We start from the raw sequence: 54,500 nt of genomic DNA, 5'->3' as shown, positions 1-54,500 counted from the left end.
GACGACAGAATCCGGGCACGAGACTCCATCAATGGGGCGGAAAACCAACCAGGAGGAAGACATGATGAAACGCCTGATCCTTGCCGCGGTCGCTGCCGCGGCGCTCACCGCCCCGGCCATGGCGCAGCAGACCTACAAGTTCGCCATCGTTCCGAAGGCGATGAACAATCCCTATTTCGACCTCTCCCGCGACGGATGCATGAAGCGTGCGAAGGAACTCGGGAATGTCGAATGCATCTACAAAGGCCCGGTGGAGCATGAACCGGCGAGCCAGGCCCAGATCATCCAGGATCTGATCAGCCAGAAGGTCGACGGCATCGCCATCTCGGTCTCCGACGCGGCAGCGGCCGTGCGCGTGATCAAGTCCGCACGCGACGCAGGCATCCCGGTGATCACGTTCGATGCCGACGCACCGAACTCCGCGCGCCAGGCGCATGTGGGCACGGATAACCGTGCCATGGGCCGGGCCCTCGGCGAGGAACTCCTGAAGCTGCGTCCGGAGGGCGGCAAGTACGCCATGGTGTCCGGCGGTCCGGCCGCCGCCAACCTGAAGGAGCGCGTCGAAGGTGTGCGCGATGCACTGAAGGGCTCCAAGTGGACGGAAGTCTCCGGCTCGCCCACCTATTGCAACGACGACCTCGCGCTCGCCGTGCAGCAGATGCAGGACCTCAAGACGGCCAACCCGGATCTCGCCGCCATCGTGCCCGTCGGTGGCTGGCCGATGTTCGTCCCTGAGGCCTACAAGAGCTTCGTGAACAAGAACAAGGAAGCCATGGACCAGGGCAAGTTCAGCCTTGTCGTGGCGGACACCTTGAAGGTGCAGCTCGAATTGCTGCGCGACGGCTATGCCAATGCCCTCGTCGGCCAGCGGCCTTACGAAATGGGCGAGAAGGCCATGGACATCCTTCTGCAGCTCAAGAAGGGCGAGAAGGTCCAGGACATCATCTATGCGGGCATCGACCGCGTGACGAAGGACAACGTCGCGTCCATGCTCAAATGAGCTGACACTTCAATTACTGGCGGACCCGCGCCCTGGAGAGAGGCCTCTCCAGGGCGTTTGTTGTGAATGGGTAGCCTCTCAGCGGGCTGCTTCATCGGCCTCCGCGGGCTTGGCAGCCGGAGACGAGGATCTCAGGGCGCTGGCGGTGTAGATGCCGAGGGCGATCCAGATCAGGCTGAACGCCATGCCGTCGATCCAGCCGAAGGCCTCTTCGTAAACGAGGACGCCGAGCGCAAGCTGGCCCGACGGCGCCAGGTATTGCAGCAGGCCGATGGTAGAGAGTTTCAGCCTCTGAGCGGCGGCCGCGAACCAGATGAGAGGTAACGCGGTGCTGAGCCCGGTCAGGACGAGAAGCGCATCCAGGCGCAGATCGCCCCGGAAAGCTACGGACTGGCCCTGCGCGGCGACATAGGTGAGATAGCCTAAGGCCAAGGGAGTGAGCAGAAGCGACTCGACGCAGAAGCCGATGAGCGGGGCGACCGGCACGATCTTCCGGACGAGGCCGTAGAAGCCGAAGCTGGAGGCCAGCGCGAGCGCGACCCAGGGCATCTCTCCCGACGAGACGGCGAGCACCAGCACGCCCAGCGCGGCGATCACGCAGGCGGCGACCTGCGCCGGGTTCAGACGCTCCCGAAGGAAGAGAACGCCGAGCACGACGTTCAGGAGCGGGTTGATGAAATAGCCGAGGCTCGTCTGAACGAGGTGCCCTGAATTGACGGCCCAGATATAGATGAGCCAGTTGATGGCGATGAGGCCAGCGGAAAGGCACAGCAGCAGCAAGCGCCGACCGGACGTGAGCGCCTCGATGAGCTTGCGCCATTGCCGGCTCGCGAGGATCAGACCGAGGGCGAACACGCTTGCCCAGACGATCCGGTGCGCCAAGATCTGAAGGGCCGGCACTGCTGCAATGAGCTTGAAGTGCAGCGGGACGGCCAAACCCCACATGAAGAATGCCGCCAGGGCGTAGAAAACCCCGGCACGTGTCCGCTGTGCCTCGGAAGGCGCTGATCCTGTTACCATCTTAGCCTCTAGGCTCACCCGATTCATGGAGGGCAGGCCTTGCGAGGTCTCCCGCTCGTCATGCTCCTAGGTCAATTCGCGTGAAGGGGATAGCCCCAACTTCGGTGAGGCGATGGCCTGCCGTCACGGACGCGACGGGGCGATCCGCAAGGACGTAAAATCGGTCATCTTAGAAAACGGCCTGATCGCCGCGTGGACCGTCACGTTTGCCTTTGAAACCGACCAGGGAAAATATCCGGCAAGCAGGCCTTCGAACCTGCGAAGGCTAAGTGCTTGATTTAAGTGGTACAGCCGCCCCGGCTCGAACGGGGGACCCCCAGATCCACAATCTGGTGCTCTAACCAACTGAGCTACGGCTGCACGTGAGGCAGGGTGTAATCGCCCGGGCGGGCAATTTCAAGCCCTGTTCGAAATCTCAAGGCACCGAAATGGAAAACGGCGGGATCTGGATCCCGCCGCCTCGAATGCTCACGCTTCGAAAAGCTTACTCGGCCGTGGCGCCAGCGGCCTTGAGGACCGGGGTCCAGCGGGCAACCTCGCTCTCGACGAGCTTCTGCAGGCCCTCGGGGGTCCGCTCCGCAGCGGTCGGCAGCACGCCGCCGAGATCGAGAAGACGCTTCTTGGTGTTCTCGTCGTCCAGGGACTTCACGAGCGCATCGTTGAGCTTCTTGACCACGTCGGGCGGGGTGCCCTTGGGGGCGAAGACCGCGTTCCAGGCGCTGACCTCGTAGCCCTCGAGGCCGGCCTCCTTGGTGGTCGGCACGTTCGGCAGCACCGGCGAACGCTCGGGCGTTGCAATGGCAAAGGCCTTGATGTTGTTGCCCTGGATCTGCGGGGCGACATTGACGATCTGGTCGGTCATGAAGTCGACCGTGTTGGCCATCAGGTCGTTCAGGGCCGGGCCCGTACCGCGATAGGCGACCATGGTCGGCTTCACCTTGACCACCGAGTTGAAGAAGATGCCCGTGGAGTGGGACACCGAGCCCACGCCCGCATGAGCCATGTTCACCTTGTCGGCATTGGTCTTCAGGTAGTCGAGGAAACCCTTCAGGTCGTTGGCCGGGAAGTCCTTCTTGGCCACGATCACGATCGGCGTGCCGGCGGCAACGCCGATAGGGGCGAAGTCCTTGGTCGGATCGTATTTCAGGTTCGGGTACAGGGCGGGTGCGGCGCCGTGGGTGCCCATGTGGCCCATCATGATGGTGTAGCCGTCTGCTTGAGACTGGGCCGCCCGGGTGATGCCCGTGGTGCCGCCGGCGCCTGCCACGTTCTCGATCACGATCTGCTGGCCGAGAGTGCGGCTCATGTGGTCGCCGACGATGCGGGCGATCACGTCCGTCGGGCCGCCGGCCGCGAAAGGCACGATCATGGTGATCGGTCGCGTGGGATACCCTTGGGCCTGGGCGCCGGTTGCGGCCAGGCCGGCGACAGTGGCGAGGGCCAGTGCGATTGTCTTCATCAGTTTCCTCCCTGGTATTGGTTATGGCCTTACATGGACAAGGCTGGGTTGAAGGCAAGCTACTCCGTGAACACCTCGTCGCGTCCTTTCCGAATGGAAGGCAGAAGAGCGATCACAAGAAGGATAGCGGCGACGGCGAGCAGGCCGGCGCTGATCGGATGATTAATGAAGGTCTCCAGCGATCCGCGCGAGATGATGAGGGCGCGCCGCAGGTTTTCCTCCATCAGCTTGCCGAGCACGAAGCCGAGCAGCATCGGGGCCGGCTCGAACCCGAACTTGATCAGCGCATAGCCTACGAACCCGAACAGACCGATGAACATCACGTCGGTCGGCAGCGAGTTGATCGAGTAGATGCCGATAGCGCAGAACATCAGGATCGCCGGGAACATCAGCCGGTACGGCACCTTCAGGAGCCGCACCCACATGCCGACCATCGGCAGGTTGATGACGAGCAGCATCAGGTTGCCCACCCACATCGAGGCGATCATGCCCCAGAACAGGGTCGGGTTCTTGGTCATCACCTGCGGGCCCGGAATGATGCCGTGAATCGTCATCGCGCCGACCATCAGGGCCATCACGGCATTCGGCGGAATGCCGAGCGTCAAGAGCGGAATGAACGACGTCTGCGCGCCGGCGTTGTTGGCGCTCTCAGGCCCCGCCACGCCCTCGATGGCGCCGCGGCCGAAGCGGCGCGGATCCTTGGCGAGCTTCTTCTCCAGCGTATAGGACGCGAACGGCCCGAGCACCGCGCCATTGCCGGGCAGGATGCCCAGGATCGCACCCAGAATGGTGCCCCGCACCACCGGCTTGTAGGATTGCCGGAAGTCGTCCCTGTTGGGCAGGAGCCGGCCGATGGCCTGGCGCACCACATCGCGGTGTTCCGTGTGATCGAGATTGCGCATGATTTCGGCGATGCCGAAGATGCCCATGGCGAGCACCGCGAAGTCGATGCCGTCGGACAGGAACGGCAGGCCGAAGGTCATGCGCTCCTCGCCGGTCTCCAGGTCGGTGCCGACCGTGGACAGCAGCACGCCGACCAGGATCATGGCGATGGCCTTCAGGATCGAGCCCCGCGCCAGCACGACGGCGAAGACGAGACCCATGACCATGAGCGAGAAGTACTCGGTCGGGCCGAACACCAGGGCGAGACCCGTGAGCGGCGCGCCCAGCGCCGCGATGACGAGCGTCGCCACCGTGCCGGCGAAGAACGACCCGATGGCCGCGATGCCGAGCGCCACGCCGGCACGCCCCTGCTTGGCCATCTCGTGGCCGTCGAGGGCGGTTACCACGGAGGTGGCCTCGCCGGGGATGTTGACCAGGATCGCCGTGGTCGAGCCGCCGTACTGGGCGCCGTAATAGATGCCGGCCAACATGATGAGCGCGCCGGTGGGATCGAGCCCGAAGGTGATCGGCAGTAGCATGGCGATGGTGGCGATGGGGCCGACGCCCGGCAGCACGCCGATCAGGGTGCCGACAAGGCAGCCGAGGAAGGCGAGGCCCAAGTTCTGGAGGCTGAGCGCGACGCCGAAGCCGAGGCTCAGGTTCGAAAAGAAATCACCCATCAGATTCTCCCGCTGTGGTCGGCCACGTCCACGGGGCCTGGGCGTTGGTTGCGCGTGGCGAAGTACGCTACGATGGCGCCGGCCGTCATGGCGGCCGCGCAGGCACGCAGCACCGCCTTCTGCGACCAGTCGGCGGGGAAGAGGCTCGCCAACGCCTGCGGAAAGACCGGGATCGGCAGGTTGAGCAGGTCGCCGAACAGCACCATGCAGAACGGGGTGAGGCTCAAGGCCAGGATGACGAGTTCGCGCAGGCGTGCCTCCGAGGTGGCGAACCCGCCGAGGATGATGGCGAGCGGGCCGGCGACCAGCAGGCCGAGGCCCGGAATGGCAAAGGCTCCGAAGGAATAGCCGCGAATGGTCAGGGCGAAGGCCACGATGGCGCCGATGACGAAGACCGGCCCGCGCAAGCTCCAGCGCTCCAGGAGATCGCCGTCCTTGAGGAAGGCTGCGGCCAGCAGGGCCAGACCCGAGAGCCCGACGCCGATGGCGAGCCAGCGCGGCAGCATGGCCGGGCCCATGGCGTTGAGCGTGCCCTGGTCCAGATCCCGAGTCAGGAACAGCGCAAGAGCCGCAAGGGCGACCAGGAGAACCCCACCCGCAAGGCTTTGCGGGGCGCGCACCGGCCCGCGATGGCGCGTAGGCTCGGTGCCTTCGTGAAGAACAGACATGGACGACCTCCCGGCAGGCGCACTCGCGCCCAAGGTTATTGCGACCGATATGGCCCGAGGCCGCAGTCTGGATCAAGCTTCTGTTGTCCCGCCGAGAATGCTTCTCAACAAGACCTGCTTGAATGACCAATCCTTAGGGAAAACGTCTATTAAACTATAGGACAGGGACCTGAACCCTGCGGGAGGTGACTTGATCCCTGGCCTCGTCTTGTCTAGATGGAACCTTGTAGCCAGGCCGGGCCCCTCTGGTCGCTCCTTAGAACAGGAGCGACGATGTCGGACTGGATGAAAACCAGGGCGGCCTGGGTTCGTTCAAAAAGACGGTTTTGCCTGCATTTCGGCTCCCGGCCCGAGGAATTCTGGACCGAGCCGGCGACAGATGCGTCTTTTTGAGCGTCTCGCATGTGCTGTCCCTCAACCGACATATGAGGCACTGCATGTTTGATCTCTCGCAGCTTTTCGGACCCGAGGTCGTCGCCTTCCTGATGGTGATCGGCATCGACCTGGCGCTCGCCGGCGACAATGCCATCGTCATCGGCATGGCCGCGGCCGGCCTTCCCAAGGAACAGCGCAACAAGGCGATCCTCCTCGGCGTCCTTGCCGCCACCGTCCTGCGCATCGCATTCGCGCTGGTCACGACCCAGCTTCTCCAGATCGTGGGTCTGCTTCTCGCCGGCGGCATCCTGCTGCTCTGGGTCTGCTGGAAGATGTGGCGCGAGCTGCGCACGACCCACGAGGAAGAAGAGGCCGCCGAGGAAGCCCTGGAAGGCGCGGACCTCGACAAGGACGGCACCATCGCCGGCAAGGCACCCCGCAAGACCTTCGCGCAGGCGGCCTGGCAGATCGTCATCGCCGACGTGTCGATGTCCCTCGACAACGTCCTGGCCGTGGCCGGCGCGGCGCGCGAGCACCCCTACATCCTCGCCTTCGGCCTGCTTCTTTCGATCGCCCTCATGGGCATTGCGGCCTCGTATATTGCCCGCCTGCTCCAGCGCTTCCGCTGGATTGCCTATGTGGGCCTGGCGATCATCCTCTACGTATCGCTCAAGATGATCTACGAGGGCTTCCTCGAGGTCTATCCGCTGGTGAACGGCACCGTCGGCTAAATCCGACGAGCCTGAGCTCATTCGCAATCTTCAATTGACGGCGGGGATGCGGGAAGGCAGAGAGCGTGACGCTCATGTCTCCCGGTCCCCGCCCATATTTTTCCACTGCCGGATTGCGCTCCGGCGCCCGCGCGGCGATTCCCGCCTTTCCCGGCTTCATCATGTTCGCCGTAGCCTTCGGTACGGCGGCGGCCCAGAAGGGATTGTCGCTCGGCGAAACGCTGGGCCTTTCCGCCTTCGTCTATGCCGGAGCCTCCCAGATGGTCGGCCTCGAAATCTGGCAGCAGGCCTGGACGCCTTCGACGATCCTCACGATCATGACCGTCACGGCCGTCGTGAACGCGCGCATGATCCTCCTGGGCGCGACCCTTCAGCCGTGGCTCAAGGATGAGCCGCTCGCCCGCACGACCCTCAATCTGTTCCTCATCACCGAAGCGGGATGGCTCGTCGGAACCCGCTATCACAACGAGGGCGGCCGCGATGTCGGCGTGCTCTTAGGCTGCGGGATCATCCTTTGGCTGGTCTGGCTCCTTGCAACGCTCAGCGGCTTCTTCGCGGGTGCCCTCGTGCCGGAGCCGAGGCGCTTCGGCCTCGATCTCGTCATGCCGATCTTCTTCGGCGTCATGCTGGTGCCATTGTGGAAAGGTGCGAAACCCGCCCTGCCCTGGCTCGTGGCGGGTCTCGTCTCCCTCATTGTCCATGCCTTCGTGCCCGGATATGTCTTCATCATCGCCGGCGCTCTGGCCGGGGTCGCGGCCGGGATGCTGATCGAATGAACACGGCCGGAACGATCATCGCGAGCCCATGGGGCTCCATTCTCGCCATCAGTGCCATGGCCCTGGTGACGTTCCTGTGCCGCATCGCAGGCGTCGTCGTGATGAGCCGGGTGCGGCTTACGCGGCGCATCGAGAGAGGTCTTCGCGCTCTGCCCGGCTCCATCATCCTGGCGACGATCCTGCCGGTGGTGATCGACAATGGCCTGCCTGCGATCATCGCTCTGACGGCAGCCATCGTGGCGATGGCCCTGACGCGGATCGACATCGTCGGCCTTCTCGTGGGCCTAGGCACCCTCGCCGTCATCAGGGCTTTTGGTTGAACCCTGCTTGAGCCGCAGGCGGATGCGGTACATCAATCCATCGCGAATGTTGCGATAGGCGTCGAGCACCTGCTCGCGAGAACCCTGCGTGATGGTCGGATCGGGCGTCGGCCAGTATTCCACTTCCGCCGCGATGGTGCGCGTCAGTTCGAGCGCCGCGTGGTGCGCCTCCGGCGAGAGGGAGATGATGAGATCGAAATTCAGCCCCTCCCATTCCTCCAGTTCCTGAAGCGTGCGCGGCCTGTGCTTGGAGGCATCGATGCCGATCTCGGACAGGATCGATGCCGTGAAAGCGTCCGCGTCACTTTTGCGGACGCCGGCGGATTGCACATAGATCGATTGCCCGAAGTAGTGCCGCGCGATGGCTTCCGCCATGACGGAACGCACCGCATTCATGGCGCAGACGAACAGAACCGAATGGATCCGTTTCGAGCGGGGCTCGTCCAAGCGTCAGCCCTTCCAGTGAAGCGCGAAGATCAACGTGAAGATGCGGCGCGCCGTATCGAAATCGAGGACCAGCTTGCCGTCCAAGCGCTTCATCAGGATTTCGGCCGCCTCGTTGTGCAGTCCGCGCCGCCCCATGTCGATGGCTTCGATCTGCGCCGGCGAGGCGGAGCGGATGGCCTGATAGTAGCTGTCGCAGATCAGCTCGTAGTCGCGGATCGCCTTGCGGAACGGCGTCAGCGAGAGGTGATGCGAGACGAGATGCGCGCCGTCCTGTGCGGTGACCTCGAAGCAGAGCTTCTTCTCGACCAATGAGATTCGCAGGCCATAAGGACCGCCGTCGTAGTTCGGCAAGGCGAAGTGGTTTGCCTCGAGAATGTCGTAGATGGCGATGGCTCGCTCATGCTCCTGATCGGGATTGCCCCGGCCGATGGAGGCCTCGTCGAGGGTGACGGCCACAAGCCGGCTCCGCTCCTTCGCTTCGCTCGCCATCCGCCCTTCCCTATCGTTAAAGGTTCAGGCGGATCGCGACCGACCGCGCATGCCCCTCCAGTCCTTCCGAGCGCCCGAGCGTGATCGCCGCGGGGCCGAGCGCACGCAGCGCGTCCGCATCGCATTTCAGGATCGAGGTTCGCTTCATGAAGTCAAGGACGCCGAGGCCCGAGGAGAAGCGGGCGGAACGAGCAGTGGGCAGCACGTGGTTCGGGCCGCCGACATAATCGCCGATGGCTTCCGGCGTGTGACTGCCGAGGAAGATCGAGCCGGCATTGCGGACTTTGGCCGCAAGCTCCTCGGCGTTTTCCGTCTCGATTTCGAGATGCTCAGGGGCAAGCCGGTCCACGAGGGGAATTGCGTTCTCGAGGTGGTCGATCAGGATGACAGCACCGTAATCGCGCCAGCTCGCGCCGGCGATATCCGCCTTGGGCAGGGTCTTGAGCTGGCGTTCGACGGCCTTTTCCACCGCATCGGCGAGAGCGGGGGAATCCGTCACGAGGATCGACTGCGCCGCGGGATCGTGCTCGGCCTGGGCCAGGAGATCGGCCGCGATCCAATCGGGATTCCCGTGGGCATCCGCCAGAATCAGCACCTCGGAGGGACCGGCGATCATGTCGATGCCGACCTGGCCAAAGACACGGCGCTTGGCGGCCGCCACATAGGCATTGCCGGGACCGACGATCTTGGCGACCGGTCGCACCGATTCGGTCCCGTAGGCGAGCGCCGCCACCGCCTGCGCGCCGCCGATGCGGAAGACCTCGTCGACACCGGCAAGGCGCGCGGCCGCCAGGACGAGCGGGTTCGTCTCGCCCTTCGGGGTCGGTACCACCATGGCGATGCGCGGCACGCCCGCGACCTTCGCCGGCACCGCGTTCATGAGAACGGAGGACGGATAACTGGCCCGTCCGCCGGGTACGTAGAGGCCGACGGATTCGAGCGCCGTCCAGCGCCAGCCCAGCGTCACGCCGAGCGCGTCCGTGGACATGGAATCCTGAGGGCGCTGGGCCCGGTGATAGGTCTCGATGCGCTCCTTGGCCAGAGCCAGGGCTTCCAGCGCCTCCTGCGGGCACTGGGCCTCGGCCGCGTCGATCTCGGCATCCGAAATGCGCAGGGTCTCGGGCTGGAGCGCCAGCCCGTCGAAGCGGTAGGTGAAGTCGATCAGGGCTTCGTCGCCCCGCGCGACCACATCCTCGATGATGGCGCGCACAGCCTGATCGACATCCTCCGACACCTCCCGCTTGGCTGAGAGGAGAGCGGCGAAAGCCAGCGGGAAGGACGGCTCCCGCGCATCGAGCCTCTGCGCCATTACAGGCGCCCCGCCGGTTGAAGCTGTTCCTCGTGCGAGGGGCGGCTTTCGGCGGCCCAGACCGGGCCGGTATCTTTCATCTGCATTTCGATGCACTCCAGGTCCACCTGGATGGCTCCACCTTCGGCAAAGATCAAGGTGGCAGTGCCCGATGGGGCATTGGTCTCCTCGAAGGCAATGGCGAGAAGGTTAAGAACCGCATCCTTGTTGGTCTGGTCGATGCCGCGGACGCGCACGCCGGTGACGTTCTCGAAATGCATGCAGGTCAGCCGGCGCTGGGGCTTATCCGCTTCCCAGTCATAGCGGCGGGTCTGAATGGCGAAACGCCGTTCCTTCGGCAGATAGGCGATATCGCCCACCCGCAGCAGGGAATCCTGCAGATGAGCGGAGATGACGGCAAGATCTTCCGGATCGAAAGCGACAAGTCTCAGGAGGTCCATGAGCCACCAACCTATTGTTGAACTTTAAGGTTTAGGTAGAGAGCCCCCTGCCCCGGCGCAACCTGTCCCAGGGGCTTCTTCTTCATGGCGCGGAAAAGAAAAGGGCCGGCATCGATGCCGGCCCGCTTGTTTTAGCCTCTCAGGCGCTCGATCTGAGCGCCGCAGCGGGCGAGCTTGGCCTCCAGGGCCTCGAAGCCGCGATCCAGATGATAGACCCGGTTGATGGTGGTCTCGCCTTCGGCCACGAGGCCCGCGATGACGAGCGACACGGAGGCGCGCAGATCAGTCGCCATGACCGGTGCTCCCTTGAGGCCGGCAACGCCGTCCACATAGGCGCTGTCCCCGTCGAGGCGGATCTGAGCACCGAGGCGAGCGAGTTCCTGCACGTGCATGAATCGGTTCTCGAAGATCGTCTCGCGGATGCGGGACGTGCCGTTCGCCCGGGTCATGAGAGCCATGAACTGGGCCTGCAGGTCGGTCGGAAAGCCCGGGAACGGATCGGTGGTCACATCGACCGGCTGAATGCCGTTGCCGTTGCGCCGGATGCGGATGCCGCCATGGGTCGGCGAGACCTCGGCTCCCGCCTGGCCCAGAACGTCGAGGGCGGCCTGGAGATAATCGGCCCGGGTATTGTCGAGGACGATGTCGCCCCCCGTCATGGCGACCGCCATGGCATAGGTGCCGGTCTCGATGCGGTCCGGCATGACATCATGGGAGGCACCGCCGAGGCTGGTCACGCCCTCGACCACGATCTCCGAGGTGCCGGCGCCTTTGATCTTGGCCCCCATCTTGATGAGGCATTCGGCCAGATCCACCACCTCGGGCTCGCGGGCGGCGTTGCGAATCACAGTGGTTCCCTGGGCAAGCGTCGCGGCCATCAGGGCCACGTGGGTGCCGCCCACGGTCACCTTCGGGAAGTCGATCTCGGCGCCGATCAGGCCCTTCGGGGCCGTCGCCACCACATAGCCGGCTTCGATCTCGATGGCCGCGCCGAGCTTGGCAAGCGCCATGATGAGCAGGTCGACCGGCCGGGTGCCGATGGCGCAGCCGCCGGGCATGGACACCTTGGCATGGCCGAACCGGGCCACCAGGGGAGCAATGACCCAGAAGCTCGCCCGCATGGTCGAGACCAGCTCGTACGGGGCCGTGGTGTCGATGATGTTCTTTCCCGTCAGGCGGATGGTCTGCCCCGTCTCCGACGACTGGCCGGGCCGGCGGCCGGCGATCGAGTGATCGACGCCGAAATTGCTCATGATCCGCAGCAGGGAGGAGATGTCCGCGAGGCGCGGCACATTGCCGAGCTCCAGGGTGTCCTCCGTCAGAAGGCTGGCGATCATGAGAGGCAGGGCCGCATTCTTGGCACCTGAAATCGGAATCAAGCCGTTGAGAGGCGCGCCGCCCCGGATGCGAATGCGATCCATCGAATTCCCCTTGCAAAACTTTTAGCGAACCATGCGCTATGCGCGTCTTAAGCTCTTCCGGCTAGTCGGACGGCTTGTCGCGCTCGTCCGTAACGCTCAAGCTCCCGGTTTCGGTTCCGGACACCTTCACGGCCTGCCGTCCCCGAGCTTGAGCCTTGCGACGCTTAAGATTCTCTTTCAAGGCCGCCTTCAGCCGGTCAGCTTTCTCTTGCGATTTCACGTCAGTCATGGTTCACGCGACCCATCGTCGCCTTTATCAAATAGAGGCTTCGCAAGCGGCTCTCAACCGCAATATCACGGTTCAGGACTTTGACCCGGATCAATGCGATCTGGCATAATGGGTCCAGGATCCCCGGGCATTGCGTTGCCCACCCGGTGAGATGATGGATTATCAAAACTTCTTCACGTCAGCCCTCGAGCGTCTCCAGGCCGAGCGGCGGTACCGCGTTTTTGCCGACATCGAACGGCTGGCCGGCCGTTATCCCCAGGCGATCTGGCACTCCCCGGAAGGCCCGCGCCCCATTACCGTCTGGTGTTCGAACGATTACCTCGGCATGGGCCAGAACCGGGACGTGACCCGCGCCATGGTCGAGGCCGCCTGGCGGCTCGGAACCGGCGCCGGCGGCACCCGCAACATCTCCGGCAACAGCAATCCCATCGTGGCCCTTGAGGCCGAACTCGCCGACCTGCACGGCAAGGAGGCGGCCCTCGTCTTCACCTCGGGCTACGTGTCGAACCAGACCGGCATCTCGACTCTGGCCAAGCTCATCCCGAACTGCCTGATCCTCTCGGATGCGCTCAACCACAACTCGATGATCGAGGGTGTGCGCCAGTCCGGCTGCGACAAGGCGATCTTCCGCCATAACGATCTCGGCCACCTGGAAGAGCTGCTCCGGGCGGCGGGCGACCGGCCCAAGCTGATCGTGTTCGAGAGCGTGTATTCCATGGATGGGGACATCTCCCCCATCCACGCCATCTGCGACCTCGCCGAACGCTATGGTGCCATGACCTACATCGACGAGGTCCATGCGGTCGGCATGTACGGCCCCCGCGGCGCCGGCATCGCCGAGCGCGAGGGCGCCATGCACCGGATCGACGTGATCGAAGGCACCTTAGGCAAGGCCTTCGGCGTCATGGGCGGATATCTCACGGGGACCAAGGCCGTGATGGACGCCATCCGCAGCTTCGCGCCGGGCTTCATCTTCACCACCGCACTCCCCCCGGCGGTCGCCGCGGCGGCCACGGCCTCGATACGGCACCTCAAGGCCTCGTCCGCCGAGCGCCAGCAGCAGCAGCGTCAGGTGGCTCGGACCAAGGCGGTTCTGAGCGGCGTCGGCCTGCCTGTCCTCGACACCGTCACGCATATCGTGCCGGTGATGGTGGGCAATGCGGAAGCCTGCAAGGCGGCGTCCGACCGGCTTCTGGACAAGCACGGCATCTATATCCAGCCGATCAACTACCCGACCGTGCCCCGTGGCACCGAGCGGCTGCGCATCACGCCCGGCCCCTTCCATTCGAACGCACACATCGACGCCCTGGCGGCCGCCCTGGTGGAAGTCTGGACGGCGCTCAGGCTTCCGCTCGAGCCAAAAATCCAGGCCGCTGAATAAAGATCATTTTCAAGCTTGCATGGAGGGCTGCCCTGTGGCAGTAAGCGGCCCTCCCCGTTGGCGCGCTGCCGTAGCTCAGTGGTAGAGCACTCCCTTGGTAAGGGAGAGGTCGAGAGTTCGATCCTCTCTGGCAGCACCAGCCAAGCCCTTGAAGGTTCTAAGCTTCTTGGGCTTTCTGCCCGACCAAGTTCGATACTTGCGTGTTGTGGGCAGCACCTGGGCGGCACGCAGAGAGTGCTTCATATATGGCACGCCGATTTCTGCTCGGTTCTCCCGCCTTATCCGACTGCCCGTAGTAACGGCTCAGCTTGATTCAGCCATTCTCGAAAACGTGGGTCTGTCCAAGGCTCTTCCTGTCCCTCTCGCGTCCGGGAGCATGGAACGAGCGAAAGCACCCGCGTCTATTACCGCATCCGCTTCCCGGCCAAGGCTGGGACCTATGGAGAGTTCGACAGCTCGAACAATAGGACGAGCGAATGGAGCGAGTTGTCCAAGGTCAAGAAGCTTAGGCATAGCGGCTTAGACAAACTTGGCCCCTCCTCCGTCTTTTCTTCGAGAGGAGGATAAAGAGCGCCCTCCATCGTCCTAAAGGACTCCTCGGAAAGTTTCGCTTGCTGCCAGAGCCTAGCCGCTATGGTGTGATGGGAGAGGGCTGGAGCACCGGTTTAGCGACGGTTGTAGTCAATCTCATATGATGAGGGGCGCTTTGGGCCCTCAAAAAAGCTTCTCGCTATGCCGACGACGACGATCAGACCGATAATCATAAGGAAGACCTTTAGAAGACCTCCAGCAGGCGGTTTCCCCGAGTACGCAGGTATCAGTAGCTCCTTGGGCGGATCCGCATTCGGTGGAGCTGGTGCACCGGCCTTCCTCTTTCCGGAGTTATGTCGTGCCCGTTGTTCCGCCATCTGCCTCGTAGCCCGAGCGTGCTCAGCGTCGTAGACGGCAAGCGAGACTTTTATCTGCCGCTTCAGGGCTTCGATTTCTTCATCGGTGGCTTTGGGACCTTTTGCGTTCACTTAAACCTCACAACGAGAGTCACGCATGGCGATTAGGCCGAAAGTCTCATAGATCGGACGCGAGTTCCATCGTGAATGGTGGCAGCTGCCTACTTTAGCCCCTTCCTCTTCTCTTCCAGAGGAGGATGAGATGCCCTCCGTCACGACTCTCGCCGTTCCTCGGGAAAGCATGTTTACGGACTTAACCTAGCCGCTATGGTGGGAGAGGAGGATGAGAACAGAGACAGTATGAGCGACTTTCAGGTTTTCGAATTCGGTGAGCTCCGCTTTACCAAGAAGGAACTCAGAACCTTAGATAGAAATATATTTTCGCTGGTTGTTGGATCATCAGTGGCGGCAAACGATGTTGCTGTACTTTCGCGCCTCGCGATCTTCCATGGCCACCGCAAGACGGACTCGGAAGTTGTCAAAACGTACATTGGAGTTAATTCACTCATTATTTTCCGCCTGCTGAGCGCCAAGGTTTACGAATACATCTACTTCATCGACGGATATGCTAAAAGATTACGACGCAGCAAGAGTCAAAATCTATCGCACTTTCTTGAGAAGGCTGAAGAATTTTTAGAACTAAAAAATGACCCAGAATACGCTACAGTCAAGGAGCTTCGTAACAATATAACTCACCATTTATCACGGTGCAACTGATATTAAAAATCTAAATACATTTGCCGACGATCACGTATTTTCTATGTTTTTACATCAAGCTACGGGGAACTCACTCTCACCACTGGGTGAGGACATAGGAACATTTGGCATACTGCGATCCAGGAACGACGGAATTGACGCTGACCGTTTTATCGAGTGGACCGCGGAGGCCTCTGCGAGTATTTCGACGTTCCAGCATCAATCCATGATACTGATCCTAGAAGAGTTCTTCCCTGAGAAAAGGCTGGTGAAGAGAATGGTCCCGGCCGACTCACTGCTGGTAGGCAACGAAGCTACGAGATCACCGTTGCTATTTAAGCGTAAGAACTAACCCCCTCTTCACCCCTTCCCTCTATACGCTCCCCATGACCTGCTCCCGCGACACCGTGATCAGTCCTCGAACGGCCCCTCGGACATGACCAGCGAGAGCGCAGCCCTCAACACGCTCTTCCCATCCTCGTCACGGACATTCACGACAAAGGTACGGTAATTGCCGTCCGGCAGGGCATCTTGGGCCATATGCGGAAGCGCCATTTGGGCCTCATGTCGAACTGCATCCATGCTTGGTAGATCTAGCCCGACATCGTCTTGAGAAGAGAACTCACCATCGAAGGTATCGAAGAAAAAGCGAGGCATCGGCGCTCCAGGCCCGTTGAACTGTGGGTAACAACCGGACTGCAGCATCCTTTGTTCATCGTCTCAGACTATTAGCTTGCTATGACCTATTCCCGCGACACCACAGCCATCTCCGAGCTCACCGGCGAGACCGTCAGCACCTGGTCTGAGGAATGGCGGATCGAGACCGAGGCGCGCACTGTCCTGAAAATTTCCAAGCAGGAACGGGATGTGTTCTTCAACGGACGCAAGGACGAGAACGGAAAGACCATTGATAGAGGCGTGGTCGGGATCCGAGGACCTCAGGCTGCTGAGGCGATCCTGGAGATGGCGCGCCGCCTCCAGGAAGTTCGTGATGCCAAGAAGTAGACGCTCGCGTACGGCTAGCAGCCGATCCGCTGCTTGATTGCGTCCACCTGGGACCTCGACCGGCAGACGTTCTCGCACGGAATGCCGTCACCATCAGCGTCGGCGCGACTGTAGCCACCGCACCACATCTCGACGGCCTCCTCGCAGGTGCTCGCCGCCTTGCAGCTCCTGCGCTGTGCCACGACGTACTCCTTTACCCGCTCGACGCCGGGCTTCACCGGCTGCTCAGAGACGCTCCCCGTCGCGGCCACAGGCGCAGCCGTCACCATTGCGGCCAAAGCCGCGATCACCCCCCACTTCATCATAGGCCCCCTAGCCCCTTGGCGCGCGCCACCCGGCCGCCCTTGCTTCATCCTCGGTGCAGAACCAGCGTTCGCCGCTGGCCTCGTTGATCACTGTCTTGTCGTATGCCCGGGTGCCCGGCAGGTGATAGATCTTGCCCGCACCCGAGATGTTGCCCTTGATGGCGCACTTCCGGTCGGCGCCCGTCGAAGCCTCCGATGAAAGCCGCTTTCCGCGACGCCACTCCCAAGGCTCCACGAACTTTCCGGCCCAAAGCCCCTGCTTTGCTTTCCGGGCCTCAGCTTCTGCGGCGGCATAACGGCCATCGGAATATTGCTTGTACTCAAGCGCCCAACCTTGGCGGACCAGCTCCGCGTTGATCTCCCGCCCATTCGCCTCGCAAACGGCGACGATTCGGCCATAGCGGTCGCGGTCCTGCTCTTGGCAGGTCACACGGCCATTCCGACCGATAAGAGCCGAAAGGGCTTCAGCCGCCAGGGAGCCGCAGAGGTACCGCTTGCCGGCAGCATCCTCACACGTCTGCTGGCCCTCGGGCGTATCGACGCCATAGAGGCGGATCCTCGAAGACTGCCCTCGAATTGACAGAGTGTCGCCGTCGACGACATCAGCCTGACCTGAGATGGCCGGGGCAGCAGCGGCGGGATGAAGGAAAAGGGGGAAAGCGAACGCGACGAGAGCAAGAGACTTCATAATCCGAGGAAGTTGCACGATGGTTAGTTGGTCTGCAAGCGGCCACCCTATCGAACACAGCCTGTTAGGCTCTGCCCTGAGGTGGCACCCCCTCTAGCCCTATTTCATCAAACGGCTCGAGCAAGGATCGGAGATACTCAATCTCGTCGGCGGCCTCAATGAAGAGTGCCTGCACCTCGTTGAGGGGAAGGGCTTCATCTTTCTCTGCAGCAGCCTTGAGCCTCTCAGCGATATCCATGCGTTTCTCCTTGTTCACTAAGAGCGCATGATAGGCTCTATCCACTGTTTCCACAGCCAGCCCCCGGCTTCTGGCCCTCAGGCTCGACACAGCAGCCCTTCAAGGATCATGTTCGCTATTCGTTCTCGCTGAGTCGAATACGGATGAGCAGATTCAAGAAGACATCCCGCAAGCTGACGGTCGAGCAGGTTCTCGATATCCGGCTGCGCTATGTCGTCGGCGACCGGGAGTGGGCCAAGATCGGCCGTCTCTATGGCGTGAAGGCAAACGCTGTGCGGGATAACGCTGTGCGGGATGCGGCTTTGGGCGTGTCCTATAAGGATCTGCCTATGCCTCCGAGGAGCCGCTGATGCCTCTCAAGTGGAGAACCTGCCAGTGGCGGGAGGGCATTGAAGGCGGCTTAGGCTCTCACGCCTTCTGTCTTGTGTACCAGCATAAGACGGGCGGCTTCGGTGACGGACAATGGGTCTGGGCCATAAATGGCATGCCGCATAACGCCAAGGTGCCGCTTCTGGGGTTCGCCGAGACGGCCGACGAAGCGCAAAGGTCTGCCGACGAGATCTTCGACATGTGGCTGGAGCGGTCGGGATTGAGAATTGCCCGCACCTGCCTGAGTGGCTTGACCCAGCTAAGCGATCAGCTAACTGATCACGCCTCAGCCTCATAGGCATTGGATGAGTTATGGATCAAACTGAACAGCAGCTGAACTTCGCCAGCATTACCGCAGATATCGTCTCTTCTTACGTGGCTAATACCTGCCGATAACGCGCCGGGCGGCTGTTGTTTGCCACGCGGGTCCTGGCTCTCCTCCCGCAACATGCAAAAAGGGCGGGGAGCAATAGCTACCCGCCCTCCATCTAATCCGAATGCGCTGAAGCCTAAACCCAGAGGTCAGTCCCAGCAGCGACAATCGTCCGGCCCTCGCGAACGCCATAAGTCAGGTAGTGCGTGAGTGGATCCACATGAGCTGTGGCCACATCCGGGTTGGCTGCCAGATAGGCACTCACGTCGAACCATGCGGACGGATCCCGTCCCTCCGACCAGCCAAAATGCTGATAGTGGTCGTACCCGCTCGCAAACCCTCCCGCCTGAACAGCCGCTGCCACATCGAGGTTGTGGGATAGATACCAAGCCTCATCGAACATCGCGTTCGGATCACGCCCCTCTCGGGCTCCCCAGGTGAAGTAATGATCCATTCCGCTCGACAGCCAGCCAGCCTGCACGGCAGCCGCCACATCGGGGTTCTGGGCTAGATAGAATGCCTCATCCACCCCCAGTGCCTGCGGGTCAGCCGCCCGACCTTCTGGACCACCATTTTGCAGGAAGTGCTCAAGACCTGAGGCCAGACCACCGGCTTTGACTGCTGCTGCAACATCGGGATTGTGCTGGAGATAGAAATCCTCATTCCAGCCCTCGCCATCTGCTGTAGCGGCTCGACCCTCCTGAGCGCCGAACTTTAGGAAATGCTCAAACCCCGACGCGAGAGCGCCCATCTTCACAGCCGCGGCTACATCCGGGTTATGAGCAAGATAAAACTGCTCGTCCCAGCCACTGCTGCCAGGCGCAGCAGCCCGGCCCTCCTGAGCACCAAACTTCAGGAAGTGCTCAAAGCCCCGGCTAAAGGTTCCAGCCTTGACCGCGGCTGCAACGTCCGGGTTCTGGCCCAGGTACCAGGCCTCGTTGAACAGGCCGGGCGTGTGGGCTGGCGGAGGGTTAGCGAGCACCACCTGATCGGCAAAGTGCAGCAGTTCAACGTTCTTGATAGTGTCAGTGCCAATTCTTGCGCCACTGATCGTCAGCGTGCCGTCAGCATTATAGGAGAGGCTCACGTCTGCGAGGGACACGTCATAGAAGATGGCATCCTTCCCGGCAGCGCCATCAAAAAGGTTGTCGCCGGCATTCCCCTGGAAGAAGTTCATCAAACCATTGCCGACCGCATTGGCATCACCAGCACCCGAGAGCCTGATGTTTTCTACCGTATTGGGCAGCGTTACCGTGCCTAAGCCGGCGTACAACACCGTGTCAGTCCCGCTTGTACCCAGGTCTGCCGTGAGCTGGCCTGGGTCCGTGATGGTGATCTCGCGCCCGCCATGCTCGTTGGGAGTGACTACCGGGCCGATGGGTGCAGCTGTGGTGAAGTTGAAGGTGGTGGTGTCAGCAAAACCCGCAAAGCTGTTCCCGGCCAAGTCCGTGAGAGCTCCCGCGGAGATGGTCAGATAATAGCCGGTTGCACTCGTAAGCGGGCTGGTCGGATCAACCGTGAGCACATTCCCAGCAATGCTGACACGGTTGCTTGTGGCTGCGTCGAAGCTCTCGATGACTGTGCCGTTGCTAGTATGCAGTTCAATCGTCCCGACACCTTTGTGAACTGCCTCTGAGAACGTCAGCGTCAGGTCGGCCGAGGTAGACACGTTCGTGGCATTGTCGATTGGATTGGTGAGAGCAAGCGTCGGAGCGGAGGAGTCCAGCGTGTAGGCTTGCACGCGGACCGGCCCTGAATTGTCAACTGCATTGAGCACTCGCACCCGGATGTCGTGGTCTCCGGCCGTGAGCGTCACCGGCAACGACCAAGCGTTGCTGCCCGCCGCGCTGGCGGCGTCGGTCCAGCCGTGGCCGCCGTCGAGCGAGACCTGCACGCGCTCGCCTGCCGCCAGTACACTGCTGAGTGTGCCGGAGAGGGTCTGCGCATTCGCGTTGGTGATGAAGTCGCCAACCACGCCGGAGTCGCTGGAGAGCACCAGGGTCTGGATCGTAGTGAGCGGTCCCGCGGTGAGGATCTGCACGGTCAGCGCCTGAGAAGCGTCGCTAACGTTGCCGGCCAAGTCGGTAGCCTTGGCCGTGATGGTGTGACTGCCTTCACTCAACGGCTGATCGGGGGTGATCTGCCAGGTGGTTCCGATAACCGTCGTATGGCCGATTTCGGTTGCGCCTTCGTAGATTCTGACGATTGAGCCAGTTTCGGCGGTGCCGCTGAAGGTCGGCTGCGTCACGCCAGTGATATCGTCGGTGTCGGAATTGCCGCTGTCGCTGCCGGTGTCAAGGTCAGGTCTGGACGGCGCGCCCGGGGCCACCGTGTCGAGCGCATAGGCGTGCGTATAGGTCGTCCCAGCATTGCCGGCCAAGTCGACCACCTGCACCTGCAGCACACCGCTGCCGCTGAGCATGGTCACAAGCTGCCATGTGTTGGTGCCTACACTGGAGATGACAGGATTCCAGGTGGCGCCGTTGTCGAGCGAGACCATAACCTGCTCACCCGCGGCCAGATTGGCACTCAGGGTGCCGGAGATCGTCTGCGGCGCGATCGAAGTGATCATGTCGCTAACCGACGCGCCGGTGTCGGCAGACAGCATGGCGCTAGCGATGGTGGTCGTGGGTGGCGTGCGGTCGACCGTGACTGCCAGGCCGCCAGACGCTGTGCTCGCGTTGCCGGCCGCATCGAAAGCCACCGCCGTTAGGGTGTGGTTGCCTTCTTCGAGGCCAGTCACTTGGATGGTGTAGGTGCCGCCGCTCGCCGTCACGGAGGCGATCTCCGCGGCGCCATCGTACAGCTTGACCGTGGCGCCGGCCTCGGCGGTGCCGCTGAAGGTCAGCGGATCCTTGTTAGTGACGTAGTCGCTGCTGGAGGCGCCGGAATCGTCGCTGACGGTCAGGGACGGGATGGACGGCGCGTTGGGGGCCTTGGTGTCGTAGCTGAGCGCCCGGTTGTTGCTGGCGGTGCCATCGTTTCCAGCAAGGTCCTGGTAGGTGCCGGCCAGCACGCGGATGCTGGCGCTGCCGGCGTCGGTATTCGCGTTCGGGGTGAAGGTGGCGGTGCGGGTGGTGCCGGTGCCGCTGATCGCGGACAGCGTGCCGCCGCTGACCGCGATGTCGCCGCTGGTGCCGTCCCAGCTGAAGCTCGAACCCGGGTCTTCGCTGAAGGTGAATGTGATAGTCGCCGTCTCGCCGACCTTCAGAGACGGCTTGCTGCTGGTAATCGTCACTGTCGGCGCGGTGGTGTCAACGGTCCAAGTATAGGTTGCTGGGGTTGGATCAACGTTTCCAGCAGCATCATGCGCCCGCACCATCACGGTATGAGCGCCATCGGCCAGCCCACTAAAGGTTTTTGGGCTGGTTGCTGCAGTAAAGGCGCCACCATCCAGCGACATAGAATAGGTAGAGCCGGGTTCATTCGAGGTGAATACGAAGGTCGCGCTTGAGCTATTCGTTAGAGAGGCAGGAGAGGCCGTGATCGTGGTATCGGGAGGTGCCGTGTCTATAGCAGCGTCAGCAATCTCAATGGTGTTGATAGTCGCCCATCCATGCGCGGACGAGAACATGATGCGGACCTCATCAACCGCGTCGAACTGTGAGTTGAGGTTAACGGTAATAACCGTTGGGGAATTATTTGAATTGAAGGTGGAGGAGGCAACCGGCTTACCATCACGATAGCCCGTAACATTGATAGGCTCACCCGTCGAGTCCTGCGCATAGCCCCAGTCCATCCACTGAAAGCCGTTGATCTGAAATTCGGACAAGTCGGCACTTTTGATGACAAAGCCAGCCCAGCCCACATCCACTTGTTCATCGTTGTATTGCGGTTCGTAGGTCGTCAGGCCGCTGAAATCCACACCGAAACCCGATACGGACTCGCTTTGCCATTCGATAGGGGTATTGAGGATGTTACCGTTGGTGTCTTTGAGTAGTCCAATCTGAATAACCTTGCCGGCTAAGTCGGTAGATCCTCCTTCGCCATCCTCGGCAACGCCATCGGCCCACGGGGAAACTTCATTGGACGTGAAACTAAGGATACCGCTTGCCATCGTTGCCCCTCTTCCTCTCTAGCTTGTTATGATCTTGTACTTGCGCCCGCCAAGGCGTTGCCGCCCGCGCGCGAAATCACGAGGCTATCATTGCGGCAGCAAACTTTGTTAACGGATTTTCCTAGTCTAGGAATGGCAGAGAATTTGGTTTGGATTATTGAGTATTTCTGCTGAACTCACCCATAACGGGCTAGATTAGCTTTTGATATCAATGACATAATCAACCGGCGCTTAATGAAGAGCCGACTTAACTTTGCAGGATGCCAGCTATTATGGGACAGAATGTCACTATTCTGCCACGTTGTGGAGCGCCAGCCTTCCTATTCGAGGATACGGGGCTGTTTGGCCGACGCGGAGGCAGTCACAGATTGGACTATGGATTTGTTAGAGAGCTGGGAAGTCACCTGTACCTCGCCAGATCCGGCCCTTGTCCAGCAGGTCGCGGTTTTGCTCCAAGCTTCCTTTAGACCTCGCCTCGTGGCGATGGCCTTGCGCTTTGCTAACCATTCTCCGTCATCGGGCTGGGTAGAGGACTTGCACCCCGAAGCCTGTCTGAGTGGCTTGACCATACAGTGTAATGAGCTAACTGATGTCGCTTCGGCCTCTAAGGCATTGGATGAGTTATGGATCAGCCTGAACAGCAACTAGACTTCGCGAGCATCACCGCAGATATTGTTTCCTCTTACGTCGCCAACAACTCGGTTCATCGAGGCAATCTGCCGAACGTGATTGCCTCCGTCCATGCGGCTCTCCAAGGGCTAACAACCCGGAAGCAGGCTGAGTCCGAGAAACCAGAACCGCGCGTTCCGATTAAAAAATCGATCACGCCTGACTTCCTGATCAGTCTTGAGGACGGCAAGAAGTACAAGACGCTCAAGCGGCACCTTGGGACGCTTGGGATGACGGCCGAGGAGTATCGCGCAAAGTGGGGGCTCCCAGGCGATTACCCGATGGTGGCGCCGAACTATGCTGCGAGGCGCTCCGAGCTCGCCAGGAGCAGCGGCCTCGGCCAAATTCGGAAGAAGAGTACCGCCAAAGCAGTTGCAGTGTCGGAGGAGATCGTCACGACGCCTACTGAGACCCCAAAGGCCAAGCGCGGTAGATCTTCCAAGAAGACGGCGAGCGAGCAAGCCCCAACGTAGTGGGGCGGCTTAGCGCAAGGCCGCCCCGCTGGCTCCGAATCCTGCGGGACTACCGACCGTTGATGCTTTCCAATACATTTGCCCACGCAGGGCCGGACTCCGCCTCGTGAGCTTCGTCGAGCAGGTTAATGACCTGTGTCGTCCAGACTCTGTACTTCTGCATGATCTGCCGGCGCTTGGCCGCATAGGTAGCGGGGTTGTAGTCCTCTAGCAGTTTGGCCGCGAGCTCGGGGTTCTGGATAATTTCCTCCTGCAGCTTGTCGATTGACCGAGCCTGGACTTGTGCCGAGCGCCGCCGGAGCCACGTAGCCGCAACGTCGACGAGCGCAAGCGCCGCTCAGCTCAGTAAGCTCGCGAAACAATCCGCGCGTGCCGCTTCAATCCTTAGCGGTGATTGTGACAGCCCCGGAGGACCCGGGGCAGGCAATCGTGAACTCGGAATGCAATCTGGTGATCTCGGTACCGCTTACAAGGGCGCAGCCTTTCATCGCTGGAGTCTTGGCAATATACTCCACCGCTGCCTCTTCGTGTCTCACACCAGTGACTGGCGAGACTGACGGCTCACCTCTCCAGGACTGACAGAACGATTGGCGCGCTTCAGAAACCGCGTAGGCTACAATGAGCAGCCTTCCGTTCACCGGCTGACGGTAGACTTGGTATCCGCCGCCACAGCTTGTCGCCACGTTGGTAACGCCGACTCCAACATAGTCGGACAATGAACCTCCCTTAGGGTTCGACGCGCAGGCTGAGAGTCCCGCGGCAAGTACTGTAATGGGCATGATCGACAAAGCGCGGCTGAGCATCTCTTCCTCGGGTCCGGTTCAATGCCGGGACCTAGCAGTAAATGCTTAGCTTGTCGTGAAGATCAGCATCACAAGTATGGGAGCGCCGAAGCGAAAATGGAAACTGCGCACCAGCTGCAGGAAGCTCGCGACGCGTTAGGTCAGCCTCTATCCACTGTTGCCACGGTCACCGATCGCCCGCCTGCCTCCAGGCTCGACTCTGTACCTGCCTACGGAACATGTCCCCTCTTCGTTCATGGAGTCGAGCATGCCGAGAGACTACGATCGAACCTTCCAGCTCAGACACTACCCGCTCCCGAAACTCGTGGCTTGGCGCGCAAGGTCGTCTCACCCCATGTTCTGCGCCATACCCTCGCCCTGGCGCTGCTGCAATCAGGTGTCGACCTGCTCACCATCCAGGCTTGGCTCGGTCATGCGCAGGTCGCGATGACGCATCACTATGCAGCCGCCGATGTCGAGATGATGTCCGCGGTCTCGACCACGCCGCTATCTCGGGCAAGGAGTCGGTTCGGTTCAAGGCAAAGGACGCGGTACTCCAACCGCTTGAGAGCCTCTGATTATGTGGCGGCGTAGAGCCGCAAAGTGCCGGAATACCGTCGCCGGTTCCTCCGCCGCCACATAATCTCCCACGACGCATAAATGCCGATTGGGCTGGAGCGTCTCCTGCACCAGCAGGGAGAGGCCACCGAAACCTTTGCGCATATCGGTGTGGCCGGTGGCGAGCCACACGCGCACGCCGGTCGGGACCGGGATCATGGCAGGCTCTCCATGACTTGCAGAACCCGCCGCAGCGCCTCGGCATCGACCTCGCGTTCCACGCGAATGCGGCGCCCGCGGCCCAGGACGATCTCGATCAGTCCGATGCGCTGCGCTGGTTATGCTATCGGCGTGGTCTGTCTTGGGACGGGCGTGATCTCGACCGGCATGAGGGCGGGACCGACGTCACCCAGTCGGCCTTCACGAACCAGACGGCGCCAGGTGAAAACCACGCTGGGCGCGAGACCATGGCGGCGGGCCACTTCGGTCACCGTCACGCCCGGATGCAGCGTCTCCTCTACGATCTGGAGTTTGTCCTGGAGTCTCCAGCGCCGCCGGCGCTCTGTGCCGAGAACTTCGATCTTCATCGACCTGCTGACCTTAAAGCGAGCCTTAAGGTCAGAACGTGACGCGCAAACAGTGCTCTCACAAGAGGGCGCACGCCGAGTGCATACGTACCTCTCGCATCGCCTGCTGGCCGACGAAGAGGCCGTCGTCGAAGCGTGTGGTAGCGCCTGGAACGCGCTCACGGCAGAGACCGGACGCGTCCAATCCTTGTGCACTTACCCCTACATCAAACAAATCGCTTCATAAGCGCACTGGTATTAAAGGCTGGTGAGCAATTTTATTGCTCGATCTAAGTGTTTCACCTAACAGAGGTTTGGAGCTGGCTGCTGCCGCGGATGTGGGCCGTTTAACGATCCAGGAGTCCTGCCATGGATGCCTGTTCCTACGCCACCGATCTCAACGATGCCGAGTGGGCACTGCTCGAGCCCCTTGTCCCCCGCAGCCATCCCGCGGGACGGCGGCAGACCTATCCCTTGCGGCGCATCGTCGATGCGGTCTTCTATCTGGTACGCACCGGAGCGCAGTGGCGGCTGCTGCCGCACGAGTATCCCCCGCGTGGTGCCGTCTTTTACCGCTATGCCCAGCGGCGTGACGATGGCACCTGGGAGCAGGTGACCCAGGTTCTGCGGGAGAGCTATCGGCGTACGCTCGGCCGTCATCGCCAGCCGACAGCAGCGATCATCGACAGCCAATCGGTCAAGACCACTGAGATGGGCGGACCGCGTGGCTATGATGGCGGCAAGAAGGTGAAGGGCCGCAAGCGCCATCTGCTCGTTGATCCGCAAGGCAATCTGCTGAAGAACAGCGTGCATCCCGCCGACCTTCACGATCGCGCCGGAGCCGAACTCTTGTTGGAGGGTCTGCAGCATCTCTTCCCCGCCATCGAGCGGATGTGGGCCGACACGGATTACCGCGGATTGAAGGATTGGCTCTGCAAAGCACTAGGTTGGAGATTAGCCATGCCGCAGCATTGGTGGAGCGGCGGCACCTGGATGCGGGCTGACGCAGAGCCGCCGATGCGGCCGAGCGGCTTTCAGGTCCTCGCGCGACGGTGGGTGGTGCTCCCCCGTACAATCTTGCCAGTCTCGGCTTCGAGTGGTCAGCCGTGGTCGCTCGCGAGTCTCTGCCCAGGCCCCTCCGAAACACCGGCTCCTTGGCCCAGTTGAGGCAGCATCCACCACCCGCTTCCAGGACCGGCACCGGCACCGGCGGAGATGCCCGTGGTCAAGTCGACGCAACAGCCAATCGTGGTGGCGCAGATCTCCTTCGAGAGCACGAGGCTCAGCCCGCGGTGCTTGGCCGAGACATACGCCCAGATCGTCCCCATCACCCGCAAGGTCATCAGGGCTGGCGCCAGAGCCGCGCCAGAGGCCATCCCGCGGCCGGCCGCAAAGAGGAGGGCTGAGCATGGCTGAATGTCGGGCTGCCTTCTACGCACGGGTTTCCAGCGAGGCTCAGGCCCGTGACAAGACCATTGCCAGCCCAGTCGCCGCCCTACGCGAGCGGATTGCGGCCGATGGCGTCACAATGCTCCCGGAGGCCGCCTCCATTGACGAGGGCCACAGCGGATCCTCTCTGGTGCGTCCGGCCTTGGAGCGTCTGCGCGATGCAGCGTTCGCCGGAGACATCGACCGTGTCTACGTCCTCGCACCCGACCGGCTCGCCAGGCGTCATGCGCACCAGGCCCTGCTGATGGAGGAGTTCCGGCGCGCCGGCGTTGAGGTCGTCTTCCTCAACCGGCCCATTGGCGCCAGTCCTGAGGACGACCTCCTGCTCCAGATCCAAGGCGTCATTGCCGAGTACGAGCGTGCCCAGATCCTGGAGCGGGGACGACGGGGACGGCGCCATGCCGCGCGGATGGGTTCAGTCAGCGCTCTCGCAGGCGCGCCTTACGGGTATCGCTACATCACCCGCGAGCGAGGAGGTGGGGTTGCTCGGCTCGAGATCGTGCCCGAGGAGGCGCGCCTTGTCCGCCTGATCTTTGCCTGGATTGGGCTCGACCGCCTCAGCCTGCGCGAGGTCTGTCGCAGACTCCAGCAGGCTGGATGCCGAACCCGTTCGGGCACGACACGGTGGTGGGCCTCCACCCTTCATGGCATGGTCGAGAATCCCGCCTACACCGGCACAGCCATGGATGGCCGCTTTCACGCGGTCGAGCCAAAGCCGCGGCTGCGTCCGATCCGCAATCACCCGCCTCATTCCTCACGCCCGACCACACGCGTGCCGGTCCCCAGCGAAGATTGGGTGGCGGTGCCGGTGCCAGCCCTTGTCGATCCCGCAGTCGCCGAGGCCGCCAGAGCTCAGCTTGAGGAGAACCGACGGCGCAAGCGGGAGCAGAGCCGAGGGCCCGGGTGGCTGCTCCAGGGGCTGGTTGTGTGTCGGCGTTGTGGCTATGCCTATTACGGCAAAGCCACACCTGGGCTTGCCGAGTGCCATCGCCCCGGCGCCTTCGGTTACGGCGCCTATCGCTGCATCGGCAGTGATGGACACCGGTTCGACGGACAGGCGGGGTGCACCAACCGCCCGGTGCGCAGTGATCGTCTTGAGCGCGTCGTGTGGGCCCAGATCGAGGCGGTTCTCAACGATCCGCAGCGGATCGCTCACGAGTACCAGCGCCGCCTCACGGACCTCGCCTCAGCGAGTCAGCCCGATGCCGACGTCGGGGAGGTTGAGCGCCGCATTGGCGCCCTGCGGCGCGGGGTCGGGCGGCTGATCGACGGGTATGCTGACGGCGTGATTGACCGTGTGGAGTTTGAGCCGCGGGTCGCCGACCTGAGGGCCTGCATCACCCAGTTGGAGGAGCATCGCAATGCCCTGGCGGCGGCCAGTGAGGCCAGACGCGACCTGACCCTGGTGATCGGTCGCTTAGAGGACTTCTCGATGACAGTCCGTGAGAACCTCGTCCTGCTCGAGTGGTCTGCCAGACGCGACATCATCCGGCTGATGGTCCGCCGCATCGAGATTGATGAAGGCCAGGTCGAGATTGTGTTCCGCATTCCGCCTCCGCCATCAGGAGACCCAGGCGGAGATCGAAAGCTCAAATCCAAGCACCATTGTACAGGGGAGCGTCGAGCGGACCATCGCCTGGTTGACCACCAATCGGCGGCTCGCCAAGGATTATGAGCGGCTCGTCGAGACTGGCGAGATGCTGCTCTATCTTGCCATGAGCCGCATCCTTCTGCGCCGCCTTACCCGAAAAGAAAGATAATTGCTCACCAGCCTCTTAATCGGTAGGTCCGCCAAGCCGACGCTGAAATACTGCAAGTTGTCCAAGCGGTGTACTGAATTCGGCCAGCGGCGCGTACCATTCGTCAAACTGCTGTTGCATTGGGTTGATCGGCTCAAAATACGCGTCCCGGTAAATCAATACGAGCTGGGGCCGGTTCTCGGGCCTCGTATAATAGTCGCCAGCGGCAGCGATTCCTCTCTGCGGAACATTTGGCGTCAACGGAAACGCAGTTGGCATGCTAAGGCGCAATGGGGTAGCAAGGGCTAGCCCTGGCAGGCGGCCAATAACCGCAATAGTTTGGCTGTGCCCCAGTAGTGGACCAACCCTACCGCGTACCACACGCAAGAGAGCGGCGTCATCTGGATGAGCTTCAATTCCAGCGAAAAAGCCTTCCTGCAGGCGCTCTCTTAGTTGTAGGGGCGGGGGCTGTAGTTCACCGTAGTAGACATAAAGCGAAGTTGATAAAACCGCGGCAATAGCGACAGGCGCTGGCAAAACCCCGACTAGGCTACAGGATTTCACTGACGGACGAGCAACAAGAGACAGCGCGGCCGCGGGGACTGCGCCGATGCAGAAATTGAAAATCGAGTTGAAGGCGGTCATGGAGGTCGCGAGCGCCGCTGCAATTGAAGTAGCATATACAAGTGCTACCACGCGCTCATTCCGACTTGCACCAGGCCACAAACCCGTAAGAAGCCCAATTCCGGTAAGCGCCGCTAGCGTGATTGCATCATGAGAGCGAACAAAAAGAGCAGGAGTAGTGAAGAACAAGCTCCCGATAATGGCGACCGACGCAATCTGCGCAAAGGCGCCTAGATGTCGCCTAAAGATACCAATTGTAACAGCGAAGAGACACAAAATTGCAAACGCCGCGTCGTTCCTGAGTATATCGAATGCAAGTGTCAGCTTCCGGCCCATACCTCCGACGTCGGCGACGGCTGAAAGATAAATTATGCTGTCATATAGGCGTGTAACGGACAGAGATGTTGCGACAATGCCCCATCCAATGCATACCGCCGCTGCGACCAACAACGCATAACGCCATGGCTGGGGGAAGATTCTATCACGATAGAGCAGCCCAAGGAGGCACAGGAAGCCCATTGGAGCAATCATGGTAGGGTAAGCCACGGTGGCGAGAGCCCATGCACAAGCGGAGGCAATAAGCCACTGCAGTTGTGCACGTGGCTGACCAGCCGCGAGAGCTGCGCATCCGAACGAAGCCATAGCAATTGTTAAAGCCTGTTGGCCTAGCGTATTGTACGACGGTGCCGGCAATCCAAATGGGATAAAAGCGAGTATTAGCAAGCCTCCAGCCCACGCGTAGAGGCGATGCCCGATGCGTCGCATGAAGACAATCCAAACTGCAGCTGATGCTACAGCGCCTATTAAAAAAAGAGCACGCAGAAAGAGCAACAGTCCGTCGCTTGATCCCTTAACGGCGACATATATCAGCGCTGCTGGGTAAACTATCAGCGCTGCTGTTTGATGTAGTGTCAAAAAGGCACTTGTTGCAATTCCACCTTTGAGCCAATCATCAAGGAAAATCGCATAATACGCTTCGTCCGTTAGATCGACTCCTTTTGTAAGTCTCGTGCCGATTAAGCCGATAAAGATTATGAGCACCGTAGTACCGAGCAGGTCCACACTACTGTTTCGGGCGTTCACGTTCATTCCTGTAGATGGGTGCTAGGTGCGTTGGGGGATATTCGTATAGCTTCTCATTTCACGAAAACCCATATGGCAATCCGGCTGAAGTGGCAACAAAGCCTTGTGGATCAGAGTTTTGAATTCGCCTCGCTGATCTCCACCCGAGGGGAGAACCGTCTTTAGGTAGACTGCGGGCGAGCGGGCACGCCAACCACGGTCACTCCAGCGGGAACATCCCGAACGACAACTGCGCCCATTCCGATGACAGCTCCCTTTCCGATGCGAAGCCGCCTCCCTGGCGCCCCATTTCTAATGATTGCACCTGATCCGACGAATACGTCGTCTTCAATATGAACCCAGCCGTTACAGGACACCCTAGGGGAAAACGTGACGCAATCTCCGATAATGCAGTCATGAGAGACCTGCGAGAATGTGTTTCCCTGAAAGTGACGGCCTATACGTGAGGAATTATTTACAACCGTGTAGTCACACAATACCGAGCCCTCGCCAATCTCCGCGGATGGTGAGATTATGGCAGTGTCCGAAACGATCGTCGCTAGAGGTTGATGCGAGAACCGATATGACAGCGTTCTCCGCGCGACAGAGCTACCTATCGCAAAACAGATCCTATCTGTTGCCCTCAGCGAGTCAGGCTGAATAACGGGAATACCGAGGACAGGACCTGATGGCTCGTCAGCCACAAACAAGACCTCAGCGGTCTTTGATATTGAGCTGCATCTTGCCCGAACTATGTCGGCGAGTTCACGGCCCATCCCGCCGCATCCAAAAATAGCTAGTCTCATTTTGCTGCGCTCGGGTAACGACCTGGGTCCGCCTAACCGAATACTAGTAGTTATTGCGAAGCCTAGACCTGATAGTATTCTTCATTTCTAGGGAAAAAACAACAAAAGTCGCTGCAGTCACCCGAGTGGTTGCCCAGCGACCAGGTTTGGGTTATTGGAGCAATAAGCATAATGAGGGCAGTATGTCGACATTTATCGGGGCGCTATCAAAGATAGAAGCTGTCGAGCACGGGGGTGTTGCGGAGGACAATGCTGCGTATTCCCCGCCGCCGATGCTCGTGCCTGTCCTACCATCCCTAGCAGTGATCAGTCCGTATTTGGAGCAGATCGACCACTGCAACATCTATTCCAACAATGGACCATTGAACCGCGCTTTCTGTAATGAGTTGGCGAAGTATATCGGGGGTCGCATTTCAGAGCCCGGATCGGTTGTGGCCACTACTGTCTCCAACGGAACGGCGGCAATTGAACTTGCATTACGCGCGAGAGCTCGCCAGAATTCCCAGTTCATAATGCTGCCCGCCTACACTTTTATTGCTACGGCCCATGCAGTCAGCAATGTAGGTTATAAACCTCTTTTCATAGATGTTGACCCAGAGTTGCTGACGGTAACACCCGATATCGCACGTGCTGCAATATCCGAGAAGGGCGAGCCAGCTGCTCTTGTCGTTGTAAGTCCTTTTGGCGGTCCAGTGGACATTCGTGCGTGGGAAATATTCGAGGCTGAAACAGGCATACCAATTATCTTTGACCTAGCTGCGGGGATAACTTCAATCCGCAGCGTCTCCAAACAGCCCATATGCATCAGCCTCCATGCTACAAAGACGATCGGGGTCGGCGAAGGCGGCGCAGTAATTTCCACCGATGCCGATTTGATTGCCAGGATTCAGCAGATCGCGTCATTTGGGTTCAAAGCCGATACCAGGGTCTCAGAGATTCGCGGTGGCAACTATCGATTGTCTGAATATGCAGCTGCAATCGGGTTAGCATCCCTGAAGACTGCCCCGCAGAAACTATCGACGCTTTTTGAGAAAGCACGCATTTATCGGCGCGAATTGCATAAAGTTGTGGGCTTTCAGCCTGGCTTTGGTGACGAATGGGTTGCAATGACAATGAACGTCATCCTACATCCTGATCGTGTTGAGCGCACTATCAGTGCCCTAGAGCAACATAGAATTCCTTGGCGGCGCTGGTGGTCTAGCGGCTGCCACACCCATCCTGCCTTCGCCCAGGCCGAGCGCGCAACCCTTACTGCAACCGACGTTGTTGCATACAGGACTATCGCGCTGCCTTTTCATGTTAAAATGTCGGATGAACAAATCGCACGCGTTAGCGAGATAGTTAGGGTTTCGCAGGAATACCCGTCATGACACCGCTCGTTAGTTTTATAGTTTTGTCGTACAACTATGCCCATTTTATCGGCAAGACTATTGAGAGTATTCTCTCTCAGACTATTGATAACTTCGAAGTTATCATCATAGACGACAATTCACGCGATAACTCTCTGGATATTATTAGGGCTTACCACGATAGGCGTATTAGATTAATCGTCAATGAGACTAATCTGGGTGGAGCGGGGTCTTTCAACAAAGCGCTTATGCATAGCCGTGGAGATTTCATTGCTAACGTTGATGCCGATGATTGGATCGAGCCCGCGAAAACTGAGAAGCAACTCGGTCTAGCTTACAATCGTTCAGCTGATATTGTTGGGACATGGGTCAACTGGGTTGACCCCTCTGGTCAGCCACATCCGAACCGTCTAGCATTAGAGGCGCTCTCAAATCGCGACGTTGATTATAATGTTCCTGAGACCTGGGTTGTACAAAACAGCCTTTGCCGATCCTCGACGCTGGTCAGGCGATCATTCCACGAGAGTCATGGACTCATGGATCCTGAACTTATCAGGGCGCCGGATTTTGAGCTCTGGTTACGGGCAGTAAGCGCCGGCCAGCGGATTGAAATCATCAAAGAAAAGCTGACGAATTATAGATTGCACTCGGGTGGGGTGACCTTCGCTGATCCCGTTGGAACCTACTTGGAAATTGCCTTTATCTTTAAGAGACATATGATTCCGCTTGTGGATAGCCTGTCGGATCAGAAATCCAAAGGCTCGATTTTTAACTGGTTTATGCTTGCCCCGCAGGCTCTAGAACTCACTCAGAGGCAACGTTACCGCGTGTTCGGCTATTTAGCTGGGTGCGTCGGGTTTGATTCCTATCGTGATTTTCGCGAATGGGTTCTACTGGAAGGTTCCGCTTCTGAGCACAGAGCAGCAGAAGAAGTTGGCAGGAATATTGTCTCTGTCCTGCGCTACGGACCTGCTCTTGGGAGCCTAAGTGAACTCAAAGACTACTTGCCCAAAGTTGTTGCAGCCCGCGAGTGGTGGCATCAAAACAGCGATAGATGGGAAGCGGCATTCCACGAAGTTCAACAAGAGCGGGATGCATTAGCGACCCAACTGCGTCACGCCCAGGCCAAGCTGCAGACGTCAATTATGTCGACTGATGGCGTGAACGACCGCGCATTGAAAACGCGTTTCCAAGCTCTCCTCCGCCGACTTCAGTAGTTTACGTGCCAATTGATGTTCAATTGCAGATACTAAGGGACTTCATTCGTGAAACACGTATTGGCACTTCTACCATTCCCAGTAAAAAGTTTTCTTCCTCTATCTGCACTCCGGTCGCTGAAAGAACGTGGATTTAAGGTGCATGTAGCTGTCCAGACGATGGACGCCCATCCTTATGTCAGCGATCTACTCGAGGATTTCATCCAAGCGAACTCTATTTTGGACCTGTCAGAGCAGAACTACTCCGAGTACAATGATGTTATCAGAGACTACATCGACAAGCATGGTATTCAAGTTATTGTCCAGATGGGCGCGGCACTGATCTACCCTATCCTGCCTGACCTGAAGATTAGGCGGCCGGGTCTCCGGGTTGTCGATATGTTGTTCAACCCATATGGGCACGTTTGGGATCATTTTTTATTTGAAAATTCGATTGATGCAGTTGTCGTAGAATCGAAATTTATGGCAGGGATAGTTCAGAAGTCGACGCTTATTCATGGCAGAGATATTCGAATTGTAAGGAGCGGAACTCGAATTGAGCCAATTCATACGGCACTAGCCAATCCGGAAACCCGCCCTCTTACCGTAGGCTATGCAGGTCGCCTCAGCGAGGAGAAGGCTCCTCTTGAGTTTGTCAGAATCGCTAAAGAGGCCTCCCGAAAGACTGCCGCGCACTTCAAGGTTTACGGTAGTGGACCTATGGAGTCGGAGGTTAGGACCGCTATTGAGCAAGCGAATCTAGGTGAAAGGCTCACCTTCGAAGGCTTTTTGCCGGCTGCGGAAGCATTGTCATTCATAGATATCCTTGTAGTACCTTCGAGGTTTGATGGCAGGCCGGCCGCAATTATGGAAGCAAATGCTCTTGGAGTACTTACAATCGCGGCGGGTGTGGGCGGGATCCCAGAAATGATCCACGAGGGGGTCAATGGATTTTGTATCCAGCCTTGGAGCGTGGCTTCAGCTGTCGATAAAATATGCTTTCTCGCAGAGAACATGAACATACTCACCGAAATGAAAGCTAAAGCGAAGACGTTTGCGCAGTCGGAGTTTAGCTACGAGCGGATGCTCACGGACTATACCGAGGCATTCAATGGAAGGTGAGGAAACCCAATTAGCTGTTTGATAGCGGAACGTTGTTTCCCGGACCGCCCTGGCCGTCCCAATCGACCCGCCTGCTCTCTTGAGACTACGGACGTATGGACTGAGCGCTTCGGGTTAGCCACCGAGACGATCCGCTAACGGCGCAAGCGCCGCTTGCCAGCCTAAAGGCAGCGAACGCGATTGAGACATAGCGTAACACTGGTACGCCCCATATAGGACTGCAATCCAAGCACAACTGCCACGCTTTCGCTAGAAATGTCGCGACTATGAGTCCCTATCTCTAGGAGAGGCAGCAACTCCTGGGCGAACATAGCCGGCCCTGAAGTTCAACGCCTTATGGGAGCCAGGTCGGCTCATTAACAAAAAGGACTTATTCCACTGGTTGAACCCAAAGTCCTACTTCATTCCTGATGGAAAGTAGCTAATCTGCATCTCCCTTAAAAGGGCTTCGGGGTAAAACATGAAGATTGCTGTCGGGGCAGCCTGGATCGCCGGGCTTGTCATCCCTCTTGGCGTGGCTTTTGGGCAGGCAGTTGCCCAAAGTCAATACCGAGTAAATGGTGTCCCTCTGGGAGGCAACGTTGTCGGCGCTCCCTTCTATACTCGCCTCACTTGTGAGCCCAGCAGCCAATATCCCTCCTACCAGTGGTGTTCAGGGCGGATCGATGAACCCAAGCAGGGCGTCACGATCAGCGCATCGGTTCTTCATTCCGCTGACGGCACTGCTGCCTACTTGTCGCGCTTCGTCTCCCCTGCCCCATTCGGCCCTGCTGATCTTGAAAAGGAAGTTCAGCGACTTTCCACGGTGTACGGGCAGCAGGGACGGATCACTCGGCAAGGCAATGCTGCACTTGTCACTTGGGGGCCTGTCCGCCTAACTCCCCTCGCTCCGCAGAATATGCAGGAACTCGCCGCCGGGCGGCCGTCCGGCCAGAAGGGGTTCATGATCGACTTCGTCGGGAACTTCAGGAAGTCAGCGGAGCAAGGCCTCCCGGTGTTCAAACTCAGCGGCGAAGGGGTCGCGATGTCGGTCAACTTCGACCGAAACGGCAATCTGCGCATGGCGACAGCCAATTCGCTCCTTGAGATTGAGGAAGGTCGGCCTGTCGCACAGGCACCTTCGCCGCATATCGCAACTTCGGCTCCAGAAACGAATAATTCTCTATTCGACTCGCTGGATCCGGAAGTTCCGGTGAGCCGCAAGTCAATGAAACCCCAGGACATCCCCTTACTCGCCGACCGGGTTCCATCTGCGCCGAAGCCGGACGCACAGTCGACTAGAGCGACCCAAAGTGCTCCCCTGGCTTCAACAACATCCGACGGGCGGTCTGTTCAGATCGTGGTCGCCCAAGGTATTGGCTCAGATGTTGAAAGCGCCGCCAAGAATGCTGCGGAAAACGCACTCAAACAAGTCGTCGGAACATTTATCGACGCTGAGCAGCAGATCAAGAAACGCACTGAGATTTCCGAGGGGATCCGCGCTGAGACCAAGACTGTCCAGTCGAGCATGCGAGAATACTCGCAAGGTACAATTCAGTCCTTTGAGGTGATTGGGTCGTCAAGCGAGGGCTCGCTCGTGCGAGTTGATGCGAAGGTCGGAGTCAGGGTCGATGACTTCAAAGCCTACATCAAGAAGTATGCGCAGGGCGAACAGACGGTTGGGAGTGCCCTCTTCCCAGAGATGGCCACCGAATTGAATAAGCAGGAGACATTGGAAGCCCTGATATTCGACAAGATCGAGGGCTCTATCAACAAAGGCGAAGTCCAGGACATCATCGTCGGAGCCCCGCAGCGATATACATCCAGCACAATCGCTGATCGTGAGGATCTGCGCCGTACTATCGAGCGGTTCGAACTGAACCCGGCAGCGATGGTGGCAATCCCAGTGACTGTCTCTCTTCGAAGAGATTTTCAGCAGAACCTGATTAAGTCATTGGAGGCAACAGCGATCGACCGGATCAGCGTGGAAAGCGCCGCAGCCGCTAACTTTGCTTCCAACTGTCTCATGAAACGCCCATTCGAGTATTCAGTCGGCGTTGCAAGAAATCGACAATCGCTAACGGCTACTTATAGTCAAAACCGCTCATCTGGTGAACTCTTTAATGTTTATGGCTTCCCCAAAGTGAACGTGCCTAAGGTAACACAATGGGCGGCTGCTCTGAGAGATAAAGCGCCGGATCTTCAGCTAAGCTTCCTGGATCGGGAAGGTAATCCACTGAAAGAGTTTCTTTACACGTTCTCTCCCAGTCCTAAACAAAAGCACTTCTATTACCCGCCTCCAGGAGGCACCAAGCCCTGGAGTTTAGTGCTTCGCGGCGACGGCAACTGCACTACTGTGATAGGGCAAAGTGACTTCCACCTCCTTGTCGAGCTCGATGTTGATACCATCCGCCAAGCCGCCAAGACGGTTGTAAAATTCGTTGAATAGAAAAGGAAAATCCCAATGAAGCGAACACTGCTCGCTGCACTCTCGATCCTTATGCCGCTAAGTGCCTACGCCGCTAGTTGCGCCGAATATCCGAGAATGGTCGGTGTTGACCCTGAAGCCCTCTTGAATGATCGGTTTATCGCAACGGCATCTGTACCGGTCAGTTTCGACGACGTGAGTGCCGTAAACGACGCACGTTCTGAGGCCACAATGGCCGCGAAAGCCCTTATCTCTGAAACCCTGTCCAGCTCCGTCAAAAGAGACGAAGTAGTTAGTCGCGCGGTCGAAGAAGCCTCCTCGATCCAAGGACAATCGAAAGAGGCCAAGCGCAAGGAACTCATCACTAGAATGACAACTTTGTCTTCCTCTACGGAAGCGATTTTGCGTGGCGCTGTGATCATTGGCCAATGCTACACCGGAGGCCGCGAATATCGCGTCACGGTTGGAATTAAGCCAGAAACGATTCAGGCTGCGGATAACATGGCTGCGAAGATGCAAGGCTCCGACCGCGGTTCGTCATCTCAAGGGAATAATACGAACTCGGGGCCTAAGGGTACTCTCAGTGGCGTTAAAGGGTTCAGCGACACCGAGGCACTTTCAAAGTTCTGATGATGTGGGTGAAGGGGAGCATATTACCTTGTGTCGTTGCGACTGGCGCACAAGCCGCCCCTTGCCCGCCTTTCGCTTTAGGGGTTGTGAAGGTTGAAGAGACCTATCATGCCACCGCTACGGCCGAAGCTCTGCAAGATTCACGAGATAGCATCGACCTTGCCACCGCCGAGGCTAGTTTAGCCTCGCGCATTGCGTTGCAGAGATCCAGGGATATCCCAAAGGCACCAGATGGTTCCTTGCAAGGGATCACCCAGTCAACATGCGCGATCGGCAGGAAAGTCTATGTTACCTCCACGCTTGACCCTGTCTCCGCTCAAAAAGTCAAAATGTTCAAGAACATGATGTCTCGATCTCTGCAGAATGCAGAGTGACGGGGCAGGAGTGGCGGATGATGACAAGCCAGCCGGGAGAGCGCCAAAGCAAATAACTCTGACGGCGCAACTCAGCACCCAATACGCTGCTTGATTGCGTCGTCCTGAGATCTGGAGCGGCAGACATTCTCGCAGGGGATTCCATCGCCATCAGCATCGGCTCGGCTGTAGCCGCCGCACCACATCTCGACTGCCTCTTGGCAACTGCTGGCAGCCTTGCAGATCTGGCGCTGAGCAACGATAAAATCCTTCACTCGCTCAACGCTCGGCTTGGACGAGTGGTCGGATAGACTGCCCGCCGCTCCTGCCTGTCCAACCATCATCATTGCGGCAACAGCCGCGATCAACCCCCGCTTCATCGTAGGCCCCCTAGCCTCGAGGAGCACGCCATCCGGCCGCCCTTGCTTCGTCCTCTGTACAGAGCCAGCGTTCGCCGCCGGCTTCATCGATTACCGTCCCGACATAGCTCTGGCGACTCAGGAGGTGATCAATCTTGCCCGAACCTGAGATGTTGCCTTTGATGGGAAGCTACCAATCGGTACCCGTCGACGCTTCAGTGTCTAGCCGCTTCCCCTTGCGCCAATCCCAAGGTTCAACAAACCTGCCAGCCCATAGGCCCCGCTTCGCTTTTCTGGCTTCGGTTTCGGCGGCAGAGTAGCGGCCATCAGAGTATCGTTTGTACTCCAGAGCCCAACCCTGCCTGACCAACTCGGCATTGATCTCACGGCCGTTCGCCTGACACACCGCGACGATCCGGCCATACTGATCTCGATCCTCCTCCTGGCATGTCACGCGACCGTTTCGGCCGATCATGGCCGCGAGAGCGTCTGCGGCGCTGGAGCCGCAGAGATATCGCTTGCCTCCGGCGTCCTCGCAGATCTGCTGACCTTCAGGGGTATCGACCCCGTAGAGGCGGATGCGCTCCGGCCGGCCGCAGATAGCCAGGGTATCGCCATCGACGACATCGGCTTGGCCTGAGATTGCAGGAGCAGCTGCTGCTGGAGAAACGAACAGGGGGAACGCAAGGGCGAGAAAGACAAGGGACTTCATGATGTCGGGAAACTGCATGACCAGTTGAGGGTCCGCAAGTGCGCCCCTTATCTTTGAGGTATGGCTGGAGCGATCGGGGCTGCAAATTGCTCCAGCCCCCTAGCCGGAACGTGGCGTTCCGAAGTCTCCGTTAAGTGCCTGCAGCCTGACCCTATTGGTTTCTCCCATAGGGAGAGCTCAGGCGGTGCAGATGGTCTGCCTCACCTCGCTCCCCACCTCAATCGGCACATTGATGAAAACAGCCAACTACAGCGGGCATCGTTTACTATGCCGTCGTCCAACGCTTGAGATGTGCAGCCTCTGACACTAGAGCGAGCCAGCGAGATTCACGTTAGAGGTAATATTGTGGAAGCTGAAGTTGTGAGCGAGGAACGGTCACTCGGGGGTCCCCTGCTGAAGCTCATACTGAATACCGTCCGGGCCCTGATCTTTGTTGCGGTCGCGACTTTGGTTCCGCTGCTTTTCTTCACTGCTTTCCCACCCAATACAATCTTACCAAGGGCAGATGATGCTCTGAGAGGGTGGTTGCATTGGTCTAAGGATACGTTCGATGTCAGCGGTGTGATGCTATGCTTGCTTATCGTAGGATCTGCGCTTTTTTTCGTGAGGCAGCGACTTCGCCTTCTTTTCGCGGCTCTAGAGATAATACTCGGCACATACGGGGCTACACTCGCTTCTACTGGATTGTACTTCAATCCCCAAACAATCAACGGCGACTTGGAGCGATACGCTACCTACGTAACATTGCTAGGCTCATTGTACGTGATTGTGCGCGGGTGGGATAACGTTGGTAAAGGTATCCAGGAACTGGACGATTCTAAATGGCTGGGTCGCACGCTTCGAAAGGTATGGATGTGGCTGTTCGGGAGGTTTTGAGAAGGGTCATGGCGCTCCCGATGCGGTAAGTAAACGTATCCTGTCGCGCCATCATCAAATGGCGACGAGCGCCAGCGTCGCGTCGAGGCGCCTAGGATGAGAGAACGGCACTATCCTGATTGGCCGCACGTCATTGGCTGCGGCCAATCAGGAGATCCTCACGTTTGTTCTAAAGCAGAACCAAGTGACAGAACCTGCTCTGGTGGCGTTTGATCCAATCAAGGATCTCGGGAGTTCTGCGGATCAAAAAGACAGGCTGACCATTCTCCTGGCGTCTCGTAGCCGCAGACAACAATCCCGTCGTAGCCTTTTGCCACCATATCTGCGGTAAGCTGGGTCGAGCCTTTGAGCCGCGCTGCTGAGCCGCTTTCTACAACCGTGGTGTGATATACGTCCCTGGCAAGGCTGAGCACCTCCTCGACGGGAAGATGCAGAGCATTCTTCAAGCGAATTTCCCTGACCATGACCTGCCCACCTACTTTAGCGTAGATCTCGGCAGCTTGCGGCCAATCTGTCCAGTACTCGCCACGGCCGTAATCTCCTGGGTCGGATACGAACAATGCATGATTCTGCTTTTGACCGATTCCACGGTACATCGTCATCCGGAATTCACCAGACTTCCCCAATTCTGGGCAGATATCCGGAGGTGGACCCTGCCATACAGTGATTTCTTCGGTGTCGGGGAGCTCGTCTACGATATAATCCCTAGAACTCATCGGTGTTTCGACCCTCTAATGCTCATCTGGTGCTGATGCCATCTGTTGGGCGCGGGAGCAATGCAGACGAGTTTGCGATCTAGGGGACTCGAGGCCTTCTCGGGTCGATGGACAGGTTTTCTGCAGAGTGCCGAAGCGTCACCGCGGACTCGAACACCACATGCCGCAGGCGAGCGTCATCGCGAATTGCGTCAGGAGCCTGCCGCGATCCAAGTGATGGTGAACCCTGCAGCAGGGGTTACAGAGCCACCTGTGACCTTCTTGGCCCTGACCAAAGCCCCATTCGCTGTGACGCCATAGACCTCGGTGCCGTAGAGAGTTGTGGTGCTGTCGTTGGTAGTGACCTGACAGGACACCCGAACGGACGCGCTTCGAAAGAGCCATCGGGAAGGCGATCGCAGCTGCACCATTCGCGTCCGTAACGACTGACCCTTCCTGCACAAGCCGGCCCAAGTTCCAGATGGTCTTGGCCGGATCGGTCGTGGCATTGCTCGCTGTGAGCGTCGTCCCGTTGTTGAAGCAGTTGTCGACGTAGTTGCGGCCGATCAGGGTGGCACTCGGCACCGTTCCTTCGTCGACATAAAGGAACTGATTGGTGAGAGCGCCTTCCATCGATATGTCGCTGAGATGGTATCGTCCGCCAGTCACCCGAACATGCCGCCCACCAGTCGGATTGGTCATGATGCAGGTATCGACTCGCAGGAACCCACCCGCACTGATTAGGTGCCCCATCTTGTCGGAGTTCGGGTAGGCGTTTGTATGGTTGCCGTTCTGCTCGAACCAGACATCCCGAATGAGGGCGCCAGCGGTGTGGAAGGGACCACCGTTGGGGCCAATCGTTGCTCCATTCTCAGTGCCGCCGGGACTGTCGACGGCAGCCAGTGCGCCGCCTCAATAATCGCGGCCGGCACCGCGTCCATGAGCTGCTGCTTCTGTGCGTTGCTGATCGAGGCCCGCTTATCCGCGGATGCGCTGCGCTCGATCGATGGCATAGCCATGGACAACGCCCACGGCGTTTCATCGCCACGGCGGGCCCGATCCAGGAGCTCGATAATCCGGAGCAGGTTGTGGTCTGCGGAATCCACAATGCTTACCACGACGTCAGACATCATTCGTCACCGCTTCTGGGTTTGTAGTGGGGCCGTGGAACAGGCCGGCGATTACGCTTGAACGGCGTTTCTCGGCCCGCTCCTCGATCTCTTCCGCCAAGCTGATGTTGTGGAGGACGTTCCAGAGGATTCGGGCGCGGGCGTGCATGTCGCTGTAGGCGTCCCGCGGCCAAGTGGCCCACTGCTCGTCCTCGGCAGCCCAATAGGCGACGATGCTCGCGAGGGCTTCCATGCCTGTGAAAATCAGGGAGCGTCGGCAGAGCGGCGGGAGAATTCTATCTGCTGTCAGGCAGGCCGAGATGATGGCAACCAGCAGACGGTCCCGTTGACGGTCGCTCGGCCTTGGACTGTTGCGCCGCCCAGAGCGCAACATCACCGAGTACATTGCGCTCGAGAGGGCCCACGCCAGGTGTTCGCCCCGTGCTGCCTGGTTGAGAAGGCCGAGGATGGATTCGATAGTGTAGCCGAAATCGATCTCTTCCCATGAGGGCGAATCGGGCGAGAAATCTTCGTCAGCGTAGTCCAGAAATAGTTCGGCCAGATCGGCTGCGCCTGGGTCCCTCACTAATCGGTATGGTGAGGTTTGGCGTTCTCAGTGTGCGAAAAAATATAGGCTAGTAGGGCTCCAATTCGCACATCTCGGAAGGGTCGGTGCGCTTCCCACTTCCCTCCCGAGGCGGGATACTCGGCAGCGTCCCTCCATCCGCGGCAGGAGCGGCAGAACATGATTGAACGCTTTCAGCGTATCGACGATCAGACGATGGGTTTGGTGGGGGAGTTCGCCCGTCAGTATCGGTGCTCCGATGAGGTCGCGCTGAAATATCTGCTCAAGATCGGGAAGTACCCTCAAGAGCCCGGTGAGGACGAGGAGGCCTATGTGGCGCGGCTCGATCGGCTTCCGGACCCGGACGTTGTGGTCTATTGGGGCTTTGCGGCCGCCAATGACCGGTGAGACCTAAGGGTCAAAAGTTCGGCACTGGCGAAAATTTGGAGAGACGTGTGGCGACGTCTCCGGGTCGCGCGCCGGACCGTGCCAGGGGGTGGACCCGGCTCCCGATCGAGCCAGGCCAGCAATGTAGTCACCACATGACTAGCCCATCCCCAACATCGAGCAATTCAAGATATCAGTTGCTTGAATTGCTGGCGGTCCGCGGCGGAAAGGCGGCGGTAGATCACAGCGAGCGCCTTCACCAATTCATCATCACCGGCCGATGCGTCACCTCGGAGATAGTCCTTTGAAACTGAGATGCGTGCTGCAATGCTCGGCTTCTTCCCGAAGCCGGCCAGAAATTCATTCAGTTTGCGGCGGAGTTCCTCAGCGAGTTCTGTCCCCTCCTCAACTTCGGTAAACCACTGCTGGAGGAGGCCTTCAGTAGTCCTTCCATCAAGTGGAAAGTCCTCCTTTTTCATTCCCCGCCGCTGGTAGGAATCGGCATCGAGGCCGGAATATCCAATGAACTTTGACGGCCCGAACTTCCACTCACCGTTCACCTTCGTAGCATACCAAGCCCGAGCAGAGCTCAGACGTTGCCCGTCGATATCGTGGGCGAGACGGGAAAAATGCTCGATGTTCTTTAGGACTTCATCTGCGGATGAGGCGAGAGTAGCTGTCACTGAATTTCTCCACGTCAAACATGAAGTACGCCAAATTCGTGTAGTTCGCCTAGTTCGCCTAGTTCGCGTAGTTCACGTAGTTCGCGTAGTTCGCGTAGTTCGCGTAGTTTTCGTTTAACCTACAACGTCCTGAACAGCAAGCTCTAACTCGGCGATTTCAGGCTAAGTTTGGCGAATACCCGGTTCAGTTTGGATACGCCTCACGGACACCATCTCTGAACTGGTTTATAAAATACCGATTGACTATTCTAAATGAACCATCATCGTGTGGACCATCCTAACTGAACTGATGGTGATTTGAGATGTTCGTCCGGGCTTACCTTCGTGCTTCCACCAATGAGCAGGACGCCACTCGTGCCCGGCAGCAACTCGAAGCTTTCGCTGCTGAGCACGGCCTGCACATTGCGTCCTACTACGTGGAGAACGAGAGCGGCGCGAAGCTGGCCCGGCCTGAGCTCTTCCGGCTCCTTTCGGACGCACGCCCTGGTGACATCCTCCTCATTGAACAGGTCGACCGCCTGTCGCGCCTTACCGCGGCTGATTGGGAGAAGCTGAAGGCAGAGCTGACTGCCCGTCACCTTCGTGTCGTGGCGCTGGATCTCCCCACCTCGTGGATGATGGCAAACACCAAGGCCGATGACTTCACGGCCCGCATGTTCGACGCCATCAACGGGATGATGCTCGACATGCTGGCTGCCGTGGCCCGCAAGGACTACGAGGACCGCCGTCGCCGTCAGGAGCAGGGCCAGGCGCGGGCAAAGGCCGAAGGGCTCTACAAGGGCCGGAAAGAGGACACAGCTCGCAATGCTGGCATTGCTGCGATGCTCAAGGCAGGTTCTTCGTGGTCGCAGATCCAGGCCGCTACGGGATGCAGCCGCGCCACCATCGCGAGGATTGCCAAACGGTTGGATCCTGCGGCCGCAGCCCCTATCTCGATGTGAGACCGAACTATCCTAATCCAAGCTCTCAGCGAGAGCTTTTTCGACCCGCTCCTCAGTCCAAGGTTGTCCGCTATAATGTCTAACGCCTTCCTCTTCGAGGAGCCGCGCGATGGTCTTACACCTGTTAGGACTTTCAGGAACTTTGGCAGCTTTTTCTATCAGCCGGTCGATCTTACTCAGCCGTTGAATTGTCTTTTTAACGTTGGCCGCAGTCCACTGCTTGGCGTTCGGCGTTTTTATCCCAAGTTCATTGAGGGTAGTGGCGATATGTGCGTAGCGCCCTGAAACGTCAGGGAGATTGGTCATTATTTCCCGTAAGCTGCTGGCAGCCGTTCGGTAAATGACAGATCTCTCATGCAAATTGAGATCCTTGTGATGCCTAAAATGTTCGACAGGATTGAAGGGTTGGCCATCTATATCAACCGGGTCAGGTGTTAAGTCGATCGTTCTAATCGGCCTACCATCTCGATAGCTGAATCCATCAAACCGGTTGGCAATATACTGATGTCGCCGCGGATGCCCTGGACCACGAGCCTTCCGGAACTCGATGTAAACGAGCGTCGCTTCGTTATCGATGCAGGTCTGGATTGCCTTGTCGAGGACCTCTCGGACGTATTCCGTGCCCCGATCATTGCGCGTTTCAAGAAAGGTGAACTCCTTAATCAGATCTCCATCTTCCTTGGAGACCCAATCCATAATTCTCTTCCGTTGATACCGAATTGTCTTGCTTTGCTTCTCGGCCTCTTCCGCATCTGACGAGAGATGCGTGAATCCGGCCCATTGAATAGGAAAGGTCCAGTAGAAGCCTACATACTTTTCCCTCACGAGGCCGTCCTTCCATGAGCAGCCCCGGCCGGGACAATTCCAGGAGCTCGGTGCCAGTCGACAGAAAGTGGGTTACGTTCGCGCCATCTTAAACGGAGGTTCCCAGATGCCGAAGCTACCACTTCCTTTCGATCACGATCATACACCAGCCTCTACAAAAGCGCCCCTCGCCGACACGCCTCCCGTCAGCGATCTACACAGAAATGTCGCTGATCGTGAACAAGCCACCACCTCAAATAGCTATGAGGATCGTCGCAGGCGGTTCACTTGGGAGCCCGGCGACCTCGTGATCATGAGTAGCAGAGATGATTAATACCGGACTTCTCCTGATCAGCACGATTGGCGATCATTAACCACACTAGGCAGATTATGCGACACCTTATTGCGAAAGGAAGATGAATGGGAACTGTGCTCTGGTTCCTTTGGTTTCTCATATCCCGCAAGGTCACGTACCTGACCATCTTCGGGCTTTGGGCCTTTTCGGGCTTGTTCTGTCTGGTTGGAGCCCCTGGCTGGCCCACCCCTCCTGACATCTGGGTCCTTTATTGGCTGCTTGGTACGTTCGCCATGATCCCGGCTCTTATCTGGTACACGCGCTACAACATCGCCGTTTTTGTCCGGATGACCGCACGAGGATCGCGCCAGGCGGCTGGGTTTATCGAAACAGAGTGGAGAAAAGGCTGATCTGCGGCCTCATTGGCTCCCAGCCGACGTGAGGCTGCGCTAGACGCGGCAGTGCCTTTGCAGAACCCATCCTCATCTGCGCTTCTCAAACTTCATACATTTTCACCGGGGGAAACTATGAAATGCATTCATTTGATTTGCCGGCGTGACGGGGACAACCGTCTAAACGGTCTCACCCGCGATCCACTCCGTCCTACCATCTATCATTCGTCCTGCTGGACGATCTCAAAGAAAGACGCCGACGCACTCGTTGGAGGCTGGATCTATCTACATCCAGCAAAGCCAAAGCCCTCTGAGATGGGAGGGCGAATTGTCGAGGTCCGACCCATGAAGCGGGAGGGCAACGCGATTGAGGATGGCTTCGTGTTTGTATTCGAAGCCCGAAAGGAAGGCCGAAACCAGAAGTGGCGTGGAGCAAATCACACGATGGCTTGGACCAGCGGCGCTATCGATCCGACGCTTTCACATGAAGCTTGAGATTCGTTCAACCCTTGAGACAAATCCAACGAGTAGAAAGGAATACCAAGCATGTGGATCTGCTACAATGATGCTTTTGTTTCTGCCGTTCAGCATCGGGATGACCCGAGCCGCCTTTGTGTCCGAGCAAGAAAGAAGGAGCACCTGCAACGACTCTTCCCAGCCGCTGAGATCATGGAGATACCGAGCCGTGACTATGCCTGCCGTGTTCTTGTGAGCAAGCAAGAGTTTGCCGAGTTGGTGACGCGACGGATCAACGAAATCGACTACCCGAACTTCAAGGATAGCGTCCGAGACGATGGCCTGCACGATCTCTACGCTGACTTCTGGGAACTGCATTGGGCCTATCAACAGCACTCTAACCAGCTGTGATTCTCACCCCCTTGTGGCACTAGCATCGAGAGAGTGTGCTCCGTGCTCTCCGGCAACCCCACGAGAGTAGGTGAATTTTTACGTACAACGCGGAGCGGCAGGCACCCTTTGCACCTGTCGCTCTCAACGGTTCGGAGGTTCTCATGAACAAGATTGCTGATTTCCGCTTGAGGAATGAAAGAGATATCCTTCACATTAGCGAAGCAGCGGGTTGGCTCGTCCGGCCAATCCTTAAAATGCTTCAGCAGTATCATCAGGCAGAATGTCCTGAACCACTTCGCGCCCACTAGCGGACAGTCATGCGCTGGGTGGCTCGTGACCTTGAGAACTTCGTAATTCCCATGGTTTCTGCCGCCGCTCAAGATCGAGCCATTCAAATGGGCCTCCCTGATTTACGGCAGTTCCGCTGGAATGATCAGAAAAGTCGAATGAGCGATCCAAATCGCGAGATATTTCACTGGGAGCACTATACTCCTGTTAGCAACATCGTTGCCGGCTTGATCAAAATTACGACGCCAGATCTAGAGTCAATCGCGGAGGTTCTGAGGACAGCAAGGGTGGCTTGGATTCTCAAAGAGGAAAATGCCAGGTTAAGCCATCGGTCCCGTAAGGATCCGGCAGCCGACTACGCACGAGCAGGCATCACGCTTCTTTGCTGAAGGAACTGCGTCTCTTCACTGAAGAGCCTAAACTGTGGAGGCACTCCAACTGATGGCCGATTTTCGAAGCCGGTACTAGATTATAACAGGCCAGTGGCCGCTTTTCAGTTTGGTAGAGCTTGAAAGGTTCCCATACATCACTGGTCGGCCTGTGCTGATCGATGAGACTGATTTGTTGACCTACATCGAGAGCAGGAAGCTGGCGGCCACAAAGCGTGAGCCGGATCCTGAACCCGGCACGCCGCAGTACCATCGTATGATCAATGAGGAAGGCTACAGGCTCGCCCGCAAGATGTGGATAAAGCGGAGACTGAAAGCGGTAGCCGCCGGTTCAATCAAATAGGCCGTTCTCGCCTTCCTCATCGATGTCCCCGCTTGCCTCACGCTTCAGACGGTCAATAGCGGTCTGGAGTTCCTCCGCTGACATCTCGTGGGGCTGTTTTCTATCACCGTTCTCATCTTTCTCGAATAGGCCAGCAATGCGCACCACGGTCGTTGCCGCTGTCGCTCTCGCAGGAGCTGGTGCGTCAGGGTTAAGAAATACTTGCCTTAAGGCCTCCACAGCCTCACCCGCAGCTAGACGAGCTTTACGACGTGCTTCGGCCGCGGCTTCAGAGGGGGTCTTTTTGGGTTGGCTACTCATCCGAAAATATCTCCTTGGTCGGTTACAGGATCGGCCGCAGCAGGTCGCTGGAGCCGCTCTAGCTTTCGCTTGAGCTCGTCTATCGCCGCGGCCAGGAACTGGCTCTCAGCGGCAGGCTGGTTCTCGGCCGTGGCGAATAGGTTTTGCGTGTCCTTGTTCTGTTTGCGCCTGGCGCGGTCCGCGGCTCGTGGGCCGGGTGGACCGGGTTTGTGGGTCTGCCTGTGCTCCTCGTAGCGCTGGCGCTCCTTCGGCGTCATGGCCGCCAGGCGCTTGGCCCTCTCGCGGGCTTGGCGCTCGCGGTCCCGGAGCTTGCGGCTCATCTTCTCGACGGCGTTCGGGCTGGACTTCGACGGCCATTGAGGAAGGCCATAGCGCTTCCCGCGTGGACTCTTGCCTCCATGCCAAGCGCAGCGGCCATTTTCCATTGCCAGCTGCTTACAGGGCTCGCCGGTGCCCTTGGCGGTCGCTCCGCACTTCGGCAGGTTTGGACGTTTGGCATTCCAAGCCTTGATAGCCGCTCGTGCGATAGTCCGGAACTGCGTCGACCGCTGCCAGCCTGCCTGGTGCGTGTTCCTCCGGCCTGTGCTCATCGGAGCACCATCCCAGCCAAGCGGCTATGAGGTATCGCGCTTGGGCCCGCTCTACCTTCATCCTGTGAGACGGCCCGTTCGCTCCCTTGCTGGGGTAAGTGGGGCTTGCGCGCACATAGACAGCGAGAAACAGACGGAAAAGGGGATAAGGGAGGTAGAATTAAGAGAGAGAGATCGAAAGGTAATATACCTCTGCGCACGCAAGCCCCATTTACCCCAAAATCCAAGCAGGCCATGGTCATGCCTTACCCCCTGAAGACGCCGAGCCGGACTCTCCAGACAAATTGTCCTCAGCCATCAGAGCCTTTCGCGCTTGCCCGGACTGAATAAGAGACTCCTGTTTGCGCTTGCGCTCGATGCGCTCACGTGCGCAGCGCTCCTCGAAGCGCGTATGGATGCGAGGATTGACCCGCCACACACTCGGGCCCTTGGCGTCTCGCTCAAGCACGTCAACCCAACCGGCCACCTCTAGCTCGTACATCGCATCTTGCAGTGCCCTGCCCTTCTCTGGCCCTTTAAGGCTGCCGCGGGCCTGATAGATGTCACGGCGCTTCAGCTCCTTCAGTTCGGGAGTGACCAGTAGGTAGCCCGCAACTCCGCGCGCTTCATCGGCCGTGGCGCTCGCCCCGAAGCACCGCTCGTAAAACGTCAGGCTGTGGCGCAACACGAAGCGCGCGAAGCTCACCGCCTTCCTTGCGGTGCTTTCGTCAACTTCCAAGGTTGGCACGACCCCGCCAAAGAGGCTCCACTGATCGAGCGCATGAAAGATCAGTGTGAGGCGGGGAAGGAACTTGCCCCACTTCTCGACATGGCCCTTCCATGCTCCCGATGCGCCTGGCACGTGCCGAAGCTTCGATATGGCTTCACCGGCCTCGTGCATAACCCTGTGCGCTGCGGCGCTGAGGCGGATAGGATCCGCTAAGCCATACTCGGCCGTTGCGAGCCCCCGCACAGCGCTCGCGTAGTCGCTGAGGGCGCCATGATCTGGCGCCTCATCGATGCCGCGGCGGTCTACTCCATCATCCATGACGAACAGGAAGCGCTGAAGCATTCCGTCGCTTCCAAGATCGCGCGTGAGACCCATGATCTTATCCGGTTGAGTACCCGCAACGATCCCCATGAGCGCCCGATCAGCTCTGATAGATCCGGCCCCAACCCGGTCGACCATGATCCCGCCACCGTCGAACATCCGGAGGAGCTGGCTTCGATCTCCGTCGGCGCCCTTCTTGTATGCTCCCATTGCTGCGAAGAGCCCTACGAGCTCGTCAGGGGCTCGCAGGATTCCGCGTGGATTGTCGGCATGGATCCTAACCTGCCGCTCCATCGTCACGTCATCAACGACGCTCCGGCGAACCTTCGGCTCTGGCCCTAGATCGCGTGCGTCCTTCCCTTTCTTCTTTTGGGCTGCATGCCAGGCCTGATGCCGCGCGTTGTCGACCATCCATCGCTCATCATCCAGCCGGCGCAGCGGCTCGACTGCGGCGCTGATCGTTGGCGACTTGGCGCTTCCCGGATCGGCAATCAGCGCGGCCCAGAGCGCAGCCGGCTCTGTCCAGCCGTCATCATGCAGGCGCGGCCAGATTCTCAATGAGCTCCCGATGGCTGCCCCTACAACCGTAATCGCCGCGACCGCGGCAAAGGAACGGGGCACTCCCTTGCGCCTGGCTTCAGTACTGGACCAGCGGTCGATGATGTCAGGAAGGGAATTTGCCGGCGGCTCTGCGAGCTCTGCAGGATCGCTGTCGCCGAAGATATCGACAGGCTCAGGCCACAACACAGTGGCATTGACATTGTCAATACCCTCCTCAGGGAACAGCGGGTCATATTCGACCGGCTCCTGCCACCACTGCTCGGCCCGATTGAAGACGCCGCCTGAGTGCTGATCGGCGAGTTTGTACAGAAATCCGGCGCCTACTGAATGCGGCGCGTAGAACGTGCGCCAGTAGTGATCGGCCATCTCCGGCGTGTAGTCCGGCCATTTGCCGTACCACTCGTGCCAAAGCTCTTCGCCAAGGTCGGGGTCGTCGATGGTTGCGGCATGGATGGCCTGCCCAACCCTCACCATGTCGTCGTAGGTGGGGAACAGCTCCGGCGCGTTGGGCAGAGCCATCACGGCCTTGCGCACAAGTTCAGGATCGCCCTTAAGGCTTTCCTGGTCGACCTTCGCGCGGTCGACGGAAGAACTGCCCGCGGCCTTCGAGGCGGCCGGCAACAGGCCAACCATTTCGTTCATGAAGGCCGTTAGCTGCCCCGGCGTCACCTTCGTCAGCTCCGTCTTCGGAGGCAGCGACCGGCGCCACTCGTAGGGCCGCCCGGTTTTTTGGTGGAGGCCGTCAATGACAATTTGCTTTGGTCCGCAGAGGATCTCTATCTTTTCGTTGGCTCCGCTTGGCCCCTTGAACACGACAGCCTGCGAACCGAGCTCGCCGCCGAGGGCGTAGAGCAACACGCGCTTAGGCCATAATCCGACGCGCAGCGGCGAACGTCCGAAGTGCTTCAGCGCGATACGCTCCGCGATATCGGCGGCCTGCTCATCGGTGGCGTCAATGTCGATAGCAATAAGGCCGTCGAGGCGGAGACCAACGCTGGCCTTCATGGCGGCCCAGGATATCAGGTCTTCCTCGGTCGCGGTCTGCGTCTGCCACTCTCTGAGGCCGGTCCATCGGCCATCCCGGAGAACTCCGGGGCTCTTGCCGCGGCTATCCAGCCCGCGTTCGAGTTTCTTAGCGGCTTGGCAGTTGGGCCAGAGTTCAACACCTGGCGGGAGGACAGGCAGCAAAGACAGGTAGCCAAGGCTCCGATAGAACTGAAACCGGTTCGCTTCGGCCTTTGATAAGGCAGAGCCGAGCCCGGCTTTCATATTCTGTAAGTCACCGGTCCTAATAGGGTCGACAAGCTGCGAAGGTACTACATTTAGTTGCGCATTCGCGTTGGAACGCATAGGATTTGAGAAGTTCATTGAAGACTTTCCGGCCGGGTCGCTATGCAGAGCGCCCGGCCTTTTTCTTTTCAGCGATTGGCTTGCTCAGTTTCGGCGAATGGATACTGGGCGGCGAGGCCTCGGCGAAATGCCGCTCCTAAGCTCGCGTCGAGCTTCGAAAGTTGCTGGATGGCCAAGCCGACGTTTCGAGGCGTATTGGCTCGGCAACCCGGCCTCATCCGAACAAAGCTGCGGAGCTCCTTCGGTCCGAGCCCTTTGCAGACCAGCATCATGTCGGAAGGTCCGAAGAAGCGCCCCGGGCGCTGCTCGTGTCTGAGAACCGGCCGGAGTTGCACACGCCTCGCTGGATCGGGGTCCAGGAACTGAGCGTCGCCGGCCGAGAAGTCAGGAACCTGCCAAAGAGACGTTTCAAAGCTGCCAGAAAGCGGCCCGGGTTTCGCGAGAATAGCCCGCTTACTCATTATGCCGCCTCGCCGAGCAGCCAAGCCCGAGTGTCTCCTGCGCGATAGCGTGGATAACCCTCGACGATCGTGACTCTGGGGCCGCGACCTTCGCGCGCCCACTTCTTAAGCGCTTGTTCGGAGAAGCCGGATAGCGCCGCGAGCTGCTTACGCGTGATCACTGCGTTGTCGGGCAGCCTATCCAAGTCTGGAACTGGGAGAATTCGACGGGTGCGAAGGCGATTGAGCTTCGAAGAGGTCGCTTGAGTGTCCATGTCTGTCACTGTCTGTCTGATGTCTATCGGATGTCAGACAGTGAACCCGCGAAAACTTCCGTAGCATATGGACAGAATTAAACTTTCTTTTTGTCCTCACCCTTACTCTCAGGGGTGGGTCCGAACATTTCTGAGATGGTTTTCGGAACAGAGGCCGCGCCCCACTTTCTCGAACTCCTCTGATAACGCTTCTTTATTCGCGCAGTCGCCGTCTCGTCTTCGTCACTCGCGACAGTAAGCTCAGCGACTTTGTCGATGGCCTTGTTGGCAGAAAGTCCATGGTGGCGGAGGGTCTCGATCAATACGAATTCAGCCCAACTTTCGTCTGTCTTAGGTGGGCGGCCGCGTCGCTCCCCAGGCTCCGGCAAGTTCAACAAATCTCTTGCAATCCGGGCAAGCACAGAAGTGCCCTTCAGTTCTGTCGATAGCTGTTCGACCGTAGCTTCGTACCGACGCGCGAGCATAGCGATCAGTTTGTCGGGCTCGGGCGCCTCATGCCCTTCCGCCAGAACCTTCCGGGCGCTTAGCTCGGAATTCGGCTGTAGTAAATCGCCGAGTGACGAGCGCTGATGATGTTCACCACTCATGCGAACACGCCTCCTGCCGTCTCAAGCGACTGCTCGCGTGTTATCCTTGTCACATGACCGGCCCATTTATCGAACGCATCCCACAGGGCGTCTGTCGCCAAGTCCCGGTTATAGATCGCCTCAAGATCCGATCGGGCGTGCCCGAGAGCGAGTTCTGCTGTCTCTGTGTCTACGCCGAGCCTGGATAGACCGGTTCGAAACGTCCGGCGCAGGTCATGAAGGTCAAAATCGACACCGCTGGCCCGGTTCAAAGCTTTCACCAATTGGGTCCAGCCGCTGACTCGTCCGCCGGTTCGGGGGGATGCAAACACCAGATCGGACCGTCCATCGATAAGGCAGGCGTCGAGCAGATCCTCCAAAGCTGGCGCGATTGGAACAATGTGTCCCCGACCCTGCTTCACGAACTGCGGCGGCAGGTCGATTTGCGCAGCCGATCGATCAACCATAGCCCAAGTCAGGCCTGCACCCTCCCCTCGCCTGCACCCAGTCAGGATATAGAAGCGAACGAGCCGGCCAAATACTGTACTAGGCGTGGCCGCGTTCCACACCTTTATGATCTCGTCATCGGTCAGAGCTCGGCCATGCTGGGTCTTGGCGATCTTATCGGCTCGGGTAGCCCGCTCCTTCCTGAAGCCGGCAAGAGGGTTGGCATTGATCACCTTTGCCTTGACGACACACCACGAAAGGAAGGCTCGGCAGCGAGAACGGAAGTCTTCGGCGGCGCCTTCCTGGCCCGCCCGCTCAAGTTTCTCGATGATGGAAGCCAGATCCGCGCCGGATAGGTCTCGGATGTCCCCGGCTAAGGAGCCTTTGAGCCGGGTCCGCAGTCCAGCCATGACGACCCGACGGTTTACATAACCTCGGCGCTCAAGATCCTTCTCGTAGCGGTCTAGGAGATCGCCGATTCTCGACTTATCGCGGCGCCTCTGCTCAGTCCGCTCCGCTGCGGGGTCGCCTCCGCCAGCCACCTTGCCGAGTTCAGCTCGGGCTCGGTTGCGGGCCTCGGTCGCGTTCATGACGCTTGGCACCCCAAGCTTGAGCCGCTTCATATTGGCGGAGCGTCCCTGCCCCGCTGGCCGGTAAGACACGATCCATGTGCGCCCTCCAGGCCGGATCCTTAGGCCGAAGCCAGTGACCTCTTTGTCCCAGAGAACGACTTCGTTTTTTCCTTCGGGCAGCGTTGCGCGGGAGACAATGGCGTCAGTGAGCTTGGTTTTGGTCAAGGGTGCGATCTCGGCAGGCGAATGGCGTGGGCAGCACCAGGGCGGCGCAATTTCCATACCTTAACCTAACCCCACATAACCCTGCTAGATCCTACTTTTCTTTATTTTACAGTGGCCTAACGGTCTACCCAGAACCCTCTGTACACCCCTGTAATCCTGCCTAAACGCCTTTGGTAAGGGAGAGGTCGAGAGTTCGATCCTCTCTGGCAGCACCAGCCAAAGCCCGAGACACAGCGGTTCCAATCCCGCTCCGGGCCAAGCGTCCCGGCAATGCACGGGCGCATTTTCGCCGCATCAAAACCTCTCCGAAAGTGCAGTTTCTTTAAGGCTGCAGCTTTGCAATACTTGGTGCCGTGGAACATCTGCG

The 54,500-nt window shown here is 59.1% G+C and carries 58 protein-coding genes, 2 tRNA genes and 1 pseudogene (1 of these 61 only partly in view); 29 read left to right on the top strand and 32 right to left on the bottom strand.

Annotated elements, in window-relative coordinates; genetic code table 11:
- The first annotated feature begins 64 nt into the window (after positions 1-64).
- Positions 65-1,000, top strand: a complete 936-nt coding sequence (locus DDF70_RS10700) for a sugar-binding protein (protein ID WP_114944881.1) — start codon at positions 65-67, stop codon at positions 998-1,000.
- Between the two features lie 78 nt (positions 1,001-1,078).
- Here the strand turns inward: DDF70_RS10700 and rarD are convergent, their stop codons facing one another.
- The 5 genes from rarD to DDF70_RS10675 all read right to left on the bottom strand — a co-directional run bounded on the left by rarD (position 1,079) and on the right by DDF70_RS10675 (position 5,709).
- Positions 1,079-2,020 carry an EamA family transporter RarD gene (rarD, locus tag DDF70_RS10695; protein WP_114944849.1) on the bottom strand — a complete coding sequence of 314 codons (942 nt, stop codon included), beginning with the start codon at positions 2,018-2,020 and terminating at the stop codon, positions 1,079-1,081.
- Positions 2,021-2,303: 283 nt separating this feature from the next.
- A tRNA-His gene (locus DDF70_RS10690) sits at positions 2,304-2,380 on the bottom strand.
- A 124-nt stretch (positions 2,381-2,504) separates the two neighbouring features.
- Positions 2,505-3,479, bottom strand: coding sequence for a tripartite tricarboxylate transporter substrate-binding protein (locus tag DDF70_RS10685; protein ID WP_114944848.1), 975 nt, complete (start codon positions 3,477-3,479; stop codon positions 2,505-2,507).
- Positions 3,480-3,538: 59 nt separating this feature from the next.
- Entirely contained in the window at positions 3,539-5,041 is a 1,503-nt protein-coding gene (locus DDF70_RS10680) for a tripartite tricarboxylate transporter permease (RefSeq protein WP_114944847.1), read from the bottom strand.
- Entirely contained in the window at positions 5,041-5,709 is a 669-nt protein-coding gene (locus DDF70_RS10675) for a tripartite tricarboxylate transporter TctB family protein (protein WP_114944846.1), read from the bottom strand. Before DDF70_RS10675 ends, DDF70_RS10680 begins: the two co-directional genes overlap by 1 nt.
- A 437-nt stretch (positions 5,710-6,146) precedes the next feature.
- Between DDF70_RS10675 and DDF70_RS10665 the strand changes: the two genes are divergently transcribed.
- From DDF70_RS10665 to DDF70_RS10655, 3 genes are all read left to right on the top strand, one after another.
- Positions 6,147-6,815: a TerC family protein gene (locus tag DDF70_RS10665; protein ID WP_114944844.1), complete on the top strand. Its 669-nt coding sequence runs from the start codon at positions 6,147-6,149 to the stop codon at positions 6,813-6,815.
- 74 nt (positions 6,816-6,889) lie between these two features.
- Positions 6,890-7,591 (top strand): AzlC family ABC transporter permease, encoded by a 702-nt coding sequence (locus DDF70_RS10660; RefSeq protein WP_114944880.1) that lies wholly within the window; start codon positions 6,890-6,892, stop codon positions 7,589-7,591.
- Complete coding sequence (locus tag DDF70_RS10655; RefSeq protein ID WP_114944843.1) at positions 7,588-7,911, top strand: AzlD family protein; 324 nt, start codon at positions 7,588-7,590, stop codon at positions 7,909-7,911. Before DDF70_RS10660 ends, DDF70_RS10655 begins: the two co-directional genes overlap by 4 nt.
- On the opposite strand, the gene DDF70_RS10650 is transcribed toward DDF70_RS10655, so the two are convergent.
- The 5 genes from DDF70_RS10650 to murA form a co-directional block, all read right to left on the bottom strand.
- On the bottom strand, positions 7,876-8,358 hold the full coding sequence (locus DDF70_RS10650) for an arsenate-mycothiol transferase ArsC (protein ID WP_170316053.1): 483 nt from the start codon (positions 8,356-8,358) through the stop codon (positions 7,876-7,878). The genes DDF70_RS10655 and DDF70_RS10650 overlap by 36 nt on opposite strands.
- A gap of 3 nt (positions 8,359-8,361) precedes the next feature.
- Entirely contained in the window at positions 8,362-8,847 is a 486-nt protein-coding gene (locus DDF70_RS10645) for a UPF0262 family protein (RefSeq protein WP_114944842.1), read from the bottom strand.
- Between the two features lie 16 nt (positions 8,848-8,863).
- The gene (gene hisD / locus DDF70_RS10640; RefSeq protein ID WP_114944841.1) at positions 8,864-10,156 is read right to left on the bottom strand and encodes a histidinol dehydrogenase; all 1,293 of its coding nucleotides are present in this window, start codon (positions 10,154-10,156) and stop codon (positions 8,864-8,866) included.
- Positions 10,156-10,596 carry a DUF2948 family protein gene (locus DDF70_RS10635; RefSeq protein WP_114944840.1) on the bottom strand — a complete coding sequence of 147 codons (441 nt, stop codon included), beginning with the start codon at positions 10,594-10,596 and terminating at the stop codon, positions 10,156-10,158. Before DDF70_RS10635 ends, hisD begins: the two co-directional genes overlap by 1 nt.
- 131 nt (positions 10,597-10,727) lie before the next feature.
- A complete protein-coding gene (gene murA, locus DDF70_RS10630; protein WP_114944839.1) occupies positions 10,728-12,017 on the bottom strand; it encodes a UDP-N-acetylglucosamine 1-carboxyvinyltransferase in 1,290 nt (429 codons plus the stop codon).
- A gap of 383 nt (positions 12,018-12,400) precedes the next feature.
- On the opposite strand from murA, the gene hemA reads away from it, so the two are divergent.
- Entirely contained in the window at positions 12,401-13,627 is a 1,227-nt protein-coding gene (hemA, locus tag DDF70_RS10625; protein ID WP_114944878.1) for a 5-aminolevulinate synthase, read from the top strand.
- 64 nt (positions 13,628-13,691) lie between these two features.
- A tRNA-Thr gene (locus DDF70_RS10620) sits at positions 13,692-13,766 on the top strand.
- A gap of 526 nt (positions 13,767-14,292) precedes the next feature.
- Here the strand turns inward: DDF70_RS10620 and DDF70_RS10615 are convergent.
- Positions 14,293-14,646: a hypothetical protein gene (locus tag DDF70_RS10615; RefSeq protein ID WP_114944838.1), complete on the bottom strand. Its 354-nt coding sequence runs from the start codon at positions 14,644-14,646 to the stop codon at positions 14,293-14,295.
- 228 nt (positions 14,647-14,874) lie between these two features.
- Between DDF70_RS10615 and DDF70_RS10610 the strand changes: the two genes are divergently transcribed.
- Positions 14,875-15,291: a hypothetical protein gene (locus DDF70_RS10610; RefSeq protein WP_162820336.1), complete on the top strand. Its 417-nt coding sequence runs from the start codon at positions 14,875-14,877 to the stop codon at positions 15,289-15,291.
- A gap of 390 nt (positions 15,292-15,681) precedes the next feature.
- On the opposite strand, the gene DDF70_RS10600 is transcribed toward DDF70_RS10610, so the two are convergent.
- Complete coding sequence (locus DDF70_RS10600; RefSeq protein WP_114944835.1) at positions 15,682-15,927, bottom strand: DUF6894 family protein; 246 nt, start codon at positions 15,925-15,927, stop codon at positions 15,682-15,684.
- Positions 15,928-16,008: 81 nt separating this feature from the next.
- Between DDF70_RS10600 and DDF70_RS10595 the strand changes: the two genes are divergently transcribed.
- Complete coding sequence (locus DDF70_RS10595; protein WP_114944834.1) at positions 16,009-16,275, top strand: DUF7696 family protein; 267 nt, start codon at positions 16,009-16,011, stop codon at positions 16,273-16,275.
- A gap of 14 nt (positions 16,276-16,289) precedes the next feature.
- Here DDF70_RS10595 and DDF70_RS10590 read toward each other — a convergent pair whose 3' ends face one another.
- From DDF70_RS10590 to DDF70_RS36520, 3 genes are all read right to left on the bottom strand, one after another.
- Positions 16,290-16,580, bottom strand: a complete 291-nt coding sequence (locus DDF70_RS10590) for an excalibur calcium-binding domain-containing protein (protein WP_245435439.1) — start codon at positions 16,578-16,580, stop codon at positions 16,290-16,292.
- Positions 16,581-16,587: 7 nt separating this feature from the next.
- Entirely contained in the window at positions 16,588-17,268 is a 681-nt protein-coding gene (locus DDF70_RS10585) for a thermonuclease family protein (protein ID WP_114944833.1), read from the bottom strand.
- A 64-nt stretch (positions 17,269-17,332) separates the two neighbouring features.
- Positions 17,333-17,506 (bottom strand): hypothetical protein, encoded by a 174-nt coding sequence (locus tag DDF70_RS36520; RefSeq protein WP_162820335.1) that lies wholly within the window; start codon positions 17,504-17,506, stop codon positions 17,333-17,335.
- Positions 17,507-17,649: 143 nt separating this feature from the next.
- Here DDF70_RS36520 and DDF70_RS10580 point away from each other — a divergent pair, with 143 nt between their 5' ends.
- Together DDF70_RS10580 and DDF70_RS10575 are read left to right on the top strand one after the other, a co-directional pair.
- Entirely contained in the window at positions 17,650-17,856 is a 207-nt protein-coding gene (locus tag DDF70_RS10580; protein ID WP_114944832.1) for a hypothetical protein, read from the top strand.
- The gene (locus DDF70_RS10575; RefSeq protein ID WP_114944831.1) at positions 17,856-18,173 is read left to right on the top strand and encodes a hypothetical protein; all 318 of its coding nucleotides are present in this window, start codon (positions 17,856-17,858) and stop codon (positions 18,171-18,173) included. Before DDF70_RS10580 ends, DDF70_RS10575 begins: the two co-directional genes overlap by 1 nt.
- Before the next feature lie 211 nt (positions 18,174-18,384).
- Here DDF70_RS10575 and DDF70_RS10570 read toward each other — a convergent pair whose 3' ends face one another.
- Positions 18,385-22,305, bottom strand: coding sequence for an Ig-like domain-containing protein (locus tag DDF70_RS10570; protein ID WP_114944830.1), 3,921 nt, complete (start codon positions 22,303-22,305; stop codon positions 18,385-18,387).
- 623 nt (positions 22,306-22,928) lie between these two features.
- Between DDF70_RS10570 and DDF70_RS10565 the strand changes: the two genes are divergently transcribed.
- Positions 22,929-23,447 (top strand): Ros/MucR family transcriptional regulator, encoded by a 519-nt coding sequence (locus DDF70_RS10565; RefSeq protein ID WP_114944829.1) that lies wholly within the window; start codon positions 22,929-22,931, stop codon positions 23,445-23,447.
- 1,112 nt (positions 23,448-24,559) lie between these two features.
- Complete coding sequence (locus DDF70_RS37955) at positions 24,560-24,823, top strand: tyrosine-type recombinase/integrase (protein ID WP_245435438.1); 264 nt, start codon at positions 24,560-24,562, stop codon at positions 24,821-24,823.
- Here the strand turns inward: DDF70_RS37955 and tnpB are convergent.
- Both tnpB and tnpA read right to left on the bottom strand, forming a co-directional pair.
- Entirely contained in the window at positions 24,764-25,006 is a 243-nt protein-coding gene (gene tnpB / locus DDF70_RS10555) for an IS66 family insertion sequence element accessory protein TnpB (protein WP_114944827.1), read from the bottom strand. The genes DDF70_RS37955 and tnpB overlap by 60 nt on opposite strands.
- 119 nt (positions 25,007-25,125) lie before the next feature.
- Positions 25,126-25,374, bottom strand: coding sequence for an IS66-like element accessory protein TnpA (tnpA, locus tag DDF70_RS39195; RefSeq protein ID WP_114944826.1), 249 nt, complete (start codon positions 25,372-25,374; stop codon positions 25,126-25,128).
- Positions 25,375-25,722: 348 nt separating this feature from the next.
- Here tnpA and DDF70_RS10545 point away from each other — a divergent pair, with 348 nt between their 5' ends.
- The 4 genes and pseudogenes from DDF70_RS10545 to DDF70_RS10530 all read left to right on the top strand — a co-directional run.
- Positions 25,723-26,520 (top strand): IS5 family transposase, encoded by a 798-nt coding sequence (locus tag DDF70_RS10545; protein ID WP_245435436.1) that lies wholly within the window; start codon positions 25,723-25,725, stop codon positions 26,518-26,520.
- Between the two features lie 54 nt (positions 26,521-26,574).
- Positions 26,575-26,769, top strand: a complete 195-nt coding sequence (locus DDF70_RS10540) for a hypothetical protein (protein ID WP_114944825.1) — start codon at positions 26,575-26,577, stop codon at positions 26,767-26,769.
- The gene (locus DDF70_RS10535; protein ID WP_114944824.1) at positions 26,762-28,477 is read left to right on the top strand and encodes a recombinase family protein; all 1,716 of its coding nucleotides are present in this window, start codon (positions 26,762-26,764) and stop codon (positions 28,475-28,477) included. The genes DDF70_RS10540 and DDF70_RS10535 overlap by 8 nt, the downstream gene beginning before the upstream one ends.
- A pseudogene (locus DDF70_RS10530) lies at positions 28,422-28,562 on the top strand (IS5/IS1182 family transposase); the annotation flags it as partial. The gene DDF70_RS10535 and the pseudogene DDF70_RS10530, both read left to right, overlap by 56 nt.
- 15 nt (positions 28,563-28,577) lie before the next feature.
- On the opposite strand, the gene DDF70_RS10525 reads toward DDF70_RS10530, so the two are convergent.
- Positions 28,578-30,227 carry a hypothetical protein gene (locus tag DDF70_RS10525; protein ID WP_205772415.1) on the bottom strand — a complete coding sequence of 550 codons (1,650 nt, stop codon included), beginning with the start codon at positions 30,225-30,227 and terminating at the stop codon, positions 28,578-28,580.
- Positions 30,228-30,409: 182 nt separating this feature from the next.
- Complete coding sequence (locus tag DDF70_RS39190) at positions 30,410-31,033, bottom strand: NeuD/PglB/VioB family sugar acetyltransferase (protein WP_114944822.1); 624 nt, start codon at positions 31,031-31,033, stop codon at positions 30,410-30,412.
- Between the two features lie 182 nt (positions 31,034-31,215).
- Between DDF70_RS39190 and DDF70_RS10515 the strand changes: the two genes are divergently transcribed.
- The 5 genes from DDF70_RS10515 (at position 31,216) to DDF70_RS10495 (ending at position 37,737) form a co-directional block, all read left to right on the top strand.
- Positions 31,216-32,403, top strand: a complete 1,188-nt coding sequence (locus DDF70_RS10515; protein WP_114944821.1) for a DegT/DnrJ/EryC1/StrS family aminotransferase — start codon at positions 31,216-31,218, stop codon at positions 32,401-32,403.
- Positions 32,400-33,599, top strand: coding sequence for a glycosyltransferase family 2 protein (locus tag DDF70_RS10510; protein ID WP_114944820.1), 1,200 nt, complete (start codon positions 32,400-32,402; stop codon positions 33,597-33,599). The genes DDF70_RS10515 and DDF70_RS10510 overlap by 4 nt, the downstream gene beginning before the upstream one ends.
- Before the next feature lie 48 nt (positions 33,600-33,647).
- Positions 33,648-34,700 carry a glycosyltransferase gene (locus DDF70_RS10505; protein ID WP_162820333.1) on the top strand — a complete coding sequence of 351 codons (1,053 nt, stop codon included), beginning with the start codon at positions 33,648-33,650 and terminating at the stop codon, positions 34,698-34,700.
- A 460-nt stretch (positions 34,701-35,160) separates the two neighbouring features.
- Positions 35,161-37,128: a hypothetical protein gene (locus tag DDF70_RS10500; RefSeq protein WP_114944818.1), complete on the top strand. Its 1,968-nt coding sequence runs from the start codon at positions 35,161-35,163 to the stop codon at positions 37,126-37,128.
- A 15-nt stretch (positions 37,129-37,143) separates the two neighbouring features.
- Positions 37,144-37,737 (top strand): hypothetical protein, encoded by a 594-nt coding sequence (locus tag DDF70_RS10495; protein WP_114944817.1) that lies wholly within the window; start codon positions 37,144-37,146, stop codon positions 37,735-37,737.
- Between the two features lie 445 nt (positions 37,738-38,182).
- On the opposite strand, the gene DDF70_RS38725 is transcribed toward DDF70_RS10495, so the two are convergent.
- The 5 genes from DDF70_RS38725 to DDF70_RS10455 form a co-directional block, all read right to left on the bottom strand.
- On the bottom strand, positions 38,183-38,431 hold the full coding sequence (locus DDF70_RS38725) for an excalibur calcium-binding domain-containing protein (protein ID WP_281024355.1): 249 nt from the start codon (positions 38,429-38,431) through the stop codon (positions 38,183-38,185).
- A gap of 208 nt (positions 38,432-38,639) precedes the next feature.
- The gene (locus DDF70_RS10480) at positions 38,640-39,179 is read right to left on the bottom strand and encodes a thermonuclease family protein (protein ID WP_245435435.1); all 540 of its coding nucleotides are present in this window, start codon (positions 39,177-39,179) and stop codon (positions 38,640-38,642) included.
- 1,076 nt (positions 39,180-40,255) lie between these two features.
- Positions 40,256-40,639: a hypothetical protein gene (locus tag DDF70_RS10470; protein ID WP_162820332.1), complete on the bottom strand. Its 384-nt coding sequence runs from the start codon at positions 40,637-40,639 to the stop codon at positions 40,256-40,258.
- 252 nt (positions 40,640-40,891) lie between these two features.
- The gene (locus tag DDF70_RS10465; protein ID WP_162820331.1) at positions 40,892-41,434 is read right to left on the bottom strand and encodes a hypothetical protein; all 543 of its coding nucleotides are present in this window, start codon (positions 41,432-41,434) and stop codon (positions 40,892-40,894) included.
- A 420-nt stretch (positions 41,435-41,854) separates the two neighbouring features.
- Positions 41,855-42,427 carry a hypothetical protein gene (locus DDF70_RS10455; RefSeq protein WP_114944811.1) on the bottom strand — a complete coding sequence of 191 codons (573 nt, stop codon included), beginning with the start codon at positions 42,425-42,427 and terminating at the stop codon, positions 41,855-41,857.
- Positions 42,428-42,586: 159 nt separating this feature from the next.
- On the opposite strand from DDF70_RS10455, the gene DDF70_RS10450 reads away from it, so the two are divergent.
- Complete coding sequence (locus DDF70_RS10450) at positions 42,587-42,814, top strand: hypothetical protein (protein WP_114944810.1); 228 nt, start codon at positions 42,587-42,589, stop codon at positions 42,812-42,814.
- 164 nt (positions 42,815-42,978) lie between these two features.
- Here DDF70_RS10450 and DDF70_RS10445 read toward each other — a convergent pair whose 3' ends face one another.
- The gene (locus DDF70_RS10445; RefSeq protein ID WP_114944809.1) at positions 42,979-43,476 is read right to left on the bottom strand and encodes a hypothetical protein; all 498 of its coding nucleotides are present in this window, start codon (positions 43,474-43,476) and stop codon (positions 42,979-42,981) included.
- 302 nt (positions 43,477-43,778) lie between these two features.
- Here DDF70_RS10445 and DDF70_RS10440 point away from each other — a divergent pair, with 302 nt between their 5' ends.
- Positions 43,779-44,417 (top strand): recombinase family protein, encoded by a 639-nt coding sequence (locus DDF70_RS10440; protein ID WP_114944808.1) that lies wholly within the window; start codon positions 43,779-43,781, stop codon positions 44,415-44,417.
- 12 nt (positions 44,418-44,429) lie between these two features.
- Here DDF70_RS10440 and DDF70_RS10435 read toward each other — a convergent pair whose 3' ends face one another.
- Positions 44,430-45,242, bottom strand: a complete 813-nt coding sequence (locus tag DDF70_RS10435; protein ID WP_114944807.1) for a recombinase family protein — start codon at positions 45,240-45,242, stop codon at positions 44,430-44,432.
- Positions 45,243-45,641: 399 nt separating this feature from the next.
- Here DDF70_RS10435 and DDF70_RS10430 point away from each other — a divergent pair, with 399 nt between their 5' ends.
- The 5 genes from DDF70_RS10430 (at position 45,642) to DDF70_RS10410 (ending at position 47,777) form a co-directional block, all read left to right on the top strand.
- Complete coding sequence (locus tag DDF70_RS10430; RefSeq protein WP_114944806.1) at positions 45,642-45,926, top strand: hypothetical protein; 285 nt, start codon at positions 45,642-45,644, stop codon at positions 45,924-45,926.
- Between the two features lie 528 nt (positions 45,927-46,454).
- Positions 46,455-46,775 (top strand): hypothetical protein, encoded by a 321-nt coding sequence (locus tag DDF70_RS10420; RefSeq protein WP_114944804.1) that lies wholly within the window; start codon positions 46,455-46,457, stop codon positions 46,773-46,775.
- A gap of 143 nt (positions 46,776-46,918) precedes the next feature.
- Positions 46,919-47,065 (top strand): hypothetical protein, encoded by a 147-nt coding sequence (locus DDF70_RS36515; protein ID WP_162820330.1) that lies wholly within the window; start codon positions 46,919-46,921, stop codon positions 47,063-47,065.
- A 9-nt stretch (positions 47,066-47,074) separates the two neighbouring features.
- The gene (locus tag DDF70_RS10415) at positions 47,075-47,434 is read left to right on the top strand and encodes a hypothetical protein (protein WP_114944803.1); all 360 of its coding nucleotides are present in this window, start codon (positions 47,075-47,077) and stop codon (positions 47,432-47,434) included.
- A gap of 172 nt (positions 47,435-47,606) precedes the next feature.
- Complete coding sequence (locus DDF70_RS10410) at positions 47,607-47,777, top strand: hypothetical protein (RefSeq protein ID WP_162820329.1); 171 nt, start codon at positions 47,607-47,609, stop codon at positions 47,775-47,777.
- On the opposite strand, the gene DDF70_RS10405 is transcribed toward DDF70_RS10410, so the two are convergent.
- The 5 genes from DDF70_RS10405 to DDF70_RS39185 form a co-directional block, all read right to left on the bottom strand.
- A complete protein-coding gene (locus DDF70_RS10405; protein ID WP_114944801.1) occupies positions 47,766-48,077 on the bottom strand; it encodes a hypothetical protein in 312 nt (103 codons plus the stop codon). The two genes, DDF70_RS10410 and DDF70_RS10405, sit on opposite strands and share 12 nt — an antisense overlap.
- Entirely contained in the window at positions 48,074-48,667 is a 594-nt protein-coding gene (locus DDF70_RS10400; protein ID WP_114944800.1) for an HGGxSTG domain-containing protein, read from the bottom strand. The genes DDF70_RS10405 and DDF70_RS10400 overlap by 4 nt, the downstream gene beginning before the upstream one ends.
- A gap of 238 nt (positions 48,668-48,905) precedes the next feature.
- Positions 48,906-51,527 (bottom strand): DUF3987 domain-containing protein, encoded by a 2,622-nt coding sequence (locus DDF70_RS10395; protein ID WP_162820328.1) that lies wholly within the window; start codon positions 51,525-51,527, stop codon positions 48,906-48,908.
- 873 nt (positions 51,528-52,400) lie between these two features.
- Positions 52,401-52,910, bottom strand: coding sequence for a hypothetical protein (locus DDF70_RS10380; protein WP_114944796.1), 510 nt, complete (start codon positions 52,908-52,910; stop codon positions 52,401-52,403).
- Complete coding sequence (locus tag DDF70_RS39185) at positions 52,907-54,190, bottom strand: tyrosine-type recombinase/integrase (protein WP_114944795.1); 1,284 nt, start codon at positions 54,188-54,190, stop codon at positions 52,907-52,909. The genes DDF70_RS10380 and DDF70_RS39185 overlap by 4 nt, the downstream gene beginning before the upstream one ends.
- 213 nt (positions 54,191-54,403) lie before the next feature.
- Here DDF70_RS39185 and DDF70_RS10370 point away from each other — a divergent pair, with 213 nt between their 5' ends.
- Positions 54,404-54,500, top strand: the 5' end (the start) of a protein-coding gene (locus DDF70_RS10370) for a hypothetical protein (RefSeq protein ID WP_162820326.1). It continues 329 nt past the right edge of the window; the window shows 97 of its 426 coding nt (coding positions 1-97); its start codon is at positions 54,404-54,406; its stop codon lies off the right edge, out of view.

The organism is Microvirga calopogonii (assembly GCF_003347665.1).
Lineage (GTDB): Bacteria > Pseudomonadota > Alphaproteobacteria > Rhizobiales > Beijerinckiaceae > Microvirga > Microvirga calopogonii.
The sequence above is the reverse complement of the archived record's forward strand: the minus strand, read 5'-3'. Positions and strand labels throughout refer to the sequence as shown.

What these genes read in the sequence shown, in the direction of transcription:
- DDF70_RS10535 (WP_114944824.1), top strand. Translation starts at nt 26,762, where the DNA reads ATGGCTGAATGTCGGGCTGCCTTCTACGCACGGGTTTCCAGCGAGGCT.
- DDF70_RS10495 (WP_114944817.1), top strand. Translation starts at nt 37,144, where the DNA reads ATGAAGCGAACACTGCTCGCTGCACTCTCGATCCTTATGCCGCTAAGT.
- DDF70_RS10700 (WP_114944881.1), top strand. Translation starts at nt 65, where the DNA reads ATGAAACGCCTGATCCTTGCCGCGGTCGCTGCCGCGGCGCTCACCGCC.
- DDF70_RS10545 (WP_245435436.1), top strand. Translation starts at nt 25,723, where the DNA reads ATGGATGCCTGTTCCTACGCCACCGATCTCAACGATGCCGAGTGGGCA.
- DDF70_RS39185 (WP_114944795.1), bottom strand. Translation starts at nt 54,190, where the DNA reads ATGGAAATTGCGCCGCCCTGGTGCTGCCCACGCCATTCGCCTGCCGAG.
- DDF70_RS10610 (WP_162820336.1), top strand. Translation starts at nt 14,875, where the DNA reads ATGAGCGACTTTCAGGTTTTCGAATTCGGTGAGCTCCGCTTTACCAAG.
- DDF70_RS10665 (WP_114944844.1), top strand. Translation starts at nt 6,147, where the DNA reads ATGTTTGATCTCTCGCAGCTTTTCGGACCCGAGGTCGTCGCCTTCCTG.
- DDF70_RS10380 (WP_114944796.1), bottom strand. Translation starts at nt 52,910, where the DNA reads ATGAGTGGTGAACATCATCAGCGCTCGTCACTCGGCGATTTACTACAG.
- DDF70_RS10405 (WP_114944801.1), bottom strand. Translation starts at nt 48,077, where the DNA reads ATGAGTAGCCAACCCAAAAAGACCCCCTCTGAAGCCGCGGCCGAAGCA.
- DDF70_RS10685 (WP_114944848.1), bottom strand. Translation starts at nt 3,479, where the DNA reads ATGAAGACAATCGCACTGGCCCTCGCCACTGTCGCCGGCCTGGCCGCA.
- DDF70_RS10500 (WP_114944818.1), top strand. Translation starts at nt 35,161, where the DNA reads ATGAAGATTGCTGTCGGGGCAGCCTGGATCGCCGGGCTTGTCATCCCT.
- DDF70_RS10655 (WP_114944843.1), top strand. Translation starts at nt 7,588, where the DNA reads ATGAACACGGCCGGAACGATCATCGCGAGCCCATGGGGCTCCATTCTC.
- DDF70_RS10400 (WP_114944800.1), bottom strand. Translation starts at nt 48,667, where the DNA reads ATGAGCACAGGCCGGAGGAACACGCACCAGGCAGGCTGGCAGCGGTCG.
- tnpA (WP_114944826.1), bottom strand. Translation starts at nt 25,374, where the DNA reads ATGAAGATCGAAGTTCTCGGCACAGAGCGCCGGCGGCGCTGGAGACTC.
- DDF70_RS10430 (WP_114944806.1), top strand. Translation starts at nt 45,642, where the DNA reads ATGGGAACTGTGCTCTGGTTCCTTTGGTTTCTCATATCCCGCAAGGTC.
- rarD (WP_114944849.1), bottom strand. Translation starts at nt 2,020, where the DNA reads ATGGTAACAGGATCAGCGCCTTCCGAGGCACAGCGGACACGTGCCGGG.
- DDF70_RS39190 (WP_114944822.1), bottom strand. Translation starts at nt 31,033, where the DNA reads ATGAGACTAGCTATTTTTGGATGCGGCGGGATGGGCCGTGAACTCGCC.
- DDF70_RS10660 (WP_114944880.1), top strand. Translation starts at nt 6,890, where the DNA reads ATGTCTCCCGGTCCCCGCCCATATTTTTCCACTGCCGGATTGCGCTCC.
- DDF70_RS10580 (WP_114944832.1), top strand. Translation starts at nt 17,650, where the DNA reads ATGAGCAGATTCAAGAAGACATCCCGCAAGCTGACGGTCGAGCAGGTT.
- DDF70_RS10590 (WP_245435439.1), bottom strand. Translation starts at nt 16,580, where the DNA reads ATGATGAAGTGGGGGGTGATCGCGGCTTTGGCCGCAATGGTGACGGCT.
- DDF70_RS36515 (WP_162820330.1), top strand. Translation starts at nt 46,919, where the DNA reads ATGAACAAGATTGCTGATTTCCGCTTGAGGAATGAAAGAGATATCCTT.
- DDF70_RS10600 (WP_114944835.1), bottom strand. Translation starts at nt 15,927, where the DNA reads ATGCCTCGCTTTTTCTTCGATACCTTCGATGGTGAGTTCTCTTCTCAA.
- DDF70_RS10420 (WP_114944804.1), top strand. Translation starts at nt 46,455, where the DNA reads ATGTGGATCTGCTACAATGATGCTTTTGTTTCTGCCGTTCAGCATCGG.
- DDF70_RS10675 (WP_114944846.1), bottom strand. Translation starts at nt 5,709, where the DNA reads ATGTCTGTTCTTCACGAAGGCACCGAGCCTACGCGCCATCGCGGGCCG.
- hemA (WP_114944878.1), top strand. Translation starts at nt 12,401, where the DNA reads ATGGATTATCAAAACTTCTTCACGTCAGCCCTCGAGCGTCTCCAGGCC.
- DDF70_RS10595 (WP_114944834.1), top strand. Translation starts at nt 16,009, where the DNA reads ATGACCTATTCCCGCGACACCACAGCCATCTCCGAGCTCACCGGCGAG.
- DDF70_RS10570 (WP_114944830.1), bottom strand. Translation starts at nt 22,305, where the DNA reads ATGGCAAGCGGTATCCTTAGTTTCACGTCCAATGAAGTTTCCCCGTGG.
- DDF70_RS10645 (WP_114944842.1), bottom strand. Translation starts at nt 8,847, where the DNA reads ATGGCGAGCGAAGCGAAGGAGCGGAGCCGGCTTGTGGCCGTCACCCTC.
- DDF70_RS10465 (WP_162820331.1), bottom strand. Translation starts at nt 41,434, where the DNA reads ATGACCAATCCGACTGGTGGGCGGCATGTTCGGGTGACTGGCGGACGA.
- DDF70_RS10450 (WP_114944810.1), top strand. Translation starts at nt 42,587, where the DNA reads ATGATTGAACGCTTTCAGCGTATCGACGATCAGACGATGGGTTTGGTG.
- DDF70_RS10395 (WP_162820328.1), bottom strand. Translation starts at nt 51,527, where the DNA reads ATGAAAGCCGGGCTCGGCTCTGCCTTATCAAAGGCCGAAGCGAACCGG.
- murA (WP_114944839.1), bottom strand. Translation starts at nt 12,017, where the DNA reads ATGGATCGCATTCGCATCCGGGGCGGCGCGCCTCTCAACGGCTTGATT.
- DDF70_RS38725 (WP_281024355.1), bottom strand. Translation starts at nt 38,431, where the DNA reads ATGGTTGGACAGGCAGGAGCGGCGGGCAGTCTATCCGACCACTCGTCC.
- DDF70_RS10585 (WP_114944833.1), bottom strand. Translation starts at nt 17,268, where the DNA reads ATGAAGTCTCTTGCTCTCGTCGCGTTCGCTTTCCCCCTTTTCCTTCAT.
- DDF70_RS10635 (WP_114944840.1), bottom strand. Translation starts at nt 10,596, where the DNA reads ATGGACCTCCTGAGACTTGTCGCTTTCGATCCGGAAGATCTTGCCGTC.
- DDF70_RS10575 (WP_114944831.1), top strand. Translation starts at nt 17,856, where the DNA reads ATGCCTCTCAAGTGGAGAACCTGCCAGTGGCGGGAGGGCATTGAAGGC.
- DDF70_RS10415 (WP_114944803.1), top strand. Translation starts at nt 47,075, where the DNA reads ATGCGCTGGGTGGCTCGTGACCTTGAGAACTTCGTAATTCCCATGGTT.
- DDF70_RS10480 (WP_245435435.1), bottom strand. Translation starts at nt 39,179, where the DNA reads ATGCAGTTTCCCGACATCATGAAGTCCCTTGTCTTTCTCGCCCTTGCG.
- DDF70_RS10680 (WP_114944847.1), bottom strand. Translation starts at nt 5,041, where the DNA reads ATGGGTGATTTCTTTTCGAACCTGAGCCTCGGCTTCGGCGTCGCGCTC.
- DDF70_RS10440 (WP_114944808.1), top strand. Translation starts at nt 43,779, where the DNA reads ATGTTCGTCCGGGCTTACCTTCGTGCTTCCACCAATGAGCAGGACGCC.
- tnpB (WP_114944827.1), bottom strand. Translation starts at nt 25,006, where the DNA reads ATGATCCCGGTCCCGACCGGCGTGCGCGTGTGGCTCGCCACCGGCCAC.
- DDF70_RS10565 (WP_114944829.1), top strand. Translation starts at nt 22,929, where the DNA reads ATGGATCAGCCTGAACAGCAACTAGACTTCGCGAGCATCACCGCAGAT.
- DDF70_RS10470 (WP_162820332.1), bottom strand. Translation starts at nt 40,639, where the DNA reads ATGACGATGTACCGTGGAATCGGTCAAAAGCAGAATCATGCATTGTTC.
- DDF70_RS10515 (WP_114944821.1), top strand. Translation starts at nt 31,216, where the DNA reads ATGTCGACATTTATCGGGGCGCTATCAAAGATAGAAGCTGTCGAGCAC.
- DDF70_RS10510 (WP_114944820.1), top strand. Translation starts at nt 32,400, where the DNA reads ATGACACCGCTCGTTAGTTTTATAGTTTTGTCGTACAACTATGCCCAT.
- hisD (WP_114944841.1), bottom strand. Translation starts at nt 10,156, where the DNA reads ATGGCGCAGAGGCTCGATGCGCGGGAGCCGTCCTTCCCGCTGGCTTTC.
- DDF70_RS36520 (WP_162820335.1), bottom strand. Translation starts at nt 17,506, where the DNA reads ATGGATATCGCTGAGAGGCTCAAGGCTGCTGCAGAGAAAGATGAAGCC.